The 56,624-nt window shown below is 67.4% G+C and carries 56 protein-coding genes and 1 pseudogene (1 of these 57 running past the window's edge); 27 read left to right on the top strand and 30 right to left on the bottom strand.

Annotated features, from left to right (window positions below):
* Positions 1-607, top strand: partial view of an Acg family FMN-binding oxidoreductase gene (locus EV652_RS31075; protein ID WP_132212843.1) — the 3' portion only. 368 nt of this gene lie to the left of the window's left edge; only the last 607 of its 975 coding nucleotides appear in the window; its start codon lies beyond the left edge, outside the window; the stop codon is at positions 605-607.
* A 42-nt stretch (positions 608-649) separates the two neighbouring features.
* Here the strand turns inward: EV652_RS31075 and EV652_RS31070 are convergent, their stop codons facing one another.
* A complete protein-coding gene (locus tag EV652_RS31070; protein WP_132212842.1) occupies positions 650-1,720 on the bottom strand; it encodes a zinc-dependent alcohol dehydrogenase family protein in 1,071 nt (356 codons plus the stop codon).
* Positions 1,721-1,948: 228 nt separating this feature from the next.
* Between EV652_RS31070 and EV652_RS44195 the strand changes: the two genes are divergently transcribed.
* The 3 genes from EV652_RS44195 to EV652_RS31060 are packed head-to-tail and all read left to right on the top strand — an operon-like array spanning position 1,949 to position 4,206.
* Positions 1,949-2,161: a hypothetical protein gene (locus tag EV652_RS44195; RefSeq protein ID WP_158441296.1), complete on the top strand. Its 213-nt coding sequence runs from the start codon at positions 1,949-1,951 to the stop codon at positions 2,159-2,161.
* 40 nt (positions 2,162-2,201) lie between these two features.
* A complete protein-coding gene (locus EV652_RS31065) occupies positions 2,202-2,726 on the top strand; it encodes a DUF1579 family protein (RefSeq protein ID WP_158441294.1) in 525 nt (174 codons plus the stop codon).
* A 22-nt stretch (positions 2,727-2,748) separates the two neighbouring features.
* A complete protein-coding gene (locus tag EV652_RS31060) occupies positions 2,749-4,206 on the top strand; it encodes a DUF4389 domain-containing protein (RefSeq protein WP_132212840.1) in 1,458 nt (485 codons plus the stop codon).
* Positions 4,207-4,227: 21 nt separating this feature from the next.
* Here the strand turns inward: EV652_RS31060 and EV652_RS31055 are convergent, their stop codons facing one another.
* The gene (locus EV652_RS31055; protein ID WP_132212839.1) at positions 4,228-4,416 is read right to left on the bottom strand and encodes a hypothetical protein; all 189 of its coding nucleotides are present in this window, start codon (positions 4,414-4,416) and stop codon (positions 4,228-4,230) included.
* A 48-nt stretch (positions 4,417-4,464) separates the two neighbouring features.
* Positions 4,465-5,394, bottom strand: a complete 930-nt coding sequence (locus tag EV652_RS31050) for a hypothetical protein (protein WP_158441292.1) — start codon at positions 5,392-5,394, stop codon at positions 4,465-4,467.
* A gap of 171 nt (positions 5,395-5,565) precedes the next feature.
* Between EV652_RS31050 and EV652_RS44190 the strand changes: the two genes are divergently transcribed.
* The 6 genes from EV652_RS44190 to EV652_RS31020 all read left to right on the top strand — a co-directional run bounded on the left by EV652_RS44190 (position 5,566) and on the right by EV652_RS31020 (position 12,455).
* Positions 5,566-6,378 (top strand): universal stress protein, encoded by an 813-nt coding sequence (locus EV652_RS44190; protein ID WP_158441290.1) that lies wholly within the window; start codon positions 5,566-5,568, stop codon positions 6,376-6,378.
* Between the two features lie 107 nt (positions 6,379-6,485).
* A complete protein-coding gene (locus EV652_RS31040) occupies positions 6,486-7,271 on the top strand; it encodes a phosphatase PAP2 family protein (RefSeq protein WP_132212836.1) in 786 nt (261 codons plus the stop codon).
* Between the two features lie 164 nt (positions 7,272-7,435).
* A complete protein-coding gene (locus EV652_RS31035) occupies positions 7,436-8,341 on the top strand; it encodes a lysylphosphatidylglycerol synthase domain-containing protein (protein WP_132212835.1) in 906 nt (301 codons plus the stop codon).
* The gene (locus EV652_RS31030; protein ID WP_132212834.1) at positions 8,338-8,973 is read left to right on the top strand and encodes a PI-PLC domain-containing protein; all 636 of its coding nucleotides are present in this window, start codon (positions 8,338-8,340) and stop codon (positions 8,971-8,973) included. Before EV652_RS31035 ends, EV652_RS31030 begins: the two co-directional genes overlap by 4 nt.
* 234 nt (positions 8,974-9,207) lie before the next feature.
* On the top strand, positions 9,208-11,592 hold the full coding sequence (locus EV652_RS31025; protein WP_132212833.1) for a phosphoketolase family protein: 2,385 nt from the start codon (positions 9,208-9,210) through the stop codon (positions 11,590-11,592).
* Positions 11,589-12,455 (top strand): universal stress protein, encoded by an 867-nt coding sequence (locus tag EV652_RS31020; protein WP_132212832.1) that lies wholly within the window; start codon positions 11,589-11,591, stop codon positions 12,453-12,455. The genes EV652_RS31025 and EV652_RS31020 overlap by 4 nt, the downstream gene beginning before the upstream one ends.
* A gap of 66 nt (positions 12,456-12,521) precedes the next feature.
* Here EV652_RS31020 and EV652_RS31015 read toward each other — a convergent pair whose 3' ends face one another.
* Positions 12,522-13,739 carry a serine hydrolase domain-containing protein gene (locus tag EV652_RS31015; protein ID WP_242002119.1) on the bottom strand — a complete coding sequence of 406 codons (1,218 nt, stop codon included), beginning with the start codon at positions 13,737-13,739 and terminating at the stop codon, positions 12,522-12,524.
* A gap of 227 nt (positions 13,740-13,966) precedes the next feature.
* Between EV652_RS31015 and EV652_RS31010 the strand changes: the two genes are divergently transcribed.
* Positions 13,967-14,506 carry a DUF1707 SHOCT-like domain-containing protein gene (locus tag EV652_RS31010; protein ID WP_242002118.1) on the top strand — a complete coding sequence of 180 codons (540 nt, stop codon included), beginning with the start codon at positions 13,967-13,969 and terminating at the stop codon, positions 14,504-14,506.
* A 104-nt stretch (positions 14,507-14,610) separates the two neighbouring features.
* Here the strand turns inward: EV652_RS31010 and EV652_RS31005 are convergent, their stop codons facing one another.
* Positions 14,611-15,171: a DJ-1/PfpI family protein gene (locus tag EV652_RS31005; RefSeq protein WP_132212829.1), complete on the bottom strand. Its 561-nt coding sequence runs from the start codon at positions 15,169-15,171 to the stop codon at positions 14,611-14,613.
* 287 nt (positions 15,172-15,458) lie between these two features.
* Between EV652_RS31005 and EV652_RS31000 the strand changes: the two genes are divergently transcribed.
* The 3 genes from EV652_RS31000 (at position 15,459) to EV652_RS30990 (ending at position 18,742) form a co-directional block, all read left to right on the top strand.
* Entirely contained in the window at positions 15,459-16,415 is a 957-nt protein-coding gene (locus EV652_RS31000; RefSeq protein ID WP_132212828.1) for an NAD(P)-dependent alcohol dehydrogenase, read from the top strand.
* A gap of 115 nt (positions 16,416-16,530) precedes the next feature.
* The gene (locus EV652_RS30995; RefSeq protein WP_132212827.1) at positions 16,531-17,322 is read left to right on the top strand and encodes an alpha/beta fold hydrolase; all 792 of its coding nucleotides are present in this window, start codon (positions 16,531-16,533) and stop codon (positions 17,320-17,322) included.
* 304 nt (positions 17,323-17,626) lie between these two features.
* Entirely contained in the window at positions 17,627-18,742 is a 1,116-nt protein-coding gene (locus EV652_RS30990; RefSeq protein ID WP_132212826.1) for a MerR family transcriptional regulator, read from the top strand.
* 56 nt (positions 18,743-18,798) lie between these two features.
* On the opposite strand, the gene EV652_RS30985 is transcribed toward EV652_RS30990, so the two are convergent.
* The 8 genes from EV652_RS30985 to EV652_RS30950 all read right to left on the bottom strand — a co-directional run bounded on the left by EV652_RS30985 (position 18,799) and on the right by EV652_RS30950 (position 27,742).
* Positions 18,799-20,415, bottom strand: coding sequence for an FAD-dependent oxidoreductase (locus EV652_RS30985; protein WP_242002117.1), 1,617 nt, complete (start codon positions 20,413-20,415; stop codon positions 18,799-18,801).
* A gap of 22 nt (positions 20,416-20,437) precedes the next feature.
* Positions 20,438-20,872 (bottom strand): thioredoxin, encoded by a 435-nt coding sequence (gene trxA, locus EV652_RS30980; protein ID WP_132212824.1) that lies wholly within the window; start codon positions 20,870-20,872, stop codon positions 20,438-20,440.
* Positions 20,869-23,496, bottom strand: a complete 2,628-nt coding sequence (clpB, locus tag EV652_RS30975; protein ID WP_132212823.1) for an ATP-dependent chaperone ClpB — start codon at positions 23,494-23,496, stop codon at positions 20,869-20,871. The genes trxA and clpB overlap by 4 nt, the downstream gene beginning before the upstream one ends.
* A complete protein-coding gene (locus EV652_RS30970) occupies positions 23,487-23,795 on the bottom strand; it encodes a chaperone modulator CbpM (RefSeq protein WP_132212822.1) in 309 nt (102 codons plus the stop codon). Before EV652_RS30970 ends, clpB begins: the two co-directional genes overlap by 10 nt.
* Entirely contained in the window at positions 23,795-24,745 is a 951-nt protein-coding gene (locus tag EV652_RS30965) for a DnaJ C-terminal domain-containing protein (protein ID WP_132212821.1), read from the bottom strand. Before EV652_RS30965 ends, EV652_RS30970 begins: the two co-directional genes overlap by 1 nt.
* Positions 24,745-25,242, bottom strand: coding sequence for a nucleotide exchange factor GrpE (locus EV652_RS30960; RefSeq protein WP_132212820.1), 498 nt, complete (start codon positions 25,240-25,242; stop codon positions 24,745-24,747). The genes EV652_RS30965 and EV652_RS30960 overlap by 1 nt, the downstream gene beginning before the upstream one ends.
* A 5-nt stretch (positions 25,243-25,247) precedes the next feature.
* The gene (gene dnaK / locus EV652_RS30955) at positions 25,248-27,128 is read right to left on the bottom strand and encodes a molecular chaperone DnaK (protein WP_132212819.1); all 1,881 of its coding nucleotides are present in this window, start codon (positions 27,126-27,128) and stop codon (positions 25,248-25,250) included.
* 107 nt (positions 27,129-27,235) lie between these two features.
* Positions 27,236-27,742 (bottom strand): YflT domain-containing protein, encoded by a 507-nt coding sequence (locus tag EV652_RS30950; protein WP_132212818.1) that lies wholly within the window; start codon positions 27,740-27,742, stop codon positions 27,236-27,238.
* 237 nt (positions 27,743-27,979) lie between these two features.
* Between EV652_RS30950 and EV652_RS30945 the strand changes: the two genes are divergently transcribed.
* Entirely contained in the window at positions 27,980-28,138 is a 159-nt protein-coding gene (locus tag EV652_RS30945; RefSeq protein ID WP_132212817.1) for an Hsp20/alpha crystallin family protein, read from the top strand.
* A gap of 72 nt (positions 28,139-28,210) precedes the next feature.
* The gene (locus EV652_RS30940) at positions 28,211-28,426 is read left to right on the top strand and encodes a DUF1918 domain-containing protein (RefSeq protein ID WP_132212816.1); all 216 of its coding nucleotides are present in this window, start codon (positions 28,211-28,213) and stop codon (positions 28,424-28,426) included.
* On the opposite strand, the gene EV652_RS30935 is transcribed toward EV652_RS30940, so the two are convergent.
* From EV652_RS30935 to EV652_RS30915, 5 genes are all read right to left on the bottom strand, one after another.
* Positions 28,423-28,875, bottom strand: coding sequence for a Dps family protein (locus EV652_RS30935; protein WP_132212815.1), 453 nt, complete (start codon positions 28,873-28,875; stop codon positions 28,423-28,425). The genes EV652_RS30940 and EV652_RS30935 overlap by 4 nt on opposite strands.
* A 90-nt stretch (positions 28,876-28,965) precedes the next feature.
* The gene (locus EV652_RS30930) at positions 28,966-31,752 is read right to left on the bottom strand and encodes an ATP-binding protein (protein ID WP_158441288.1); all 2,787 of its coding nucleotides are present in this window, start codon (positions 31,750-31,752) and stop codon (positions 28,966-28,968) included.
* A 75-nt stretch (positions 31,753-31,827) separates the two neighbouring features.
* Positions 31,828-33,234 carry a helix-turn-helix transcriptional regulator gene (locus EV652_RS30925; protein WP_132212813.1) on the bottom strand — a complete coding sequence of 469 codons (1,407 nt, stop codon included), beginning with the start codon at positions 33,232-33,234 and terminating at the stop codon, positions 31,828-31,830.
* Between the two features lie 136 nt (positions 33,235-33,370).
* The gene (locus EV652_RS30920; protein WP_132212812.1) at positions 33,371-34,753 is read right to left on the bottom strand and encodes a DUF7125 family protein; all 1,383 of its coding nucleotides are present in this window, start codon (positions 34,751-34,753) and stop codon (positions 33,371-33,373) included.
* Complete coding sequence (locus EV652_RS30915) at positions 34,750-35,415, bottom strand: response regulator (protein WP_132212811.1); 666 nt, start codon at positions 35,413-35,415, stop codon at positions 34,750-34,752. Before EV652_RS30915 ends, EV652_RS30920 begins: the two co-directional genes overlap by 4 nt.
* A gap of 348 nt (positions 35,416-35,763) precedes the next feature.
* On the opposite strand from EV652_RS30915, the gene EV652_RS30910 reads away from it, so the two are divergent.
* The 9 genes from EV652_RS30910 to EV652_RS30870 all read left to right on the top strand — a co-directional run bounded on the left by EV652_RS30910 (position 35,764) and on the right by EV652_RS30870 (position 42,822).
* Positions 35,764-36,234 (top strand): Hsp20/alpha crystallin family protein, encoded by a 471-nt coding sequence (locus EV652_RS30910; RefSeq protein ID WP_132212810.1) that lies wholly within the window; start codon positions 35,764-35,766, stop codon positions 36,232-36,234.
* Positions 36,235-36,264: 30 nt separating this feature from the next.
* Positions 36,265-36,702: a hypothetical protein gene (locus EV652_RS30905; RefSeq protein WP_242002116.1), complete on the top strand. Its 438-nt coding sequence runs from the start codon at positions 36,265-36,267 to the stop codon at positions 36,700-36,702.
* 101 nt (positions 36,703-36,803) lie between these two features.
* Positions 36,804-37,718 carry a PrsW family intramembrane metalloprotease gene (locus EV652_RS30900; protein WP_132212809.1) on the top strand — a complete coding sequence of 305 codons (915 nt, stop codon included), beginning with the start codon at positions 36,804-36,806 and terminating at the stop codon, positions 37,716-37,718.
* Entirely contained in the window at positions 37,715-39,238 is a 1,524-nt protein-coding gene (locus tag EV652_RS30895) for an MFS transporter (RefSeq protein WP_132212808.1), read from the top strand. Before EV652_RS30900 ends, EV652_RS30895 begins: the two co-directional genes overlap by 4 nt.
* Positions 39,239-39,285: 47 nt before the next feature.
* Positions 39,286-40,362: a mechanosensitive ion channel family protein gene (locus tag EV652_RS30890; protein ID WP_158441286.1), complete on the top strand. Its 1,077-nt coding sequence runs from the start codon at positions 39,286-39,288 to the stop codon at positions 40,360-40,362.
* 4 nt (positions 40,363-40,366) lie between these two features.
* Entirely contained in the window at positions 40,367-40,717 is a 351-nt protein-coding gene (locus EV652_RS30885) for a hypothetical protein (protein WP_132212806.1), read from the top strand.
* Positions 40,707-40,958, top strand: coding sequence for a cation:proton antiporter regulatory subunit (locus EV652_RS30880; RefSeq protein ID WP_132212805.1), 252 nt, complete (start codon positions 40,707-40,709; stop codon positions 40,956-40,958). The genes EV652_RS30885 and EV652_RS30880 overlap by 11 nt, the downstream gene beginning before the upstream one ends.
* Before the next feature lie 20 nt (positions 40,959-40,978).
* Positions 40,979-42,247 (top strand): cation:proton antiporter, encoded by a 1,269-nt coding sequence (locus EV652_RS30875; protein ID WP_242002115.1) that lies wholly within the window; start codon positions 40,979-40,981, stop codon positions 42,245-42,247.
* Positions 42,248-42,372: 125 nt separating this feature from the next.
* Complete coding sequence (locus tag EV652_RS30870) at positions 42,373-42,822, top strand: DUF1931 family protein (RefSeq protein ID WP_132212804.1); 450 nt, start codon at positions 42,373-42,375, stop codon at positions 42,820-42,822.
* A gap of 20 nt (positions 42,823-42,842) precedes the next feature.
* Here EV652_RS30870 and EV652_RS30865 read toward each other — a convergent pair whose 3' ends face one another.
* The 8 genes from EV652_RS30865 to EV652_RS30830 form a co-directional block, all read right to left on the bottom strand.
* Positions 42,843-43,259, bottom strand: coding sequence for a DUF2267 domain-containing protein (locus EV652_RS30865; RefSeq protein ID WP_132212803.1), 417 nt, complete (start codon positions 43,257-43,259; stop codon positions 42,843-42,845).
* 308 nt (positions 43,260-43,567) lie between these two features.
* Complete coding sequence (locus EV652_RS30860) at positions 43,568-43,831, bottom strand: UBP-type zinc finger domain-containing protein (protein ID WP_132212802.1); 264 nt, start codon at positions 43,829-43,831, stop codon at positions 43,568-43,570.
* Entirely contained in the window at positions 43,828-44,274 is a 447-nt protein-coding gene (locus EV652_RS30855; protein WP_132212801.1) for a thioredoxin family protein, read from the bottom strand. Before EV652_RS30855 ends, EV652_RS30860 begins: the two co-directional genes overlap by 4 nt.
* A gap of 557 nt (positions 44,275-44,831) precedes the next feature.
* Positions 44,832-45,512 (bottom strand): BON domain-containing protein, encoded by a 681-nt coding sequence (locus EV652_RS30850; protein ID WP_132212800.1) that lies wholly within the window; start codon positions 45,510-45,512, stop codon positions 44,832-44,834.
* Between the two features lie 283 nt (positions 45,513-45,795).
* Positions 45,796-48,438, bottom strand: a complete 2,643-nt coding sequence (locus tag EV652_RS30845) for a bifunctional transaldolase/phosoglucose isomerase (RefSeq protein WP_132212799.1) — start codon at positions 48,436-48,438, stop codon at positions 45,796-45,798.
* Positions 48,435-50,483, bottom strand: coding sequence for a transketolase (gene tkt / locus EV652_RS30840; protein WP_132212798.1), 2,049 nt, complete (start codon positions 50,481-50,483; stop codon positions 48,435-48,437). Before tkt ends, EV652_RS30845 begins: the two co-directional genes overlap by 4 nt.
* A gap of 340 nt (positions 50,484-50,823) precedes the next feature.
* The gene (locus EV652_RS30835) at positions 50,824-51,033 is read right to left on the bottom strand and encodes a DUF2905 domain-containing protein (protein ID WP_199238488.1); all 210 of its coding nucleotides are present in this window, start codon (positions 51,031-51,033) and stop codon (positions 50,824-50,826) included.
* Positions 51,034-51,402: 369 nt separating this feature from the next.
* On the bottom strand, positions 51,403-51,957 hold the full coding sequence (locus tag EV652_RS30830) for a hemerythrin domain-containing protein (protein ID WP_158441285.1): 555 nt from the start codon (positions 51,955-51,957) through the stop codon (positions 51,403-51,405).
* A gap of 395 nt (positions 51,958-52,352) precedes the next feature.
* Between EV652_RS30830 and EV652_RS30825 the strand changes: the two genes are divergently transcribed.
* Positions 52,353-52,889: an Hsp20/alpha crystallin family protein gene (locus EV652_RS30825; protein WP_199238487.1), complete on the top strand. Its 537-nt coding sequence runs from the start codon at positions 52,353-52,355 to the stop codon at positions 52,887-52,889.
* Positions 52,890-53,158: 269 nt separating this feature from the next.
* Here the strand turns inward: EV652_RS30825 and EV652_RS30820 are convergent, their stop codons facing one another.
* Complete coding sequence (locus EV652_RS30820; protein WP_132212796.1) at positions 53,159-53,587, bottom strand: barstar family protein; 429 nt, start codon at positions 53,585-53,587, stop codon at positions 53,159-53,161.
* 129 nt (positions 53,588-53,716) lie between these two features.
* Here EV652_RS30820 and EV652_RS30815 point away from each other — a divergent pair, with 129 nt between their 5' ends.
* A complete protein-coding gene (locus EV652_RS30815) occupies positions 53,717-55,132 on the top strand; it encodes an NAD(P)/FAD-dependent oxidoreductase (RefSeq protein WP_242002114.1) in 1,416 nt (471 codons plus the stop codon).
* On the opposite strand, the gene EV652_RS45015 is transcribed toward EV652_RS30815, so the two are convergent.
* The 3 genes and pseudogenes from EV652_RS45015 to EV652_RS30805 form a co-directional block, all read right to left on the bottom strand.
* The gene (locus tag EV652_RS45015) at positions 55,085-55,288 is read right to left on the bottom strand and encodes a hypothetical protein (protein WP_206752103.1); all 204 of its coding nucleotides are present in this window, start codon (positions 55,286-55,288) and stop codon (positions 55,085-55,087) included. The genes EV652_RS30815 and EV652_RS45015 overlap by 48 nt on opposite strands.
* A gap of 2 nt (positions 55,289-55,290) precedes the next feature.
* Positions 55,291-55,605: pseudogene (locus EV652_RS46245) on the bottom strand (zinc-binding dehydrogenase); the annotation flags it as partial.
* 42 nt (positions 55,606-55,647) lie between these two features.
* Complete coding sequence (locus tag EV652_RS30805; protein ID WP_132212795.1) at positions 55,648-56,121, bottom strand: hypothetical protein; 474 nt, start codon at positions 56,119-56,121, stop codon at positions 55,648-55,650.
* Positions 56,122-56,624 lie beyond the last annotated feature (503 nt).

Below are 56,624 nucleotides of genomic sequence, written 5' to 3'. Positions count from 1 at the left end.
CTATCGCGGCCCGATGGTCGACCGACCGATGTCGCCCAGATTGATGCAGCTGCTGATCGAGGCAGCGACATCGGAACACGCGGAGCTGCGCTGGCTGGACGACGAGCAGCGTGCAGGTCTTGGTCCGATCGTCCGGTCCGCCGACGACCGCGACGTTCACGAGGAGGACCGGCTGCACGAGAGGCTGCGGTGGATCGGCGGCGATCGCACGGCCGAGGGCGTTCCGGACTCCGTACTCGGCCCGTTGCCGGCCCGCGCCGGCGCCGTCCGGGACCTGTCCGCGGGTGTCGACATCCCCCACCGCGAGCATGCAGCCTTCGAGCCGACGCCGGTCATCGCGGTACTCGCGACCGCGGATGACGACGAGCGAGCCTGGGTGCGAGCCGGCATGGCGCTGCAGCGAGTGTGGCTCACGGCAACTTCCTACGAGCTGGCGGCCTCGTTCCTCAACCAGGCCCTCGAGTACCCGGCTCTGCGCGACCAGGTCCGGACCCTGATCGGCCGCGACGCGTGGCCCCAGTTGATCATCCGCCTCGGGTACCCGACCGAGGGATCCGGCCTTACGCCGCGGCGCCCGTGGAACGAGACACTGGACGCATGGCGCTGACAAGCAGCTGAGCCTGGCCCCGCCGGGCCAGGCCCGCCGTTGTCAGGTCGCGTGCGTCTCCGGCTCCATGCCCTGCTCGGTGAACAAGGCAATCTTCAGCGCACCGGTCTCGCCCGCCCGACTGAAGACGTCGTACGCGTCCTGCATCTCGTCCAGTCCGAAGCGGTGGGTGATCAGTCCTGGCATCGCCAACCGGCCCGCAGCCAGCATCGACAGGAGCCGCGGCGTCGTCGCGGTGTCGACCAGCCCGGTCGTGATTGTCACGTCCTTGATCCACAGGTCTTCCAGGTGCAGCGTCGCAGGTGCGCCGTGCACGCCGACGTTCGCCACCGTGCCGCCGGGACGGATGACCTCGGTGCAGAGCTCGAAGGTAGCGGGAATGCCGACGGCTTCGATCGCCACATCGGCGCCCAGTCCGTTGCTCATCTCGCGTACGGCGGCGGCCACGTTCTCGTCGGGTCCGATGGCCAGGTCGGCGCCGAGGTCGAGCGCGGCCTTGCGACGCGGTTCCGCCATATCCACCACGATGATGTAGGACGGGCTGAACAGCTTGCTGGTGGTGATCGCGGCCAGGCCGATAGGTCCGGCGCCGACGATGACGACGGTGTCTCCCGGCCGCACCCGGCCGTTGAGCGTACCGACCTCGTAGGCCGTCGGCAGGATGTCGGCCAGCAGCAGCGCCGACTCGTCACCGACGTTGTCGGGCAGCTTGTACACCGACCGGTCGGCGAACGGCACTCTGACCTGCTCAGCCTGCGTCCCGTCGATGAGGTGGCCGAGAATCCAGCCGCCTCCACCGAGGCACTGTCCGTACCGGCCCTGCCGGCAGTACTCGCACCGGCCACACGACGTGATACACGAGATCAGGACACGGTCGCCGACCGCCACTCCCCTGACACCCGCGCCGGCGGCGGTGATCGTGCCGACCGCCTCGTGGCCGAGGATCCTGCCTTCCTGCACGGACGGTACGTCACCCTTCAGGATGTGCAGGTCCGTCCCGCAGATGGTCACTGCGTCGACCCGCACGATCGCGTCCTCGGGATCCTCGATCACCGGATCCGGCATGTCCCGCCAGCTGCGCTGCCCGGGACCGTTGTAAACAAGCGCCTTCATGGTCGATCGTCCTCCAAGGTCGAACGTCTCAGCTCGACGATTGCCGACCCGACGCTCGGTTGGCAGGGCCCAAACACACCTTCGGGCGGGACCTTGGTCGCCTGTTCCCGGGTCTTCCGCCCCGGTCGCGCACTCTGGCAGCCTCCCGGGACCACGAAGGGGCCTACGGACCGGGTGGTGTGGACCTTGGACCCTGACCAGATCCGCCTTCCCTTCCTAGCGTCAGAAGTGGAGTGGAAGGAGGCGACCAGATGGAGCTCGCGATCCGGACCCGCCGACTGGGCGCCGCTCTCACCGTTCCACCAGGCCTTCACCGATGGACCTCTCGGCGCCGGACTGCCGGCTGCCTACCTCTGGCTCCTCGGCGGCGCCGCCGTCCTGGTCGCCATCGCCCTGCCGGCCCTCGACGGCCGCGACATCGCCACCAGCCACGGCAGGTGAGCCGGCTTCTCCGCACCACATCACCAATGAGGAGTATGTGATGACCATCCGGCCCGGCACGATCTCGATGCCACTCCAGGCAGGCGCGGAGATGCGCGCCCTCGCCCGCTTCCACCGCGACGTCACCTGGACCGGCACGATCGAGGCTGGCGCGCTCGGCCCCGACAGTCCCCCGATGACTGCGACCGGCGGGGCCGCACACCGCGTGATCCAGGACGGTCTGTGGATCGTCGGGGACTATTGGCAGGACCAGTTCCTTGCCGACGGCACCTTCGTGCTCCGCTGGCAGCTGCACTGGGTGGCCGGTTGGGACCCGCAGGCCAAGGAGTACCGCGCCACCATCGCCGACAACTACGGGCACACCGAGATCATGCGTGGCTGGATCGACGGTGATCTGCTCACCTTCCAGACGATCGACCGCAAGCCGATTCGGATCCGCCTGCGCTGGCAGCTCGTCGACGACGCCACGATGACGTGGCGCAACGAGGCCTCCGTCAGCGGCGGGCCGTACCAGCTGGTCGAGCGCTACGTGTGCCACACCACGGCACCTGCGTCTGCGGACTGAAGGACCGCACCAAGGAGGAATCATGAAGCACTATCCGATCCGGCTCGAGGGCAACCTCGATCCGTCCGTCAGCCGCGGTCTGTGGCTGGTGAAATGGCTGCTCGCCATTCCCCACTACGTCGTCCTGGCCTTCCTCTGGCTCGCCTGCCTGGTGCTCAGCGTGATCGCGTTCTTCGCGATCCTGTTCACCGGCAGGTATCCACGGTCGATTTTCGACTTCACCACCGGAGTTCTGCGGTGGAGCTGGCGAGTCGGCTTCTACGCCTACAGCGCGCTCGGCACCGATCGCTACCCGCCGTTCACGCTGGCCGACGTACCTGACTATCCGGCCCGGCTCTCGGTCGACTACCCGCCACGGCTGTCCCACGGACTCGTACTGGTGAAGTGGCTGCTGGCCTTCCCGCACCTGGTGGTCATTGCGATTCTGCTCGGCGGCGGTCCGTACCTGTCCTATCGGGTCGCTGATACCGCCATCTCGGCTGAAGGCGGTGGCCTGATCGGGATCCTGGTACTGATCTCGGCAGTGGTCCTGCTCTTCACCGGCCGGTATCCGCGCGATCTGTTCGACCTGATCATCGGCTTCAACCGCTGGGTCTACCGGGTCGCGGGCTACGTCCTGCTGATGACGGACGAATACCCGCCGTTCCGCCTCGACGCAGGCAGCGGAACCGCATCGCATGCCGTCGAGGACAGCCCGCAGACTCATCCAGTCACCCAGTCGGTCCCTGCCCAGTCTGGCGGCGGTCAGCCGACGACTCATGCCCAGTACGCCGACCAACCGGCGCACCGCTGGACTCCCGGGCGCGCGATCAGCGTTGTCGCGGGATCTGTGCTGGTCTTGGCCGGTATGGGCATGGTGCCCACCGGCGCCGTCGGGCTGTGGGCGGACCAGACCGCCCGCGACTCCAATGGTTACATCGGCACCGACCTCAACCGGTTCTCCAGCCCGGGGTATGCCATCACCACAGAGGCGGGCGCCATGCACTTCGAGGGCCCGGACTGGGTGATGGACCGCATGCTCGGCGACGTCCGGATCACTGCGGTCAGCGCCACGTCGGCGCCCGTGTTCATCGGAATCGCACCGGCCGGCCGCGCAACGACGTACCTGGCGCCGATCGAGCACACCGTGATCCATCGGCTGGACCAGAACGTGACGGCGAACGAACAGCGGGCCGGACAGGCACCATCGATCCCACCGGGCGACGAGTCGTTCTGGGTGGCGAAGACTGCCGGAGCTGGTCAGCAGACACTTGACTGGCAGCCGCGGTCCGGCTCCTGGACCGTCGTGGTGATGAACGCGGACGGCACCCGGCCAGTACAGACCGACCTCGCCGTCGCAGCAACCATCCCCTGGCTCGACGACGCCTCCTACGCCCTGATCGGCGTCGGCCTGCTCCTCCTCATGATCGGCGGATCACTGATCGCCATCACAGTAAGTCGTACCCAACACCGGGCCACGCCCGCCCCGATCGTTGCCTGAATCCCGACGGCCGCCTGGACGTTACCTCCGCCGTACGCCCAGGCGGCCTTTGGTGACCGCTACGAGGACCGCCGCCGCGACCACATAGACAGCCAGGATGACCCAGTCGGGGCGGTCCAAGGCGGACGTGTAGGCCCGGTCGTGCGCCATCAGGATGAGATTGTCCTGGGCGGGCGTGAAGCTGGCATGAAGCACGATGCACAGCAGCACACTGCCGGTCCTGGCCCACAGGTATTCGGTCTCGCGTCGCGATCTCGGTCATTGCACACCTCGCGTCGGGTGGTCGGATGGGGACGCGTCGTCCCACAGGCTCGGTCGGAGGAAGGTGTGCTCATCGGCACGTAGAGCGCGAAGCCATCGCACCGTCAGCCAAACGCTTGCCACGAGCAACGCTGCCGACGGACCAGCGTCGGGACCGAGGTGCAACGTCTCGCCGGTGACCAGAACTGCCGCGACTCCTGCCCAGAGCGCCGTGAACAACGTGACAATCTTGATCAGCGCCACCACCGCCAATGGACCGCCGACGGGGCGGCCGCGCAGCAGCATCACGCCCACGGCAGCGATGCACGGAAGTACGACGACCAGATCGAGCACGAACACCGGGTACGGCGTGCCGCCGACTCCCTCCGGGTCGGGGACAGGTCCGCCAGCGGCGTACGGAACAAGCGTCGAGAGCCAGAGCAGCGCGAACAGGACCGCTACGACGAGCAGCATCCAGCCGGTCCCACGCTCGAGGCGCCGCGAGCCGGGCCGTTGCCACGCCGAACCACGCAGACGAAGTAGCCCGTTGAGCAGAGCCGCGCCGGCGAGCGACTCGATCACCACGTACACAAGGAAGACGCGGTTCATCGGGACGCCGGTCAGGTAGATCGCGTAGCTGTACACGACGTACGCCAGGAGGCCGAGCCGGGCGAGATGGCCTCGCGGAGAGACTTGGGGCCGACGGACCAGGAAGACCAGGACGCCGGCGACCAGGATGCTGCAGACGTCCTGGGCCTGCGCGCCCAGGACGGTCGCGGCCGGAAGATCGCGGTACGGCTCGGCGGCCAGCAAACCGTAGGCCGACGCCATCACGATGCCCAGAGCAAGCGCGACGGTGGACCACAGCGTCACGGCAGTGCGGCGCACACCCGACGGGGGGCCGCCCACGTGAGTCGAATTGCTCGCGGTCGTGCGTTCGGTAGTCATGGCGCCTCGTCTCCCCTTGTCATCTCCAAGGTCGCCACTCGTGTGCCACCGGACCAGGGTCCAAGGTCTCCAGACACTGGGACTGTCCTCAGGTCGCGGGACCTTTGCCCCTGCCCGTGTAGGTGGGCACCGGTGCATCGTGAAGGTGTGGGCTACGGGGAGGAGACGGCAATGAGACCCAGACCAGTAGTGGCCGGTGTCGACGGCTCGCCGGCCGCCGAGGCCGCGGTCCGATGGGCGACGGCTGAAGCTGCATCCCGCGGAGCCGAACTGCACCTGATCCAGGCAGTCACACCGCTGCGCCCCGGGCAGACCGAGAAGACGTCCGAGCACCGCGCGGCCGCTGACCAGATCGTCGGCGCCGCCGTCGCGCTCGCCCGCGAACTCGATCCCGACGTGGCTGTCGACGGCCGGCTCGAGGACGGTTCTCCGTCGGCCGCTCTGATCAAGGCGTCGGCGGACGCGGACCTGGTGGTGATCGGCAGCCGCGGCCTCGGTGTGATGCTGGGCGCGCTGATCGGCTCGACCGGACTGGAGCTGGCGGCCAACGCCCGGTGCCCGATCGTCGTGGTGCGCCCCGATCTCGGTGGCGAGTCCGGCAGTCGTGTGGTGATCGGGTACGACGGTTCGTCCGCAAGCCAGGTTGCGCTCGAGTTCGGCCTGGACTACGCCGACCGGCACGATCTCAACGTCCGGGTGGTCGCTGCCCAGCCACCGCACACCGACCTCCACCGGATCACACCTGAGGAGCTACAGGCCGCGGTGCACGACCGCGACCACGGCCAGGGCGCCGAACTCGTCCAGATCACCGGTCATCCCGCCGAGCACCTGCTCCGCTTGTCCGCCGACGCACGCCTGATCGTGCTCGGGGCGCGCGGGCGGGGCGGCTTCAGCGGCATGTTGCTCGGATCGGTCAGCCAGACCGTCCTCCACCACGCCGACTGCCCGGTGGCCGTCATCCCCGCAGCCACGATCGGAGGCTGATCCACGATGACGCGGCCGGCACCGGGCACAACGCCTCCGGGCGAGTGACCCGAAGGTCCCTGTGCCCGCTGGTGGTGATCGGGCACCCTGGTCGGTAGGGGTGAGCTATGTCAGCGAGGTTGGTCGGAGCACACCGTCGGCGGGTCGCGTGGGAGGTCGCGCTCATCCTCACCGCGATCTGCCTCTATTTCGGCGTCCGCGGTCTGATCGGGACAAGGATCGACCTCGCGTACCGCAACGCCGAGCGGGTGGTCGACCTCGAGCGCTCCGCCGGCGTCTTCGCCGAGCCCGAGCTGCAGGATGCCGTCACCGGCCACGGCTGGCTCCTCGAAGCGGTCAGCTACGTGTACATCTACGGTCACTGGCCGGTACTCGCCGCCACCCTGCTGTGGCTCCTGCTGCGGCACCGCGACGAGTACTCGCGGTTCCGCAACGCGATGCTGATCTCCGGCGCGGTCGGACTGGTCATCTTCGCGGTGTTCCCGGTGGCGCCGCCACGGTTCCTGACCGGGTACGGCTTCGTCGACACGGTCACCGAGCAGACCTCGGCGTACCGGGTGCTGCAACCGCCCCAGTTCGTCAACCAGTACGCCGCCGTACCCAGCCTGCACTTCGGCTGGAACCTGCTGATGGGAATCGCCTGGGCGAGCTTGGCCGGCCACTGGCTGGGCCGGCTCTTCGGCTGGCTGATGCCGCCGGTGATGCTCGCCTCGATCGTGCTCACCGCGAACCACTACCTCTTCGACGCCTTGGCCGGCGGCACCATCGCCCTGCTCGCCTTGCTGGCCGCAACCCGCCTGGCCGATCGGTATGCCCGGCGTCAGCTGGCCCGAAGTCCTCAGCCCGTGCCCTCGGCGCGCCCGGCACCAACCAGGCGAATTGGTACAACCTGACGAGGCAGCACCACATCCACCTCGCTCTGGCTGTGGTCTGCCCACGCGTCCACGTCAGGATGCGGGAGTTGGTAACCGTAGCTATTGTCTGACGCGTCAGGTACCCGGCTGGCTGGAGCGACCCCCTCACTCTCCGCAGTCCCGGGCGCCGGAAGGAGCCCTCCGTGCAACTGGGTCATGTGCGCATCGCACAGATCTGGCGGATCGTCCACGCGATTGTCACCCACCGCGTCACCCGCATCACCGCGTTGCTGGCCGCCATCGGCCTCTCACTGTGGAACGTGGACCGCGTTCCACACACGGCTGTCCTGCCTGCCCTCGTGGGTCTGCTGCCGTTCGCGATCGGAAAGTACGTGCTGTGCCCACTGCGCTGGCACGCGCTGTCCGGCAGCGGCCGCACACGGCGCTGGCATCTGCGGGCGTACGCGGAGAGTGAGATCCTCGGCATCATCTCCCCGTGGCACGCCGGCGCGGACCTGTGGCGGATCCATCGGCTGGAGCGCATCGGCGCACGACGGACGGCTGCGGTCTCGGAGGTCGCGCTCGACCGTTTCGTCGGCGCGGTCGGACTGATTGCCGCGGTCGCGGTCTGCGGGGTGACGATGCCTCCGGTCGTGCTCGCGGTCGCCCTCGGCGCGGCGGCCGTCGTGCTCGTGGCAGCCCTGGTGGTGAACCGACGGCGGCCCAGCCTGGCTCGTCGCTGGCCGTGGCCGTCACCGAAGGTGTTCCTGCTCGGTGTGATGCTGTCGGTCGGTTACCAGATCACGATCCTCGGACTGCTGATCGGAGCGATCCACGCTGTCGGCGATTCAGTGTCGGCGATGCAGCTCGTCGCCGTGTTCGGAGCCAGTCAGCTCGCCGGCGTCCTTCCCGGCGTGCACGGCGCGAGCCCGCGTGAAGGCGCTCTCGTCGCGGGTCTGGCGTCGATCGGTGTCTCGTGGACCGCCGCATTCGGCGCGGTTGCGCTGACGGCGTTGCTCTACTGGATCCCGGCACTCCTGCTGGGCGGCGGCTGCATGCTCCTGCGCTGGCGCGGCTGGTTCACCGAGCCACATCCCGGTACGACGTGAGCCCTCGGCTCGTCGTCGCGCATCGTGCCGGAAACGACCTGGCCACGTTGCGCGCAGCGTTGGACACGGGCGCGGACCTGGTCGAGGCCGACATCCACGCCTTCCGAGGGCGCCTGGAGGTGCGGCATCTCAAGTCGCTCGGACCGTGGTGGCTCTGGGATCACGGCGAGTTCGTCCGCCGGCGCGACACGCCACTGCTCGAGCTGGCCGACCTGCTCGCGGCACTGGACGGTGACTCCCGCCTGCTACTCGACCTGAAAGGCGTGCATCCACGATTGGCGAAGAGGCTCGCTGCGGCGCTGCCGGACGCCCCAATCACCTTATGCACACAACATTGGTGGATGCTCGACACCTTCCGCGAGCATCCACAGGTACGCCTCGTGCTGTCAGCCGGCAGCCGGCGCGGCTTGCATCGGTTGCGGAGACGTCTCCGCAACCGGCCGTCGTACGGCGTCTGCGTGCACCGCCGGTTGCTCACCCCAGAGCTGGTCACCGAGCTCCGCAGAGGAGCCGACGCCGTCTTCACCTGGCCCGTGGACACCAAGGAAGCGCTCCACCACGCACGCCACCTCGACGTCGACGGTGTCATCGGAAAGGACCTTGCGCTACTCGCATCGACCCGCCGATCCTGATCGCCTCAAGCCACCGCAGCCTTCCGGCGGGTGGCCTCGCCGGGCTCGTTCGCCCGAGAGCGACGAGAACCAGTCCGATCCACATCCGTACAGGTGTCATGACACACCCCTTCCACTCAACTCCACGCTCTCGCCGGTTACCTACTGGCCCTGGTTCAACGGACCTTCGGCCCTGGTTGCTTCGGCGTCGCGGGCCGCAGTGTTGAAGCACACGTGACGACCCGAGGAGCGCAGATGCGGCAGGTCAGCGACAAGCCACTGACGGACGACGAGGTACAGGCGCTGGATGCCTACTGGCGGGCCGCCAACTATTTGTCGGTCGGCCAGATCTATCTGCTGCGCAACGCCCTACTGACCGAACCGCTGCAGGCCGAGCACGTCAAGCCGAGGCTGCTGGGCCACTGGGGCACCACGCCTGGGCTGAACATGCTGTACGTGCACCTCAACCGCGCGATCAAGCAGCGGGACCTGAACATGATGTACGTGATCGGACCCGGCCATGGCGGCCCAGCGATCGCCGCGAACACGTGGCTGGAAGGCAGCTACAGCGACACCTACCCGGACGTACCGCGAGACGAGCACGGCATGAACCATCTGTTCCGCCAGTTCTCGTTCCCCGGTGGCATCCCGAGCCACGTGGCTCCTGAACTGCCCGGCTCGATCCACGAGGGCGGTGAACTCGGCTACTCGCTCAGCCACGCGTACGGCGCCGTACTGGACAACCCGGATCTGGTGGTCGCCTGTGTCGTCGGCGACGGCGAGGCCGAGACCGGCCCGCTCGCGGCGTCGTGGCACTCCAACAAATTCATCGATCCACGGACCGACGGCGCGGTCCTGCCGATCCTGCACCTGAATGGCTACAAGATCGCCAACCCGACGATCCTGGCGCGGATCGGCGACGACGAGCTCACTAGTCTCCTGGAGGGCTACGGCTACCGGCCCTATCTGGTGGACGGCGACGATCCCCAACTCGTCCACCAGAGCCTCGCCGCCACCATCGACCACGTCCTCGACGAGATCGCCGACATCCAGTCCGAGGCAAAGGCCGATCCGTCCGCGCCGCGTCGTTCATGGCCGATGATCGTCCTTCGTACGCCGAAGGGGTGGACCGGGCCGCGAGAGGTCGACGGCGTCCTGATCGAGGGGACCTGGCGAGCCCATCAGGTCCCGCTGTCCGGCGTACGAACGTCACCGGAGCACCTCGCGCTGTTGGAGGAATGGCTGCGCAGCTACCGACCGGAGGAGCTGTTCGACGAGACCGGGCGGCCGGTTCGGCAACTGCTGGACCAGGTTCCGGACGGCCACCGGCGGATGGGGTCCAATCCGCATGCGAACGGCGGGATTCTGTCCCGCGGGCTGGAGCTCCCCGACCTTTCGGAGTACGCCGTCGATGTACCGCATCCCGGCAGCGTCAAGCACGAGCCGACGAGGGTGCTCGGAACCTTCCTGCGCGACGTGATGCAGGCCAACGAGCATGAGCGGAACTTCCGGGTCTTCGGACCTGACGAAACCGCCTCCAACCGGCTGGACGCGCTGTACGACGTGACGAACAAGGCGTGGAACGCGGAGGTTTTGCCGACCGACGAACACCTCGCGGTGGACGGCCGAGTGATGGAGATCTTGAGCGAGCACACCTGCCAGGGCTGGCTCGAGGGATACCTGCTGACCGGTCGGCACGGATGGTTCTCGTGTTACGAAGCCTTCGTGCACCTGGTCGACTCGATGGTCAACCAGCACGCCAAGTGGCTGAAGGTCACCCGTCAACTGCCCTGGCGTCGGCCGATCTCCTCCCTGAACTACCTGCTCACATCGCACGTTTGGCGGCAGGACCACAACGGCTTCTCGCATCAGGACCCAGGCTTCATCGACCACGTGGTCAACAAGAAGGCGGAGGTGATCCGGGTGTATCTCCCGCCGGACACCAACACCTTGCTCTCCACCGCGGCGCACTGCCTGGCCAGCCACGACTACATCAACGTGATCGTGGCCGGAAAGAGCCCGCAGGAGGACTGGCTGGATCTCGAGGCGGCCGAGTTGCACTGCGCCCGCGGACTCGGGGTCTGGGACTGGGCGAGCAACGACGGGGGCGATCCCGACGTGGTGATGGCCTGCGCTGGCGACGTACCGACGCTGGAGACACTTGCCGCGGTCAGTCTGCTGCGGGAGCACGTGCCCGGGTTGAAGATCCGAGTGGTCAACGTGGTCGACCTGATGCGGCTGCAGCCGGCTTCGGAGCACCCGCACGGCCTGCCCGACGCCGAGTTCGACGCCATCTTCACCACCGACAAGCCGATCATCTTCGCCTACCACGGCTATCCGTGGCTGATCCACCGGCTGACCTACCGGCGACACAACCACGACAACCTGCACGTCCGCGGTTACAAGGAGGAGGGCACGACGACCACACCCTTCGACATGGTCGTCCGCAACGATCTCGACCGGTTCCACCTCGCGATCGATGTGATCGATCGAGTTCCTGGCCTGGGCCAGCGCGCGGTGCAGGCCCGGCAGTGGCTCGTCGACCAGCGAACCCGCCACCACGCCTACATCCTCGAGCACGGCGACGACCTGCCGGAGGTCCGTGACTGGCACTGGCCGCTGCAGGAGACCTCGTCATGACCAACTCAGGAACCCCGATCATCGTCGTCGGGTACGACGGTTCGCCGGCCAGCGAGACGGCCGCCCACTGGGCAGCCACAGAAGCCGGCCGCCGGCACGCGAAGGTCCGCCTCGTCCACGTGCTCGCGATCCCGGTGTCCGGGTCGATGGGCATATCCGAGCAAACCGAATCGCTGCGCCTACAGGCCGAACGGTTGCTCGACCAGACGTGTGCGCAGATCCGTGCAGACCATCCCGGCCTGGACATCGAAGTGGTGCTGGAGTTCGGCGGCGTCGCGCCAGCTTTGTTGCAGGAGGCAACCGATGCACTGCTGACGGTGGTCGGTTCGCGTGGGCTGGGTGAGTTCCGTGATCTGGCTGCCGGCTCGGTTTCCGCCCATGTGGCGACCCAGGCGCCTTGCCCGGTCGTTGTCATCCCGCCCCGCTGGAAGTCCGAGAGAGCGGACGGAATCGTCGTCGGGGTCGACGGCTCCCCCACGTCGTCGGCAGCGATCGACTTCGCCTTCGCGCAGGCGCAGGCCCGGAACACCACACTCACCGCCGTACTGGCCTGGCACGATCCAGTTCGCACCGGTCCAGGCGACATGCTCCCACTCGTCTACGACCTCGATTCACTGGAACAAGAGGCCGCCGCTGTCCTTGCGGAGTCGATCGCGGGTCACTCCGAGACGTACCCGGACGTGCTCGTCAAGCAGGAACTGGTCCGCGGACACGCCGACGAAGTACTCGTCGATGCCGGCCGGACGGCCGAGCTTCTGGCCGTCGGATCGCGCGGGCGAGGCGCGTTCCGCGGACTACTGCTCGGCTCGACGAGCCGGTCGCTGGTGCACAACGCGCCCTGTCCGGTAGCGGTCGTGCGCTGACGGTCCGAAGAGCGCCCCCTGCAGTGAACGTGGGAGGTGCGTTGCGCACCTCCCACGGTCGCTCCCTCAGCCGAGGCAGGCCCTGACCGCGTCGGCCAGGCTCGACGCCCGCGGTTCGCCGACCCGGAACGACCAGAGGTTCATCACGTAGCCGAAGCCGACACCGGCGTCGGGGTCCGCGAAGCCGATCGATCCACCGGAGCCCGGGTGGCCGAACGACTTCGGCCCGAGCATCGGCTGGGGCGGGCAGGACCGCCAGAACCCGAGCGACATGTAGAAGGAGCGGTCAGCCGGGAGGTCCAGACCCGGCGGCAGCCCGTGCATCCGCGTCTTGTCGGTCTGGACCTCGATCGCCCGCTCGACCGTGGCCGGATCCAGCAGCCGGACGCCGTCGACGTCGCTCACCGTGGCGGCGTACATCCGGGCCACCGAACGCGCGTCGGCGACCATGTTCGCGGCCGGCACCTCGGCCGCGCGCCAGGCACGCTTGGTGAAGTAGTCCGAGGTCGGGTCGAAGGCGCCGCCGAGCACGCCGGCGCTCGCCTGGACAGAGCCCTCGCCCCACACCGAGGTCATCCACGCGTTGACCGTGTCCGCGTCCAGCCCGGTGGTCTCGAGGATCCCTTCGGTCATCTCCTCCAGGGTGAACGGAGCGGCGTACTCGATCCGGGCCACCTTCTCCTCCTGCTCCTCGGGCAACCCGATCCAGGCCTGCAGACCGAGCGGACCTGCCACCTCGTCGGCGAAGAACGTGCCGAGCGACTTCCCCGAGATCCGGCGCACGACCTCACCGACCAAGTAGCCGAAGGTCATGGCGTGGTAGACGTGCTCCGTGCCCGGCTGCCACAACGGCTTCTGCGCCTCAAGCGCCCGGATCACCGGGTCCCAGGCGTACGCCTCCTCGAGCGTCAACGGTCCATCGATGACCGGCAGACCGACCTGGTGCGACAGCAGCCAGCGCACCGGGATCTGGTCCTTGCCTCCTGCACCGAACTCCGGCCAGTACTTGGCCACCGGGGCGTCCAGGTCCAGCTCACCGCGCTGCGCCAGCATGTGCGCGCAGATCGCGGTGGCACCCTTCGTCGTGGAGGCGACCTGGGCGATGGTGTCCTTGTTCCACGGCCGCTTGGCCTCGCTGTCCGCGAAGCCGCCCCACAGGTCGACGACCGGGCGACCCCCGACGTAGACGCAACACGACGCGCCCGCCTCGCCGGGGTTTCCCTCGAAGTTCGCGCGGAACGCATCCGCGACCTTGCCCCAGCCGTCCTCAACGTGTCCGTGCACGGCTGCACCGCTCGTTGTATTCGTCCCTGCTGTAACGCCATTTCGAGAGTTGTTCATGGGGACGACGATCGCCAACCGTCCTGACGCCGAGCAGCCACCGCCCTGACACCACCCCTGACACGGCACGCCGGTGCCGCCCCGGGCGCTCGCTGAACGGTTGTCGGGCAACAGCACGCGGTGCGATCTCCCCCGCAGGCAGGCGCCTCGGTCCTGCTAGCGTGGCTGCTGTGTCGAATGACCTGCCCGACCTGCGGGCATCACACGAGGATCGCGACCGCGTCGTGGATGCGCTGCGGGTCGCCGGCGGTGACGGCAGACTCACTGCCGAGGAACTCGACCTGCGCCTGGAGAGCGCGCTTTCAGCCCGGACGCTCGGCGAGTTGGCCGAACTCACCGCCGACCTGCCGAACGCGCTCGCAGCCAAAACCAAAGACGTACTCGTGGTTGAGCAACACGGCGGCAAGTACGTACGGGAAGGGCGCTGGTCGGTACCTGCGCGCATCGAGCTTCGCACGCAGTTGTGCCGAGTCACGTTCGACTTCACCGACGCCGTGATCACCTCGGACGTCCTCCGGATCGAGACGGACATGGTGCACGGCAAGCTGTTCTTCGTCAGCTCGCCGGGCATCGTGATCGACACCGACGGACTCCACCTCACCTACTCCAAGGTCAAGCTCCGCTCCAAGAACTCCCCTGCCGATCCCCGTCTCCGCATCGAACTCGTCGGAACCCTCCTGCACGCAAAGCTCATCGAGCGCCGCTCGTAACCTGCCCCCGCGACCCCATGCAGCTCAATGCTGGTGATCTCGCTGCGCACGACCTCGGCCGCGAGCAGTAGTCCGGCGCGGCAGCGTTGCAGCGAGGCGCGGAGCTAGGCCGGTGCCTGCTCCTTGAGGATTGTCATGAAGGCGCGCATCCAGGCTGGGTGGTCCGGCCAGGCCCGCCCGGACACCACGTTCCCGTCGACGACCGCCTCGCCGTCGACCCACTCCGCTCCCCCGGCCCGGATGTCAGGCGCCAGGGCCGGGTAGGCCGAGGTCTTGCGCCCGTTCAGGACACCGGCCGCCGCAGCGATGAGCGGGCCGTGACAGAGCTGGGCCACGGGTTTCGCTTCGCCGTAGAAGTGCTGAACGATGCGTTGGCAGTCGGCATCGTTGCGGATGTACTCCGGCGCCCGCCCACCAGGAATCACCAGGGCCACGTAATCGGACGGATCCACGTCGGCGAACGCGACGTCGGCCTGCCAGGTGTGCCCTGGCTTCTCGGTGTACGTGTCGAACCCGTCCACGAAGTCGTGCACCACGAATTGCAGCTTCTTCACCGTCGGGGCGGCCACGTGTACGTCGTACCCTTCCTCGAGCAGCCGCTGATAGGGGTAGAACACCTCCAGATCCTCCGCGGCGTCACCAGTGACAATCAGCACCTTCGCCATCACGCCATCTCCTTCGCCGTCTCCACGTCCATCGCCAGCCTCCTCCGCCGCCCAGCAAGGGTCAAGGGTGACCACGTCGCACTACTTCACGCCACCTCACACCCCCACAGCCCGCCATTTCAGCCATGACGACTTCGGGAACCTCCAGCCGCTGCGAAACTTCCTCCTTCGCAACCGCCGCCTCGATAGTGCGCGGTGTAGTTCCGGTTCCGCTGTGCAGCTCTCTGGTGGTCGACCGTTCCGAGTTGCTACGTTGCGGTCGTGACCATGTTGGCCGCGAGGCAGGTGTGAAGGCGGTCGTCTACGACCGGTACGGCGGCCCCGACCTGCTGCGGGTCGAGAACGTCCCGATGCCCTCCCCCGCCGCGGGTCAGGTGCGAGTCAGGATCGTCGCGACCTCGGTCAACCTCAGCGACTGGGAGTGCCTGCGCGGATCGCCCGCATACGCGCGGACCGGTGGCCTGCGTTCCCCGTCGCGCCGCACGCTCGGATCGGATATCGCCGGCCTGGTCGACGAGGTGGGCGAGGGAGTGACCAGATTCCGACCGGGCGACGAGGTGTACGGCGACAACCTCTTGCTGAAGGGTGGATTCGCGGAATACGCGATCGCTCCGGAATCCACGCTCGCTCACAAGCCGGCTCAGCTCAGCTTCGCGGAGGCGTCGACCATCCCGCAGGCGGGAGCGATCGCGGTCCAGGGCACGAAGTGGGCCGCGGCGGAGCGCCGAATCCTGATCAATGGTGCCGGCGGAGGGTCGGGGTGCTTCGCGATCCAGCTCGCCAAACGGCTTGGCGCTCATGTCACCGGTGTCGACAACAGCGCCAAACTCGACTTCATGCAGACGGTCGGCGCAAACGACGTGATCGACTACCGCCGAGACGACTTCACCAAGACCTCCCGTCCGTACGACCTGATCCTGGACCTGGTCGCACACCGGTCGGTGTTCGCCTACCGGCGTGCGTTGGCGCCCGGTGGGAGGTACCGGTGTGTGGGTGGGTCGGTGCCGACACTGCTGCGCGTGCTCACAGCCGGTTGGATGGTCGGCCGCTTCACCGGACGCACCATCGGGATCCTGGCCGTCAAGGAGGGGCCGACTCACTTCGAGCCGCTTGCCGGCCTCTGCGCGACCGGGGATGTCAGAATCCACATCGACCGCACCTTCAACCTCGACGAGGTACCCGCCGCGCTCGCCCACGTCGGCGAGGGCCGGGCCCTCGGCAAGGTAGTCGTCAGCCTCTCCTGACACTCGCAAGCCACAATCCCAAGACCTGCAGAAGACACCTCCTGATGCGCATGCCGGAGATGGCTCAGGCGATCACCAGGCGCTGGGTTTCGTGTCTGCGCTATTGTCCACAACCATGTTCGGCGTGCGAGGCAGGACGGCCCATCTGGCGTGGTACCGGACCGATGAGGCGGCGGCCGAGGTCGCCTTCTTGCACGGTTTCTCCGACTCTGCGCAGTGCTGGGAGCCACTGCTCCGCGCGACGTCTGGGATTCGGGCGCTCGCGATCGATGCGCGCGGGCACGGCGAGTCCGGGCTTCCAGAGGAATCTTTCGGCTATGCCGCACACCGCGACGATGCCGCCCTCGTCCTGTCGAGCCAGTCCCGTGACGGCGGAGTGGTCGTGGTCGGCCACTCGATGGGCGCGATGTCGGCCGCCTACCTGGCCGCGTCGAGGCCGGACCTGGTCCGTGCGGTTGTGCTGGAGGACCCGCCGACTGGACGGCCGCCTGCCGGCCAACAGGATGAATCGTGGTCCGAGCCGAGTTGGCTCGCGGACCTCCGAGCACTCGATCTGCCGTCACGGATCGCGCGGGGCCGATCCGAGGATCCCGACTGGCCCGATGACGAGCTCGAGCCCTGGGCCGAGTCGAAGGCGCAACTCAACCCGCGTCTGTTCGATCTGCCATTTCAGGAAGCGGCCCCGCTGACCGACTCGCTGGCCGCGGTAGCGTGCCCGGTACTGCTGATCCACGGGGACACTGAGCGCGGCTCGCTGATCTCCACCGAGTACGCGGAGCGCTGCGCCCGAGCGGCGGGCGGCGAGTTCCGGGCGGTACACATCGCCAATGCCGGCCATTCGGTCCGCCGCGACAACCGCCCGCAGTACCTCGCGGAACTCACCACATTCCTCGACCGGCACCGCTGACCGTCGGCACACCAGGCTCCTGCCGACGCACCGACGAGCCGCCGGCATCGATGCACAGCCGTTCGGCTCAACCCGATGGAGGTTCAGTCGGCCCCAGGTTGCGCATCCGGCCGCACACATCCGCCAAGGCTCCGGCTACGGCCGACGTCGTACGCCGAAGCCAGCCTGAAGCGCAAACCGCCGGGCCTGTCGCGCCGCTGTGCGAGCAACCACAGCAGCTACGACCCGTTCCGGCATCAGACACCGTTGCATCTAGCACAAAGCGCTTGACCCTCACGTGGCGTCATGCCGCATAGTCCGTGGCATGGAGGAGCACCTGACCGTGGGACGTGTGGCCGAGTTGGCCGGCGTGAGCGTCCGCACGCTGCATCACTATGACGAGATCGGCCTCGTGCAGCCGTCCGCGCGGACCACGGCCGGCTACCGCGCCTACTCGGCAGGCGACGTGGAGCGACTGCGGGAGGTGCTCGTTTACCGCCGGCTGGGGTTCGGATTGCGCGAGGTAGCGGATCTGGTTGACGACCCGGGCACCGACGCCGTCGCGCACCTGCACCGGCAGCACGGGCTGCTGCTGGAACAGCGCGACAGCGCTGCTGCCATGGTGACGGCCATAGAGACAGAACTCAGGGAGCGGGCCTTGGGGATCAGGACGACGCCAGAGGCACAACTGAAAATGGTCGGTGCCCAGTTGTACGAAGTCATCGGGTCCGCTTACCCAGCGACACGGCGCACCGAGCCGCGGATCGCCGCGAGGATCTGGGAGGCGCTCGGGGACGCGCAGACGGTACTGAATGTCGGGGCAGGCGCCGGCTCCTACGAGCCCCCCGACCGCGACGTGACTGCGGTGGAACCGTCGGCAGTCATGCGGGCACAGCGTCCCGCGGGCGCGGCGCGTTGCGTGGACGCCAGTGCGGAGAGCCTGCCGTTCGAGGACCAGTCCTTCGACGCCGCGATGGCCGTCAGCACCGTTCATCACTGGTACGACCCGATCGCCGGGCTGCGCGAGATGCGGCGCGTGGCGCGTCGCGTGGTGGTGTTCACGCACGACGCCAGTGACCCCGGCTGGCGTCACCGCTTCTGGCTCACCCGCGACTACCTGCCTGAGGTCGCCGGCCTCGTCGCCGGCCGACCCTCGGTGGACCAGCTGACCCACGCGATCGGCGCCCGCATGGAGCCGGTGCTCATCCCCTGGGACTGCGCTGACGGCTTCTTCGAGGCCTACTGGCGCCGGCCCGAGGCATACCTGGACGAACATGTACGTCGTGCGGTATCGGTATGGACCAGAGTCGGGCCGGATGCCGAGCAGCGGGCAGTAGACAGCCTCCGCGACGACCTTTCCTCAGGCCGGTGGGCCGAGCTCAACGGTGAACTCGTCGCCCTCGACGCCGCAGAGCTCGGCCTCCGCCTGCTCGTGGCCTGAACCATCGTGCGCGAACGCCGCAAGGAGCTGTTACCACCAGTTACGAATCGCAGTCCTCACCGAGAACGGCCGAGGTGCTCGTGAACCATGCGGATGGCGAGGGCGCCGTCGCCCACAGCGGCGGCCACTCGTTTCACCGACCCGCTGCGGACGTCGCCGGCGGCGAAGACTCCCGTCCTGCTGGTCTCGAGCAGCTGCCGCTCGCCTGGCAGCTGGCTGCCCGTGAGGACGAAGCCCCGATCGTCCAAGTCGATCTGGTCGCTCAGCCAGCGGACGTGCGGGAGGCCGCCGATGAAGACGAACAAGGCCTTCGCGGGTTCGACGTGACGCTCCCCCGTCTTCAAGTCCTCCACCACGACCTCCTGCAGCGCCCGTTCACCGCGGGCCTCGCGCAGTTCACTGTGTACCAGCACATCGACCCCCTCGGTCTGCTCAATCCGGTCGGCCAGATAGCGGGACATGTCCTGCCCGAGTTCGTTGCTCCGGACCACAAGCACCACGTCGGCCGCGTGCTGGGCGAGGAAAACGGCGGCTTGTCCGGCGGAGTTGCCGCCACCGACGATCACCACCGGGTCGTTCCGGCACAGGTTCGCCTCCAGCTCGGTCGCCGCGTAGTACACGCTGGTCGAAGTGACGGCGTCCAGTCCGGGCAGGTCAAGTTTTCGGTAGCGAACACCGGAGGCGATCAGTACGGCCCGGCTGCTCATGCGTGCTTCGTTCTCCAGCAGTACTACGTGGTGCCCATCCCGCTCCTCCAGGGCGATGGCGGTGGCGGGCACGGTGATTTCGGCGCCGAAGCGTCTGGCCTGGATCTCAGCGCGGTCGGCCAGTTCGGCGCCGCTGATGCCCGCCGGGAAGCCAAGGTAGTTCTCGATCCTCGACGCAGTGCCCGCCTGGCCTCCGGTGGCCACAGCATCCAGGACCACGGTCGCGAGACCTTCTGACGCGCCGTACACCGCTGCCGCGAGACCGGCTGGACCCGCGCCGACAACGATCAGGTCGCACACCGACTGCACCGGCGTCGTACGGCGGAGCCCCACCGCGGCGGCCAAGCGTTCGTTGTCCGGGTTCCGCAGCACCTCACCCCGCCAGATCACCACTGGGGTTTCGTCCCGTTTGATGCCGAGTTCGCGAAGCAGGCGCTCGGCCTCCGCGTCGGTCTCCAGGTCGACCCACTGATGTGGCAGCCGGTTGCGCGCCGCGAACTCGCGCAACCGGCGGGTGTCGGCGGAGAACCGTGACCCGATGATCGCGAAGCCCGCGCCGAGTGTGAGCTGGAGTGACCGGCGGATCAGGAACGCTCGCAGAATCAGGTCGGCCAGCCGGGGATCCTGCGGTACCAGGTCTCTCAGCCGGTCGAGTGGCACGGCCAGCACCTCGCCCGGCTCCTGCGCCACCGCGGTGAGGAACATCGGCTGCCCGGTCAGCATGCCGATCTCGCCGAGGAAGCGGCGTGGACCGTGGACGGCGATGACACGTTCCGGCTGGCCCAGATCCTGCACAATGGCAACCGTGCCGTCGAGCACGACAATGAACTCGTCTGGTGGCTCCCCCGCCTGCTGCAGCACCTCACCGGCACTGGTCGTGCGGCGCTCACCCAGAGGCGTCAGCTCGGCCAGCTGGTATTCGTCCAGCCGGGGATAGGCCCCGTACAGGTCTGGCGTCTCCTTCATCCGGAGCATCCGGGTATGCCGGTCACGACGCTGCCTCCTTGGCCAGCGCTCCTTCGAGCCAGGGCCGCAGGACCGTTGCCTGCGCCGCACCGATCTGCGTCGCGACAACCTGCCCGTGGCGCAGCACCAGCAGGGTCGGAATCGACCTCACCTCGAAGCGCTGGGACAGCTCCGGCGCCTCGTCGGCGTTGACCTTGACCAGTTTCATCTGTCCAGCCTTCTCGGTGGCGAGTTGTTCGAGCACGGGACTGACCATCCGGCACGGTCCGCACCATGGGGCCCAGACGTCGACCAGCACCGGCACGCTTGCCTGCTCCACGACCTCGGCGAAATCGCTGTCGCCGGCATCGACGATCCAAGGCAGCGGCTTCTGGCAATTGCCGCACCGGGGGGTGCCTTCCGCCGCAGCGGGCACCCGGTTGCGGCGCTGACAATTCGGACAGGTCACGACCTTCATGCCGCCACCTCCACGGGGTTCTCGTGCGTGACGGCGATGTCGCCGTCCTGGACGGTCACCCGGATCACCGCCCCGTCCAGCACATTGCCGCCCAGCAAGGCGCGACCGATCCTGGTCTCCACCTCGCGCGCGATGAACCGCCGCAGCGGGCGGGCGCCATACACCGGGTCGAAGCCCTGCGCGGCGATGTGCCGGGCCGCGTCCGGTGCGACCTCGAGCGTCATCCGGCGATCCGCCAGCCGGGTCCGCAGGTCGTCGAACATCAGGTCCACGATGCGCTCGATCTCGGCCATGGTGAGCGGCTTGAACAGCACGATCTCGTCCACCCGGTTGAGGAACTCAGGCCGGAACTGCCGTCGCAGCTCGTCCATCACGGCGTCCCGCGCGTCCTCCTTGACCTGCCCGTCCGCGGTCACTCCGTCCAGCAGGTACGCCGACCCGATGTTCGACGTCATGATGATCACGGTGTTGCGCATGTCCACAGTCCGACCCTGGGCGTCGGTCAGCCGACCGTCGTCGAGGATCTGCAGCAACGTGTTGAAGACGTCCGGGTGCGCCTTCTCGATCTCGTCGAACAGGACTACGGAGTACGGCTTGCGCCGGACGGCCTCCGTCAACTGGCCGCCCTCCTCGTAGCCGACGTACCCGGGTGGCGCCCCCACCAGCCGGCTCACCGTGTGCCGCTCCTGGTACTCACTCATGTCGATCCGGACGATGTTCTCCTCTGTGTCGAACAGCGCCGCCGCGAGCGTCTTGGCCAGCTCGGTCTTCCCCACCCCGGTCGGGCCCAGGAAGATGAACGAGCCGATCGGCCGGCGCGGGTCCTTGATCCCCGAACGGGCCCGGATGATCGCATCCGCCACCAGCTGGACCGCCTCGTCCTGCCCGACCAGCCGCTCGTGCAGCACCTCGTCCAGCCGCAGCAGCTTCTCCCGTTCGCCCTCCTGCAGACGGCTGACCGGGATGCCGGTCCACCGCGACACGATCGAGGCGATCTCTTCCTCGGTCACGACCTCGCGTAACAGCCGGTGATCGTGCTGCTTGCTGGCCAGTCGTTCCTCCTCGGCCGCGAGCTGACGTTCGAGCTCCGGTAGCCGGCCGTGCCGCAGTTCGGCTGCCCGGTTCAGGTCGTAGTCGCGCTCGGCCTGCTCTGCCTCCTGCCGGACCTGCTCCATCTCCTGCCGCAGCGTCTGGACCTTGCGCAACGCCTGCCGTTCCGCCTCCCACTGCGCGTGCATCGCGTCAGCCTCGGCCCGTAGATCGGCCAGTTCCTTGCGCAGTTCGTCCAGCCGCTGCCGGCTGGCGGCGTCCTCCTCCTTGGCCAGCGCGGCCTCTTCGATCTCCAGCCGGCGCACCCGCCGGGTCAGCTCGTCCAACTCGGCCGGCATCGAGTCGATCTCGGTCCGCAGCATCGCGCATGCCTCATCCACGAGATCTATCGCTTTGTCCGGCAGGAACCGGTCGGAGATGTACCGGTGGCTGAGCACCACGGCCGCGACCATCGCCGCGTCCTGGATCTTCACGCCGTGGAAGACTTCGAGCCGCTCACGCAATCCGCGCAGGATCGAGATCGCATCCTCGACCGTCGGCTCGTCCACGACCACCGGCTGGAACCGCCGTTCCAGAGCCGCGTCCTTCTCGACGTGCATCCGATACTCGTCCAGCGTGGTGGCGCCGATCATGTGCAGCTCACCGCGGGCCAGCATCGGCTTCAGCATGTTGCCCGCGTCCATCGCGCCTTCGGTCGCACCCGCACCCACCACAGTGTGCAACTCGTCGACGAACAACAGGATCCGGCCCTCGGCCGCCTTCACCTCGTTGAGCACGGCCTTGAACCGTTCCTCGAACTCGCCGCGGTACTTGGCCCCGGCAACCAGCGAAGCCATGTCCAGCGCGAACACGGTCCGGTCCCGCAACCCCTCCGGTACGTCGCCGTTGGCGATCCGTTGCGCGAGACCCTCGACGATCGCGGTCTTGCCGACGCCCGGGTCGCCGATCAGCACCGGGTTGTTCTTGGTCTTGCGGGACAGAATCTGCACAACGCGGCGGATCTCGTTGTCCCGGCCGATGACCGGATCCAGCCGGCCCTCCGACGCATCCTTGACCAGGTCCCGGCCGTATTTCTCCAACGCCTCGTACGACGCTTCCGGCATCGCCGAGGTGACCCGCTGGTTCCCCCGGACGGCGGTCAGCGCCGAGAGGAAGCCGTCGCGGGTCAACCCCTGCTCGGCGAGCAGCCGCCCGGAGGTGCTCTGCCGGCCCTCATCCAGCAACGCGATCACCAGATGCTCGATCGAGACGTACTCGTCCTTGAGGCGCTTGGCCTCCCGGTCCGCGGCGTCAAGAAGCCGGGACAACCGCTGGGTGATCAACACCTGGCCAGGCTCCGCGCCCGGACCGCTGACCTTGGGACGCCGGGACAGCTCCGTTTCCAGGTTGTCCCGCAGCCCGTCCGGATCCGCACCGGCCTGGGCCAGCAGCCTCGGGGCCAGACCGTCTGGTTGCTCCAGCAGCGCCAGCAGCAAATGCTCGCCGTCGATCTGACTGTGCCCGAACCGCAGGGCTTTCGTCTGAGCGTCGTGCAGAGCCTCCTGCGACTTCTGCGTCAGCCGGTTCATATCCATGTCCTGGCTCCTCCTCTGGCGAAACGCCTGCGCTCCGCCTCCAGTACGGCGATCCGGTCCAGCAGGTCCATCACAAGCCCCAGCGCCGCATAGTTCAGGGCAAAACCGGCTCGCAACCGCTGGATCCGGGCCACCAGGGCCAGCTGCTGCGGCCTGAACCACAACTCACCGGTGCTGTCGGTCGTTGCCTCGAGCAAACCGAGGGCGACGAACCGCTTCAGCAGTTCGGGATGTGCGCCGGTCAGCCGGGCGAAGTCCTCCAGCGCGAGGCGGGTGGGCCTGGTCAACGGATACGTCATCACCGCCTCCTCGGGTCGAACTTCGACGTACCGGCCAGCTCCTCGAACAGGCGCTCCTCCTCGCGGGTCAGCCTCTCGGGCACCATCAGCCTGACCTCGGCGTACAGGTCGCCCGGCGTCCCGCGGGGGTTCGGCAGACCGCGGCCCTTGAGCCGCAGCCTGCGTCCGGTCGAGCTGCCCTTCGGCACCTTCACCGTCGCCTCACCACCTGGGGTCTCGACCGGCACCGACGCCCCCAGTGCGCCTTCCCACGCGGCGAGCGGCAGATCGACCGTGAGGTCACGGCCAGACACTCTGTACCGCGGATGATCTGCGATTCGGACCACCAGATACAGGTCACCGGCGGGCGCGCCACCGGTGCCCTGGCCGCCTTGCGCGCCCAGCCGGATCCGCTGACCGTTCACCACGCCTGCCGGGATCTTGACGTCGATGGTCCGGTCCGCACCGGTCGGACCGTGCACGGTCAGCTTCCGGTTGCCACCCCGGTAGGCCTCCTCGACGGTCAGCTCCAGCTCGACCTCCTGGTCCGAGCCCGGGATCCGGCCCCAGCCGCGCCGGGTTCGCCCGCCGAACATCCCGCCGAGCAGGTCCTCCAGATCGATGCCCTCGGTATCGAACTGTGTCCCTCCGGCATCCCAGGTACTCTCCCAGGCCCAGCCGTCGCTCCCAGCCCGGCCGGTACCGGCGCGGGAACGGGCGTACGTGTCGGGGTCGACGTCCGGAGGCACCCGGCGGAAGTCCTCGCCGAACGCGTCGTACCGCTTGCGCTGCTGTGGATCGGACAGTACGTCGTAGGCCTCGGAGACCTGCTTGAACCGTTCCTCGGCGTCAGGGTCCTTGTTCACGTCCGGGTGGTACTGGCGAGCCAGCCGACGGTAAGCGCTCTGGATCTCGTCGGCGCTCGCGCCGCGGGAGACCCCAAGGATGTCGTAGAAATCCTTGGCAGGCATCAGCTCTCCTGCGCGGCGACTACCACGGCAGCCGGACGAAGCACCCGCGTCCCGTCGCCGTACCGGGGCCGGACGACGTGGACGATCGTGCCGGCCGGTACGTCAGGGGTGGGCGTCGTGCCGACCGCTTCGTGCAGCGCCGGGTCGAAGGGTTTCCCGCTGTCGTCGAACCGCGGGTAGCCGAGTCCGGCCAGTACTCCGAGCGCCTGGTCCCGCACAGCCTGGATACCTTCGACGATCGCGTCGTACTCGGCGTCGGCGTGCTCCAGCGCCAGCTCCAGGTTGTCGACGACCGGCAGCCAACTGGCGGCGACCAGGGCACGCTCGGTCTCCCGCTGCTGGTCGGACTCCCGCGCGACCCGCTTCCGGAAGTTGTCCAGCTCCGCTGCCGTGCGCCGCCACCTGTCCTCCATCTCGGCGGCCTGCTCGCGCGCTTCCTCCAGAGCCTCCTCGACCGGCGGCGGCGCCGTACCAGTGTTGGTCTCCTGATCGCCCATCCCGATCAGCTCGTCGAGAACTCGGCGTCGATGACGTCGTCGTCGCCATCGTCCGCCGGCGGCGTCCCGGTGGATCCCTGCGGTGGCGGTGGCGTGCTCGAGCTCAGCGCCTGCGCGACCTGCTGCAGCTCACCGGTCAGCGAACGCAGCCGCTCCAGCGGCGCTTCCTGGTCCTTCAGCGCCTCGCGCGCGTCGCCGACCAGCATCTCGGCCCGGGCCCGGTCGTGCTCGGCAACCGCATCGCCTCGATCGGCGAGCAACTTGTCCACCTGATAGGCGACCGAGTCCAGCAGGTTGCGCGCATCGACCAGCTCACGCAGCCTACTGTCCTCGCCGCGGTGTGCCTCGGCGTCCGCGACCATTCGTTCGACCTCGGACTGGTCCAGGTTGGAGGTGTCGCTGATGGTGACCTTCTGCTCCGCACCAGTGTCTTTGTCCCTGGCGGAAACATGGAGGATGCCGTTCGCATCGATATCGAAGGTGACCTCGATCTGCGGTACGCCGCGCGGCGCCGGGCGGATGTTCTCCAGCCGGAACCGGGCCAGCACCCGGTTGTCCGCAGCCAACTCCCGCTCGCCCTGCAGGACCACCACGTCCACCGCGGTCTGGTTGTCCTCGGCGGTACTGAAGATCTCGGTCCGGCGGGCCGGGATGGTGGTGTTGCGCTCGATCACCTTCGTCATCACGCCGCCCATCGTCTCCAGCCCCAGCGACAGCGGGGTGACGTCGAGCAGCAGCACGTCCTTGACCTCGCCCTTGATGATCGCGGCCTGGACGGCCGCACCGACGGCGACCACCTCGTCCGGGTTCACCGTCATGTTCGGGTCCTTACCACCGGTCATCCGGCGGACCAAGGCCTGCACTGCCGGGATCCGGGTCGAGCCGCCGACCAGGATCACCTCGTCGATGTCGTTCGCGGTCATCTTGGCGTCGGCCATCGCCTGCTCGACCGGCCCGAGGCACCGATCGATCAGGTCGGCGGTCAACTGCTCGAAGGTGGACCGCATCAGCGTGGTGTTGAGGTGCTGCGGACCCTGCGCGTTCGCGGTGATGAACGGCAGGCTGATCGTCGTCTGGGTGACCGACGAGAGCTCAACCTTGGCCTTCTCAGCCGCCTCGAAGAGCCGCTGCAGCGCCTGAGGATCCTGCCGCAGGTCGACCCCGACCTCGCGCTGGAAGTCGTCGGCCAGCTTGTCGACGACCCGGCGGTCGAAGTCGTCGCCGCCCAGATGCGAGTCACCGGCTGTGGCCCGGACCTCGACCACCCCGTCGCCGACCGTGAGCACGCTGACGTCGAAGGTACCGCCACCGAGGTCGAAAACCAGAACCGTCTCGTTCTCCAGCTTGTCCATGCCGTAGGCGAGCGCTGCCGCGGTCGGCTCGTTGATGATCCGCAGCACGTCCAGGCCCGCGATGCGACCCGCATCCTTGGTGGCCTGGCGTTGCGCGTCGTTGAAGTACGCCGGCACGGTGATGACAGCCTCGGTGACCTTCTCCCCGAGGAACTTCCCGGCGTCCTCGACCAGTTTGCGCAGGACCAGGGCGGAGATCTCCTCGGGTGCGTGCAGCTTGTCCCGGATCTTGAACCTCACGGCCCCGTCCGGCCCGGCGACCACGTCGTACGAGACGGCGGAGAGCTCGGAAGAGACCTCGTCGAACCTGCGGCCGATGAACCGTTTCGCCGAGGTGATGGTGCCCTTGGGGTTGAGTACGGACTGACGGCGGGCCAGCTGGCCGACCAGCCGTTCCCCGGAGTCCGTGAACGCCACCACGGAAGGGGTGGTCCTGGCTCCTTCGGAGTTCGGGACGACCGTTGGCTGGCCGCCCTCCATCGCTGCGATCACTGAGTTGGTCGTGCCTAGGTCGATGCCGACGGCCTTGGCCATGGTCTGCCTCCTGTGTACTCCGGGCCTGCGTGCGACTTGTCACGGGTACACCCCAACCTGGTCCCCTCAGACGGGGAGCACATCCCCAGAACGTGTGGTTCCGGGTGTCAGGCGGTCGTCGCAGCCGATCCGCCCGTGCCACGGGTGGGCATCTTGGCCAGCATCTCGCTGGCCCGGGCTGCGTGCTCGGGCACGCAGTACACCTCGTACCGGGTCGCCACGGTGAGCCCGAAGGTGGAGAAGTCGCGCTCACCAAAGGTGAACAGATGCGCGATGAATCCGAAGACCGCTCCGAAGATCGCCCCGTAGAGCAAGCCCCAGAGCAGGATCACCAGGACGTCGGTGCCGGTTTCGGCGAACAATGAAAGCAACAGACCGACCAGTGCGCCGAACCAGGCTCCGGAGCCGGCACCGGCCAGTGCTGCCTTCCACTTTGTCAGCCGGCCGAGGACACGCTCGACCTGTTTCAGGTCGGAGCCGACGATGGTGATGTTCTCTACCGGGAAACCGTTGTCCGACAGGTAGTCCACCGCGCGCTGGGCTTCGGCGTAGCTGGTGAAGGAAGCGATGGTCTGACCGCGGATGAGGGCAGGTGTCTCCTGGGGCGTGGTCATGAGAATCCCTTCTGACGGATCGTCACCACCACGTTCTCGCTGGACCGGCGAAAACACATCCCTGGTTCGGGTGGTTTCCCAGCTCCCCGCGCTCAGCAAGGCGTAGGCGTGAGCAGCTCGGTCGCGCCCCAGCGCCGAGGACTGCGCGGAACCGGGATGCGCTGCATCGTCCCGCGTCAAAGGCTGAGAACAGCGGGACCTGACACGCCGTCAGTCCCGCGCCAGGAAGGGAGGCGGGTGCTTGCGACGCCAGACCCGTTCCTGGGGGCGCTCCGGTACGAGGTCGTTCTCGGCGCCGAACTCGATCAGGACGGTGTAGAGGCCACGCTCCGGGAAGGGGTTCTCCGGATGCGGGTTCCCAAGAGCTCGACCGGTACGGCCGGCACATTGAAGTGAAGTAAGACCTCGCCAGCTCCCTGCCGGGCGAGAAGGGCTGAATCAATGAACTATTGGCTTGAGGAGGCAGACATGTACGCACATGTCGGCGACCACATTCACGTGAACGGGAGAAGAGTCGGAGGCCCGGTCCGCGACGGCACCATCATCGAGGTTCGGGGCAGCAACGGCGCGCCCCCATACATGGTCCACTGGGCCGGCACCCACATTCTGGCTCTTGTCTACCCAGGACCGGACGCCCACGTCGGGCATTTCCCCGCCGGCGGCACCAGGCCCGAGCGGTTCTAGGGCTGCTGACCGGGCTGCTCGGCGGCGAACATCCATTCATGCTTCTGTAGCCCACCGGTGATACCGAGGACCAGGTCCTGGCTGACCAGGTCGACCGCGCCGAGCTTCTCGATCCTGGTCTGGTTGTTCTCGACGACCTTGCTCAGCCTCTCGACGATGAGTGGCGCCACCTTGGTACTGTCGACGGAGCCACTGGGAAAACTGGCGAAAGGTGTCCTCGCCGCAACGGTCTCCACGCGCGCATCGGCGGCGACGCCGACCGTCGTCAGGCGCTCGGCGACGTCGTCGGACCAGAGTCGGACGTCATCGGCGAGCTCGTCGAGCTGCGCGTGGAGTTGCCTGAACCACATGCCACTGACATTCCAATGAGCCTGCTTCGCGGTGAGTGCGAGATCGACCAACTCGATCAGCAGAGGCCCTAGTTCTTGTCCGACAGCCTGCCGCTCCATAGCTTCACTCCTGCCTCGGGGATCACCTCATCTTCGCGAGCACATCGACTCCCGGCATCCCGCGACCGCGTAGGCGCGATCACCCGATGGTCATCCATCGATTGTCGGTTCGCGGGTCAGGACGACGCGGGTGAGCTCGACCCGGGACCGGACGTCGAGTTTGTGAAAGGCGTGCCGCAGGTGAGACTCCACTGTGTGCGGGGACAGATCGAGCTCGTCGGCGATGGCGCGGTTGGTGAGTCCGGTCGCCGCAAGTCGTGCAACCCGGAGCTCGGCCGCCGTCAGGCTCGACCAGCCGAAGGCGGGCCGCCTGACTGTTGATCGTTCCCTTCCCGGCCCGGTGACCTCCGAGAGTCGCTCTCGGACGCGCCGGCCGAGTACGACCGCGCCGGCGCGGTCGTACTCGGCAAGTGCCAGCTCGAGCTGCTTCACGGCCTCTGCGGGCCGACTCTGCTCAAACAGACCGCCTGCGGCATCCTCGGCGGCACGGGCGCGCGCCAGAGGGCGGGGACTCGCTTCGAATGCGCGCACAGCCGCCACCAGGCGGTCGACATCGTCGTCGAGCAGACCGCCGGCCTGTATGCCCGCGGCGTCAAACGAGATCACGCCACGGTTGAGGCGACCGAGGGACTCTGTCGCCTCGGCGGCCATACCAGCGCGCTTGGCATCGTTCGCTCGCCTGGCCAGCCCCACCAGGCACGGCCCAACCATCGGATCGAACGCGAGCACCTGCAGACCGTCCGGCAGTTTCTCATAGAGGGAGGCAAGGTGTGCGAGCACGCGCGAGGGGTCCTCGCCGGCTGCCTCGTCGACCACCGCCGTCGCCCATGCCAGCCGGTGCGCCCCGACGCTCCTCGGCTCGCACACCATGCTGATGCCGCGTCGCAACTGGCGGCGGGCCGGGCCGAACTCCCCCCGGTATGCGTTCGCCTCCGCGAGTACGGCGCACAACTCCGGCACGTACGTCCACGACTCCAGCTCCTCGGCACGGATCAGTCCTGCGTTGCCTTCGGCGACGGCATCGTCCAGCTCGCCTTGATGCAGCAGAAGCATCGCGCGGCAGGTGCACCCGAACACGTCGGTCCACTCCATGCCGGGCTCTCCCACCCATCGGCTCGCGGCATCGAAGGCAGCCTCCGCCTCGTCGAAGCGATCGAGCGCCATCAGCGTGCGCCCTCGAGTCCAGTGGAATTCAACGCGCCGTGTTTCCGCCGCATCGGAGCCCAGCACCTCGATGGCTTCCTCGACCAGTTCGAGCGATCTTGTGAGGCGGCCGCGCACCCGCTCGGCCGTCCCCATCGTCAGGAGAGCCCGCCCAGCGCGAACCGGCCTCCTCCCGGTGGTGATCGCCTGTTCGCCTGCCCACAGCGCCGCACCCGGGTCACCGGCCACCAGATACGCGTTCGACTCTGCGGCGAACAGCAGCGCCCTCGTCGAGTCGTCGATACCCTGGAGGCCGAGGGCGGTCCTAGCGTGGTGCAACGCAGAGGCCGAGTAACCGGCGATCCCGAGCGAGTCGGCCAGTTCGAAGCGAAGTCTCGCCTCGACTTCGGCTGGTAGGTCGGTCCGCAGGGCGACGTCGGCGAGCGCATGGGCCTCCGCGGTCCGCCTCGCCCGAAGGAGCAACCCCACTGCCTCCATGACACGCCGTGGCCGACCGGCGTCGTTGTACGGCATCAGGTCGACGGCTCTCAGTCGCAGGTCGCCCGCCGTGCCAGGAGCAGCGGCCGCGACGTCGTCGGAAGCACGGATCAGCAGCGCGACCGCTTGGGCGTCGCCAGGCTCGGCACCATTGATCGCATGGGCCGCCGCCTCGGAGATCGATCCGCCAGTGGCGAGCAACGCGTCAGCCGCCTCCCGGTGCAGGATCCTCCGCGCGTCAGGCGGGAGTGCGCCATAGACCGCATCGCGGATCAGCCCGTGCTGGAAGCCAAGGTGTGTGCCTTCCTCCACCAGAAGACCTGCCCCGAGCGCCTCCTGGACCGACGGCAGCAACTCGGCAACCTTGCGGTGCAGAATTCTTGCGACAGATGGCACGTCGAAGGTCCGGCCGAAGATCGATGCCACGTCCAGCAGTTGCCGGGTCAGTGGAGCAACCTGGGTAAGCCATCCGCGGAGTCGCTGATCCAGAGAGCCGGGCAGAAGTCGGGCAGATGCCGCGTCGATGATCAGCTCGTCCTGTTCGGCGAGCGTCGTGAGCAAGTCCACCACGACGGACGGGTTGCCGGCGCACTTCTCCAGCAGTCCCAGCAGCGCATCGTCCGGTGCGGCACCCAGCAGATCACCGGCCACACCGGCCACAGCCGCGGACTCCAGCGGCGCCAGCCGGAGCGAGATCGCCCCGCCTGCGACCAGGTCGGTGAACAGCGCGTCCACCGTCGGCGTGGACGGCCAGGGACGCCGACTCAGCAGCCACATGATCGGGCTGGTTGCCAGGCGTTCGCTCAGGGCTCTGACTGCGATCACTGTGAGGGAGTCCGCCCACTGCATGTCGTCCAGCGTGATCAGGACAGGCTGGCGAACGGTCGTCCTCCTGAGCGCCCCTTCGAGCTGGTCGATCAGCCAGATGGCGTCATAGTCCAGTACATGCACGGGATCGAACTTCGCGTCGCCGAGAATTGGCGGACTGCAGCCACGCATTGCCGCCAGCAACGGTGCCAGTGGCGACACCCGATGCAGCTCGTCGGCGACACCGGATGCGACGGCGATCCCGAGAGACCGGGCCGAGGTCACCGTCTCCAGCACCAGCCCGCTCTTACCGAGGCCTGCCGTGCCCTCCACCAGGCTGACGCAGCCATGACCCGCCGCGACCGCCATGACGGATTCGCTGAGACGGCGGACCTCGGTCTCCCTGCCGTGCAAAGATCTGTGGGGCATGCTGCACCTCGCCGTCCTGACGAGCATCGAACAGCGTCGGGCCGGACCCGTCACATCAGCGCATCGGCGGTGGGGTCATCGGCGGGATCGCCGATCCCGTTCGCGGTTGACAGACGCGCGCGTCAGGTCCACGCGGCACCGGATACCGAGCTTTCGATACACCTTTCGCAGATGGAATGAGACGGTGTGCGGCGAGAGGAAGATCCGCGCCGCCACCTCGCGGTTGGTCAGCCCCTGAGCCACCAGTTCGGCTACCGTCCGCTCGGTACCGGTCAGAGCGTCCCACCCCTCGGCGGCACGCTGCGGCCGACCGGCACATTCATCAGCCCATCGCAACGGCCGGCGCATCTTCACGCGGCTCCGTACGGCTGAGCTCTCGCTGTGCCGGTCGATCATCGGGGTTGCAGCCACGGCTTTGGAGAACCGAGGCGCCCCAGCTACCTGACTGCGCAGCGCGAGACGCACAGCCGCGGGAACGCGATCAGCCACCGACTGCCGGACGAGGTCGTGGTGGAACGCCAGCACATCCTTCTCGACGGTGATGAGCAGGTCGGCCGCGACGATCTCGTGAAGAGGCCGCCGTACTTGCTCGTTCGGCCACCCGAGCACGTCGGCCAGGTCGTCCACAGCGAATGACCGATCCAAGGACGCGGCGACATCGAGGAGATGGCGCGCCGTGGGGCTGAGCCGCATGATCCAGTCGTGGACGACTTCCCGCACGTGCGCCGGCGGCTGCCCGGCCAGCAACTGTGCCCGGCCACCGGCGATGGCCACGCCGCCCTCGTCTCGCAGTCCGTCCAGGAGTGCTCTGACAAGTAGCGGATTCCCCGCCGCACCGTGCGCCATGGCCAGCAGGTCGGTGTCCGGTCGCGCTCTGAGCACGTCGGCGATGACATCGGTAACGGCATCGTCCGCCAAGGGTCCTAGTTCGATCCGACACGCTCCCAGGTGCTCCCACTCACCGAACAGCCAGTCGATCGGGGGGTCTCGCACGGCCATCCGACGTACGAGCACCCATCCGATGGGGTACTCCGCCAACCATGATGGTAACGCTCTCAACGCCGTGATGGTCGTCGAGTCGGCCCACTGAGCGTCATCCAACGTGATGCAGACCGGGCCTCGTGCGGCCAGCTTCCCGGTGTGTACCGCCAGTTCTTCAAGGCACGCGAGCATCCGCTCTTGGCTGGCCGATTCACGGACCTGCGTGACGCCCGGTGGCGCCAGGTCCAGCCCGGCGAACAGCGGCGCCAGCGGCAGAGGCCGCGGCATCTCGTCAGCATGAGCCCTCGCGAGGCTGAAACCATGGTGCGTCGCCTGGTCCTCGGCCGCGGCGAGAAGTCGGGTCTTCCCGATGCCCGGCGCACCGTCCACCAGCAGGATCGCGCCATGTCCGGTCGCCGCGGAGTCGAGAAGGTTGGCTACCGACTTCAGTTCTCCCACCCGGCCCCGAAGACGATCCGTCGAAGGCCGTTGCGTGTACATGGGAGCTCTTCCCTCTCACTCATCGTCCGCGGCGCGGTACATCTGAGACTCTCTCGGCTGACCGGTGTTCCGCCAGGGTTGTCGAGGAAGTGCCGAAGGCAACTACATCTGCCTAGCACCCTGGCCAGCCCCAAAGTCACTCAGTGGCGGGCTCGGGAACGAGCATGATCCCATCGGCGGTGATCTCGAAGTCCTTGACTCCGGACTCGTGGTCGGTGGCCCGTGTCTTCAGCACCGTGAGCGTGCGCGACATCACCCCGGCTACACGTCTGTATTGCAGCAGTACGACGTTGTCGGCCAGGTGCGACACCGCCACGTCCGAGAGTCTGGACACCCCGAACAGCTCAGGGAGCTCATAGGTCATCATCAGGCTCGTGCCGTAACGCGACGACCTGTGTAGCAGGGAGTAGAGGTACTCCCTGAAGCGCACCTGATCAGGCGCCGCGACCTGCAGGTCTGCGAGGCTGTCCAGGAGGACCCTGCTGGCCCCGGTGGTCTCGATCATGTCCAGGAGCTCGTACACCCACTGGTCCACGTTGAGATCGACGGGGCTGCGGTACATGAGTATCAGATTGTCGGCCTTCACAGACCAGCCGAACTGCGCCGCCGTTCGCTCCAGCTGCGACGGATGCTCCTGCATCGTCGCGATGATCGCGCGTTCGCCCTGGTTGACGGCATGGAAGACGAAATGCAATCCCATCAGTGTCTTCCCTATTCCGGTGGGTCCCGCCACCAGGGTCGACGCCCCCGACCAGTAGCCGTCCTCGAGCATGTCGTCGAGCGCCTGGATACCGGACGGAACCCGCTCACCGCGCAGTTCGTAGTCCCTCGAATCTGCAGGGTCGGCGAGTCGGGGATAGACCGTGATGCCCTCGTCCGAAAGGCGGTAGGAGTGCGTCCCGGACAGGAAGCCACCGCCGCGGAGCTTGTGTACCTGGAGAACCCGGGACGTGCGTTCGGCGGAACGAACGCTTTTCAGCGCGATGATCGCATCGGCCACAGCGAACTCGGGAGAGCGCTGGATCTCGTCCTCCTGGTACTCGCCGACCCACATCGAGGTCGCGGGGAAGGCGCTCAGCATGCCGGCGAGATCGTGAAGGAACGGGCGAAAGCCACCACTCCGGCCGGCGTAGGGATGCATCGCCTTGAAGCTGTCGATCACGATCATCGCAGGCTGCCTGACTCGGATGAGCTCGCGCACGCGGTCGAGAACTCCCTGCAGGCCTTGGTCACGGAGGATTGTCCCGAGGTCCTCGTACCAGATGCTTCGCCCGACTGCGGTCGGGTCGAAGAACGACAGCGTCTGACCGTACCTCAGGAGCTTCTCCAGCGGCTCGGAGACCGTCGACAGGTACAGGGCCGGCAGTTCAGGGGTGGCGTTGGCGAACACCCACTGCTGCGCGACTATCGTCTTACCGGCACCGGGGGCGCCCATCACCAGGACGATCGCGTTGCGGGGCAGTCCGCCACCAAGGACGACATCGAGCGGATCCGACCCAGAGGTCATTCGGTCGTTCATGGGCTGGATTCCGCAGCGGAGCCCGAGCGCAGGTAGGCGCTCTGTCCCAGCAGGTCCCGGACGACAGACACCAGTCGCAGCGGCTCGAGTGGTTTCTTCAGAAAAGCGGCTGCGCCGGCCTCCAGCGCCTCATCCCGGAGATCGAGCGTGGAGATCGCCAGCACCGGAACATCGAATTGCCGGCGCAACTGGGCGCAGAGCCGGAGTCCCTGTGCGCCGGAGATCAGCAGATCGATCAGTACGAGATCCGGAGTCTTCCGTACGACTTCAGCCACCGCCTGCTCGGCCGTGGAGATGACCGTGACGCCGTACCCTTCCGTCCGCAGGAAGTAGTCGGAGAAGTCGGCGGCGAACGGGTCCTGCTCGGCCACCAGGACAAGCAGGCCGTCGCCGTCCGGGATTCTTGCAGTCTCCAGTGGTACGCCGCTGGCCAAGCGGCGCTGCAGCAGCCGGTATGCGTCGCCGACCGACATCCCGTCCGACAATCGGTCACCGACGAAGCGCAGTTGCTCCACTTGCAGTCGCGAGTACAGGCGGTGACCGCCCGGGCTCCGCTCGGGCACCACGACCCCGTACCGGTCCTCCCACGTCCGCAGCGTCGCCGCCGGGATGCCGAGCATCCGCACGAGGGCCCCGATGCTGTAGACGGGCTGATCAGCCATAGGACGAACGCATTCTCCCCGGTTGTACGACACGCGTTCTACCGGCGAACAACCGCCGGGCAGGCTCCTCGTGGCTGCATCCCTGTCTGGAGCACTAATCACTAGGCACGGACGCCTACTACCTGATCGGCAGATTACCCCAATCTCCCCGGAGCTCAGTCCGCCGTCCACGAGGAAGGGAGGGCGGCGGACTACAAGACTCCGGGATGACGATGCCAGGCCCTTCGACGAGACTCAGAGCCGTGCCACCGACGTCGGGCTGAACCGGCAACGGGTCGGCTACAGCCGGTCGCACCTACCAGACCATCTGATCAGTCGCTCCCCTGCCGGAGCACACAGGAGGCAGTCATGCTGATGCGATTCGATCCCTTCCGTGAACTCGCGTTCCGCGAGCTCGACCGGATGTCCCAGATGTTCGGCGAGCAGGGTGGCGCCCTTCAACAACGAACGATGCCGATCGACGCCTTCCGCGACGGCGACCGATTCATCATCCGCTTCGATCTGCCCGGCGTGGATCGCGACTCCATCGAGCTGACGGCGGAAAAGAACGTTCTCACCGTGCGCGCGGAGCGCACGTGGAAGCCCGGGGAGGGGCAGGATGTGGTCGCCGCCGAGCGCCCGCAGGGAGTTTTCACCCGCCAGCTGTTCCTCGGCGACAGCCTCGACGTCGACCGGATCACCGCGACCTACGACCAGGGAGTGCTGACGCTCGCCGTGCCGGTCGCCGAGCAGGCAAAGCCGCGCAGGCTCCAGATCACCGAGAGTGGTGACGCTCAGGAGAGCGCGGACCGTCAGCCCGCCATCAGCGCAACCCCGTGAGCTGAGCCGCGGCGAGACAGGAGGCGAACCGTGGAGCTGCAGTTGAAGGCCTGGGAGGTGCCGTTGCGGGTCAGCGCGGGTGCCTTCATCCTGAATTCCGGCTTGGCCAAGCTCAGCGCCAACGACGCCGCGGCGGCCAAGCAGACCCACGGATTCGCCGCCGGTGCGTATCCCGCCCTCCGCAGGCTCGATCCCCGATTGTTCGTGGGAGCCCTGTCGGCGGGAGAGATCGCACTCGGCACGGCGCTTCTGGTCCCCGTGGTGCCGCCCGCTCTCGTCGGCGCAGGCCTGACCGCGTTCGCCGGCGCCCTCCTCGGCCTGTATCTGCGTACCCCAGGTCTGCGCCAGGAGGGCAGCCTCCGTCCGACCGATCAGGGCATCCCGATCGCGAAGGATGTCTGGCTCCTTGCCATCGGGCTGGCGTTCGTCGTGGACGATGTCCGCGACCGGGTGCGCGGCAAGACGTGAACCGGGTGTCCGCTCATGATCCGATTGCCGGCCCGGCGCACATGACGTCCGCGTCGCGACGCATCCGCGAGCACGTCAGCGTGCGGTGAGCGGGGAGACTGATGACTGTCACAACCGGTAGATCGGCACATCGACGCGGCCGCGGTCAGTGGGTACAGATCCTTGTAGCTGGCTTCACGCTGTGGCTCACCAGCCTCGTCGTCACGCTGCTGACTGCCAACGCCAACCTGGTACCCACGCTGATCCTGCTCGGCAGTTTTCTGATCCCCGTCACGTTCGTCGCCTGGTCGTTCGAAAGGTGGCGGGACGCGCACCTCACCGCCGAGCTCATCGTCAAAGCCTTCCTGGTGGGCGGACTGCTGGGTGTGCTGGCCGCAGCCGTGCTGGAGACCTACCTGCTGGAGCCCTCCCCGTTGTTGTTCCTCGGCGTCGGCCTGATCGAGGAGGCTGCCAAGCTCGGCGCTCTCATCTTCGTCACCCGCCACCTCGCGCAGCGCCATGGCCGGGACGGATTCGTGCTTGGTGCCGCGGTCGGCTTCGGGTTTGCGGCGTTCGAGTCGGCCGGGTACGCGTTCAACGCCTTGCTGACCGTCAAGGGCCTGTCGTTGACGGCTCTTGTCGAGACCGAACTGGTGCGTGGCGTGCTGGCGCCGTTCGGACACGGGCTGTGGACGGCGATCCTCGGTGGAGTGCTGTTCCGGGAAGCGCGTGCGGGTCGGTTCCGCTTCAATCGTGTGGTTCTGCTCATGTATCTGTGGGTCGCGGTGCTGCACGCATTGTGGGACTACACACACAGCATCGCGCTAGCGCTCACGTTCGTGCTCACCGGCACGTCGTGGCAGTACGAGCTGCTCTCCAGGGGCTATTTGCCCAGGCCCACCTCTGAGCAGGTGCACGTGTTCACGGTGCTCTCCATCGGCTTCCTCGCTCTGGTGTCGCTGCTGGGCATCGCCACTCTCTGGGCTACTTGGCGAAGGACGCGACCCGAGAAGGCGCATGAGGCGGTCCTGCCATGACGACTTCCGGAAACGTGCAGCCTGCGCCAGGTCCGATCCGGAGCAGTGTGCCGGCCCGCCTCGACCGGCTCCCCTGGACGAGATTCCACTGGCGAGTGGTCATCGCGCTCGGGATCACCTGGGTGCTGGACGGCGTGGAGATCACCATCGCGGGCACGATCGCCGATCGTCTCCGCGACCAGGACAGTCTGGCGTTCTCCTCCTCGCAGGTGGGCCTGGCGGCGAGTCTCTATCTGCTCGGCGAGGTGTTCGGTGCGCTGGTGTTCGGCCGGCTGACCGACAAGCTCGGCCGCCGCAAGCTCTTCATCGCGACCCTCGGCGTGTACCTGCTCGGGAACACCCTCACCGCGTTCTCGATGAACTTCTGGTTCTTCGCCGCCACCCGGTTCATCGCTGGAGCCGGCATCGGCGGTGAGTACGCCGCGATCAACTCCGCCATCGACGAACTGATCCCCGCGAAGTACCGCGGCCGAACGGACCTCGCGGTCAACGGCACCTACTGGCTGGGCGCGATGATCGGCGCCGCGGCGAACCTCGCCTTCCTCAACGAGGACCTCTTCGGGGTCAACCTCGGCTGGCGGATCGCTCTTCTCATCGGACCCCTGATCGGCGTGATGATCTGGCCATTGCGGCGCCACCTCCCGGAGAGTCCGCGGTGGCTGCTCACACACGGGCGGGCCGACGAGGCAGAGCGCATCGTCGGCGAGATCGAGCGGGACGCCGAAGCGAAGGGCATCGAACTGCCACCCGTCGGCGAGGACAGCGTCATCGTGATCAGGCCGCGGGGAACGGTCAACTACCGCGAGCTCGCGCGCGTGGTCCTCCGCGACTACCGCCGACGTTCGCTGGTCGGCTTGACACTCATGGTGACGCAGGCCTTCCTCTACAACGCGATCTTCTTCACCTATGCGTTGATCCTCGCCGACTTCTATGGCATCCAGGGCGGCGCGGTGGCGTACTTCATCTTCCCGTTCGCTCTCGGCAACCTGCTCGGACCGATCCTCCTCGGCCGTTACTTCGACACGATCGGCCGACGGGTGATGGTCGGCGGCACCTACGCACTGTCCGGACTGCTGCTGTTCGTCACCGGCTGGCTCTTCAACGACGGCGCGCTCACCGCGATCACGCAGACGATCCTGTGGTGCGTCATCTTCTTCTTCGCCTCGGCGGCCGCGTCGTCGGCGTACCTGACCGTGAGCGAGATCTTCCCGATCGAGTTGCGAGCGCAGGCGATCTCCTTCTTCTTCGCTCTGGCAGTGCTCGTCGGCGGAGTCGTCGCACCATGGCTGTTCGCAACGCTGATCGGTGACGGCGAGGACCGGGGAGGCGTGTTCCTCGGCTATACCTTCGCGTCGATCCTGATGATCATCGGTGGTCTCGTCGAGTTCGTCTGGGGCGTCAATGCCGAGCGGCGGTCGCTGGAGGCCGTCGCTACACCGCTGTCCGCCCGCGCGGCGACCGCCGCTGCTGAGAGCGGCCTCACGGGTGGACTCACGGCACACGTTCGCCGCGGGCCTTGAGCATGGACCGAGGGTTTGTACAGCCGACGCTCACCCTGATCATAGCGGTGGCTGTAGCTTGGCTGGCGGATTTTGCTGCCGAGCGATTGGTACGCCGCAAGAAACTCCGGTCAGCGGCCACCGTGTGGTCGTCGCTCGAGAAGCGTTGTCGGCGTCCGTTCCGGATCACTCTGATCATCGTTGCGATTCTCATAGCGCTGCCGTACGCGGGACAAGGCGGGACTCTCGTACTGGTCGGGCGGCACGTCCTCGTCCTCGCTCTGATCGCCGCCGTCCTGTGGCTGCTCATTCAATTGAGCGGCGTCTTCGAAGACATCACCGTCGCGCGGTTCGACATCGGCATCAGCGACAATCGGCGGGCTCGCAAGATTCGAACGCAGGTCGTCCTGCTCCGCAGGATAACGATCGCGACCCTCGTCGTCGTGGCCGTCGCCACTGCGTTCATAACCATCCCGTCGGCACGTTCTGTCGGCGCGAGCTTCCTCGTCTCGGCCGGTGTGCTCAGTGTTGTCGTAGGTCTCGCTGCGCAGACGACGCTCGGCAACCTGCTGGCCGGATTGCAGATCCTCCTCACCGACCCGATCCGCATCGACGACGTCGTCGTCGTGAACGGCGAATGGGGTCGTATCGACGAGATCACCCTGACCTATGTCGTAGTCCGCACCTGGGACAACCGGCGGCTTATCCTGCCGATCTCGTGGTTCACGACCAACGTGTTCCAGAATTGGACGCGGCACGAGGCAAGAGTGATCGGCAGCATCGTGCTGCACGTCGACTTCAGCGTGCCCGTCGAGGAACTCCGGGCCGAGATGTACCGCTTCGTCCGGGAGTCACCACTGTGGGATGGCCAGGACTGGGTGCTGCAGGTCGTGGACACGACCCCGTCCACGATGGTCGTCCGCGGGCTGGTGAGCTCCGCTGACGCGCCCAGCAACTGGGATCTGTGCTGCGAGGTACGCGAGAACCTCCTGATGTTCGTGCAAGCGCGTTACCCGGACGCGCTGCCGAAGGTGCGCGCCGACGTTGTCGAATCCGCCAGACCGCTCCACTTCCCGAGCACGGACAGGGCGCGCGGCTTCGGCCGGGACGATCGATCGACAGCGGAGCAGGAATTGGGACAGTGATCTGATGGGCGTCAAGCTGAACGACCGCGCCTACGCGCACGCGCGCAGGCTCATCACCGACGGCGGGTTTGTCCTGGACGACCGGGACGACTGGAGTGAGCACCGACCGACAACCGAGATCGAGAACAAGTTCATCCAGGAACACGGAATGGCGGACTACCAGAAGTGGTACCTCGGAGTCGACGACGAACAGGATGAAGACACGAAGGGTCGGTACAAGTTTCCGTACGGCGACTTCACGAATGTTCACCGATGCGCAGTGCTTTCGGCCGAATCACGCGCCGGGCAGTACAAGTACTTCGACATCGAGGTCGCGTTCGCACACCTGCACGGGATGCTCGACAGTGCGCGTTAAGGAGACTCTGCTTCCCGGCGTCGGCATCTGCTACGAATTTCGAACCGCCGCCGGCCGGCAGGTCGGTGTGGTGGCTCGCCGGGACGGGACGACCGAACTGGTCGTCTATGCCGAGGACGATCCGGAGTACGTCGCGGAGTCGGTGATGCTGCAACCGGATGAGCGGGCGACGCTTGTCGAACTGCTGACGGCGCCGCCCGGGCCGTCAGAACCCCTGGGGCGTATCCACCGCCCGATCTAGGTCCTTGACCGAGGCGCCCCGTGAACGCAGACCCAGGCGTGTGGCTGGCAGCCGGGGCGGCCGATGCAGTCGGCCAGGACCTGCTCGAACTCGGGGCTGTGTTCTTCGGGCTTGGGCTGCTGGGCATGGTCGCCCACCGGTTCGGTCTGTCGCCCGTCCCCCTGTATCTCGTCGCGGGGCTGGCGTTCGGCGACCACGGCCCGCTCCCTCTCGCCGCCGGCGAGAGGTTCATCGACGTCGGCGCGGAGGTCGGTGGTGTCTTGCTGCTGCTGAGCCTCGGACTCGAGTACTCCGCTACCGAACTGGTCGCCGGTGTACGTCAGCAACTGCCCTCCGGACTCGTCGACCTCGTTCTCAACGCCACTCCGGGCGCAGCACTCGCCCTCCTGCTCGGTTGGGGACCGGTCGCTGCCGTAGCCCTCGCCGGCGTGACGTACGTGTCCTCGTCGGGCATCATCGCCAAGCTCATCGCAGACGTCGGGCACCTCGGAAACCGGGAGACACCGGTGGTGCTGAGCCTGTTGGTGTTCGAAGACCTCACGATGGCCGTCTACCTGCCGATCCTCACCGCCCTGCTTCTCGGTCTCGGCTGGGTGAGTGCCGCCACCAGCATGTTCGTCGCACTGGGAGCCGTCGTCGCGTCCTTCTTCGTCGCGCTGCGATTCCCGCAGGCGGTCGCGCGGATGATGTTCTCGCCCAACGACGAGGTGCTGCTGCTCCGAGTACTGGGACTGGCACTGCTCGCGGCCGGCTTCGCCCAGCAGTTGAACGCCTCGGCTGCCGTCGCGGCGTTCCTGGTCGGGCTGAGCCTGTCCGGAGAGATCGCCGAAGGTGCGTATACCCTGCTCCGGCCGCTGCGCGACCTGTTCGCGGCCGTCTTCTTTCTCTTCTTCGGACTCCGCATCGACCCCGCCACCATCCCCGAGGTCGCCCCTCTCGCCGGCTTGCTCGCCGTCGTCACGGCGGTCACGAAGATCGCCAGTGGCTGGTGCGCGGGTCGGCGATCCGCGCTCACCCCGCGCGGGCGACTGCGGGTCGGGATCGCGCTGATCCCTCGCGGCGAGTTCTCCATCGTCATCGCAGGGCTCGCTGCGACGACCAGCCTGGATGCCCGGTTCGGAGCACTGGCCGCGGCCTACGTCCTCATCCTGGCCGTCGCAGGACCGCTGGCGGTGCGGATGGCCGAGCTGCAGCTCACCACTCACCGCCGCAGGGCTGTCAGATCTCAGCGAGCGAGGAGGGGCGGCGCGGCCGACCCGCCGGCTGAACGAGAGGACCGCGAAGGCTAGGTTTCAGGCGACGGTTCTACACGTTTGCGTGGTGACGCGGACAGCTCGTCGCGGCAGCATGACGAAGGTGGAGTGGTTGCGTCGAACCGCTCGGTCGGAGAGCGCCCGCACCAAGAGGAGACGGCATGACGGTCATGGCTGTGCACAGGTTCGAGCGCTTCTTCCGCGCCGCAGCGGGTCTGGACGTCGACAAGGATGACCTCAAGCGTTACAACGACTTCGTCAGCGACAAACTCCGCGATCTCCTCGTGATCGGCCAGGGCACGGCGAAGGCGAACGGCCGGGACATTCTCCAACCGCGCGACCTGCCGATCACCATGGGCTTGCAGCAGAGCATTCACGTGTTCCGGGAGTTCGACGAGGAGATCGAGCTACAGCCGATCTTGGCGCAGCTCGCGACATGGCCGCCGCTCGACGTGACTGTCAGCGTGGACACCGAATCCCGGTTGCCCGAAGTGGTGGGAGGGCTGAGCGTCGCACTCGCTCGCACCATCAAGGTCATCGACCCCGATGTAAAGAATCCGCAGACAGCACACTGGGAAGTCGCCTTCCGCATCTTCGGCCTGCTGCTCTAGCTGCACTGGCAGACGATCCGCTACGCCAGAGCGGCCGCCAGATCCCTCGGCATGCTGGACATGATGTCGTCCCATTCTCCATCGGTCACGTGGCGTCTCAGAGCCTGCAGGACGGTGTGAACCAGCGGCTCAACGCCGCCCTCGACCTCGTAGCGGAACTCCTGCCGCACCCGTTCCAGGAACTGCTCCTTGTTCATCTTCACAGGCACGTTGCTAGGGTCCCACCCGTCGAAGTACATTCCGCGGACCAGCAGCGGAAGCTGGGCCGCGAGCTGAGCTGACTCGTCCACCGTCAGCCGGTCGCGCAGCGAGTGCAGGACCGCCCTCAGCGCAGCATACGACTGGTTGCGGCGCTCCTTGGGCCAGTCATAGGCCTTCTCGATGTCCTTCAGGATCCTGTTCGTCTTCTCCACCGTGGTGCTGAACGTGTCGCTCATCCCGTGATCCCCTCTCGTACTGGCCCTTCAAAGAGCCTCGGACTGGGGCGAGAACAACACATCCCCGAATCGCGCAGTCGGGAGCTGGGCGTGCCCTCGAGGATCAGCGCGCATGGTGGTTTGCTGCGAGGGCGCACCACCCCTCCCCCGACGGACGGCCCGGAGGGTGGCCACGGCGAGCCTGCCGACCTCGCCGTCCCGCGTCCTACGACGGGTGCGGTACCTGTGTAGCTCGGTGAGGTGGGCTTCGTCGCGCCGCGGGTGGACGCCGTACGGGTCAGGGGTCTCGGCCGGTTCGGCCGCGTCGGTCACGCGTAGGCCTCATGGACGTAGCACCAGCGCCAGTCCTCGCCCGGCTGAAACGACTGGACGATCGGGTGCCCTTGGAACACCGCGTGCGCGCGGGCGTGCCGCATCGGCGAGGAGTCGCAGCACCCCACGTGACCGCAGGTCAGGCAGAGCCGCAGATGCACCCAGGCGGTGTGCAGCCGCAGGCACTCCTCGCAACCCTCCGGGGTGCGTGGCGCAACCGGACGGATCAGTGCCAGGTGCGGGTCCACGCCCCTGTTCACGACGCCACCTGGCCGGTCACCGCATCCTCCAGCCACTGCCGCAGTACGGCGGCCGGCGCGGCGCCGGCCTGGCGCGCGACCACCTGCCCGCCGCTCAACAGAATCAAAGTGGAGTTCGCCTGGGTCTCGAACCGTTGCGATACTGCGGGCGCGTCGCCGGCGTTGACTTTCACCAGCTTCAGCTCACCGGCCTTCTCGGTCGCGAGCTTCTCGAGCACCGAGCTGACGAACCGCCAGGGTGAGCACCAGGGCACCCAGAGGTCCACCAGCACCGGCACGGTGGCGGTGTCGGCGATGTGACCGAAGTCGCCGTCGCCGGCGTCCACGACCCACGGCAGCGGCAGCCGGCAGTTGCCGCAGCGCGGTGCGCCCTTCGCCGCCGCCGGGACACGGTTGCGGCGCTGGCACCTCGGACATGTGACGAGCTTCGGCGCGGCTGTCATCTCAGCTCCGTCCCGACCTAGCACACGACCGCCTGCTCGGGTCCACCGTCGCGAGTGGCTGCGGGCTGCATCCCCGGGAACGAGTGGTATCCGGGCGCAGGCCGTAGCGGAAGGTGGAACACCAGCCCCGTCACACCGGATTGAGGTGGCATAGCAGGGTCTCCGATGGATGCAGAACCCACGTGTCAACGACGGCTGAGCCCTCCCGAGACGTCGACGCTGTCCGACGGCAACCCGGCGCTGGCCGGGAACTGGAAGGACCTGTTCAGAGCAGCCTCTTGGAGGCTCCGCCCGCCCAACATCCCGTACCCAGGTCGTTCTTCCGCGCCGGTCTCGGGGCGGCGTGCCGTCCAGAGCAATGCTCACGTATTCGGAGGCGTGAGCTGGCCTTCGTGGCGGTGCTTCCAGTCCGCACACCATGTTGTCCACCTTCGCGAGGTCTCCCGCGAGTTCGGCGCCAACACGCGACTGGCGTCGACCCGGCTGATCGTCAAGCGGATGAGCAGTTGTCGTGAGCTGTGGCACACGAAACCGAGCGGTGGTGCAGGGCGGTTCGGCTAGTACGCGCGCACAGTGATCTGGTTGTCGACCGAGGCCACTCCGGGCGCGGACCAGGCCACTCGCTCCGCCTCCCTCCTCTCAGCCCATGAGCGGACGGTTCCCTTCAGGATGACCCTGTCCCCATGCACCTCAGTCGTGATCCGTTCGGCGTCTGTCTCGGCGCTGCGCACGAGGGCGTCCTCGATCCTCCTCTTCAGCTCGTCCGGTGATGGCTTGACCCGTGGTGTGACCTTGATGAGGTTGCTCACCCCACGCACGCCCGACAGGCGGCGAACAGCCCGCTCCGCGTCGTGCTTCTGGAACTGCCACTCGACTTCACCACGAAGAGTGACCCAACCTTTGGATACCGTGACGTCAATCTTCTCGATCGGCACCAACGCGTCCCATTCCAGCGCGCGGGTCGCGGCTGCTGCGATGTCTGCGTCGGTACGCTCGGCAGAACTCGGAAGCCGAACCTCGATTTCGTTGGCGACTGCTGCCACCCCACGCAGACTGTGCGCTGCCCGCTCTGCCGCCCACTTCTTCGTGTAGGAATCCACCCATCCCGTCAGGACCACGACGCCATCCTTCACCGCGACGCCGATCTCGTTGGGCTGAACGCGGGCTTCCCACTTGAGTTCGTCCAGGACCTCCCGCTGGATCTCCTCATCGCTGACCGTTGCCGTTGCTGTCCCCATTGGTTACTTCCTCCTGGCTGATCTCGTTCTGATGCTGTGCAGACGCATGCCAACCGATCCGGTTTCGACCTTCGCTCCTATTCGTTCCCGCTACCGGCGGCTCACGCCTTGGCAACCTCGACGGTGAGGGCTTGCCGGGATCAGCGGCCTCTTCGCGAACGGTTCCACCTGTACGGCGGGCAAGCATCCCCCGAATGCGTAGTCCGCACCGTTGCCCTGGGGACGTGCTCTTGCCTTGGTGAAAGTATTGGGGCGTCGGCGAGCTGCGGTCGTCGGGCAGAGGTCACAGAGTGGCCTCCTCCAGCGCGCGAAGGGTCGTCCGGGCCACCCGGCGACCCAGCCGGCGCAGGGCCAACTGGTCTCCGAGCACCTGGGCAGCGAGCAGCTCTCCGAAGCTGAAGGGGCGGCCGGGAATGGGCAGATCGAGCTCGCACGTTTCGTCGACCACCTGGATGAACAGCCCGCTGTCCGGGCCTCCCTTGTGCAGCTGGCCGGTGGAGTGGAGGTAGCGGGGGCCGAAGCCGAGGGTTGTGGCCACGTGCTTCCGGTCCCGGATCGCCAGTCGGATGCGCTGGAGCCGATCCGTGTTCGCCGGGGTGGGGTCGATGTAGGCCAGCAGGGCGACGTAGTCGCCTCGACCGAGGCTGCCCAGTGGGCCGTTGAGATCGTCGAGCCCGGGGTCGTCGTCGAGGCGGCGTTCCTTCAGGATGTGTAGTGCGGCCTTCTTGGCCTCCGCCACGTTCGGCTGGTCGAAGGGGTTGACGCCGAGCACGTGGCCGGCCACGGCGGTGGCGAACTCCCAGCGGAAGAACTCAGCCCCTAGGCGCTCCGGACCCGAGACCCGCAGCCGGGCGACGGGGTGTCCCGCCGCGGCGAGATCGGACAGCCCGTCCACGTCGCCGAGTGCCACGAACAGGCGATCAGGACCGTAGCTGCCGACCCCCCCGAGCTCCTCGTCGACCACCGGAACGATCCCGGTACCTTCCTTGCCCGTGGACTCCGCTACGAGTTGCTCCGCCCAGGCGCCGAAGGGCGCCAGATCAGCGGCGAGTATCAGCGTGAGCTTGTCTCGTCCGGCCCGGGCAGCCTCCCCCATCAGCGCCCCCAGCCAGAGCCCAGGGTTCTCCGAGCCGGCCACGTATCGGTCGCAGGCACAGGCCATCTCGGCACCGGCCTCGAGGATCGCTGCGACGTCGGCGCCGATCAAGGCTGCGGGCAGAAGCCCGAAGACGGACAGCGCCGAATAGCGGCCGCCGACGTCAGGAGGGTTCAGGAAGACCGCCCGGAACCCCCGCCGCCGCGCCAGCGCCTCAAGAGGGCTGCCGGGGTCGGTGATCGCCACGAACTGCTCTCCGCGACCGGTCTTCGCAAAGAAGTAGTCGCAGTGGCAGAGTGTCTCCACCGTGCCCCCGGACTTGGAGCTGACGACCACGAGCGTGTGCTCGAGATCGCGAGAGCGCTCGACGGCGGCGATCGCGCGCGGATGCGTGCTGTCGAGGATTGTGAGGTCGACTCCGCCCGGCGCAACGCCGAGCACCCGGCGATACACCTCCGGAGCGAGGCTCGATCCTCCCATGCCGAGCAGCAGGGCTTGCGTGAACCCGTCGGCTCTCACCTGCCTCACGAACGCCTGGAGCTCGCCGGTCCGTTCCGGCATCGTCTCGGGAAGGCCCAGCCAGCCGAGCCGATCGGAGATCTCGGTGGCGTCCGGCTTCCAGACAGTGTGGTCGCGGCTCCAGATCCGCGATGCCGTCTCGTTGCGGGCCGCGTCGTCCAGGCGCTTGGCCACAGTCGGCGCAAGAACACCGAGGTTTGTGGGGGTGTTCTGGCCGCGCAGCCTGGCCGGCTTCACCTTCGCTGCGATGGCGGCCAGCAGTTCCTCCATGTCGGCGGCGAAGCCGGCGAGCCCGTCCGCGAGCAGCCCCGCGGCGACATCCTCCAGGTCGATGCCGTGCTCACGGAGCAGCAGGAAGACTGCCTCTGCCTCGTCGAGATCCGCAAGGACCGTGAGCGGACGGACACATCCGTGGTCCCGGAACGCGTCGAGGGTGGACAGGGGCATCGTGTTCACTGTCGACGGGCCGATCAGCTCCTCGACGTAGCGAACGTCCGAGTACGCTGGGTTCTTCGTCCCCGTCGATGCCCACAGGGGCCGCTGGACCCGTGCACCGGCGCGTGCCAGACGGTCCCATCGTGCGCCGGAGAACACGGTCAGGAATCGTTGGTAGGCCTGCTTGGCGTTCGCGATGGCAACCTGGCCCCGCAGCGGCGAGCCTTCGGGAAGCAGTCCGTCGATGGCGCTGTCAACCCGCGAGACGAAGAACGACGCGACGGAGGCCACCCGCTCGAGCTCCTGTCCAGCGGCCAGGCGGTGCTCGAGACCGGCGAGATAGGCCTCGGCCACGTCCTCGTAGGTCGCCACCGAGAACAGCAGGGTGATGTTCACATTCACCCCTGCGGCGGTGAGCTCCTCGACGGCGAGGATGCCCTCCGAGGTCCCCGGAACCTTGATCATGACGTTCGGCTTGTCGATGTGTTCCGCAAGATGCCGAGCCACGGAGACGGATCCGGGCGTGTCATGCGCGAGGCGCGGTTCCAGCTCGAACGACACGAACCCGTCATGCCCTTTGGTTTGGACGTACACGGGGCGCAGCACCTCCGCGGCTGCCCGGATGTCGGCCAGGGCCATCTGGTAGAAGATCTCACGAGGGTCGCGGCTTCCGTGCTCCACGAGTTGTTGAATCGGCTGCTCATAGTCAACGGACTCTGCGACGGCGCGACGAAAGATGGTCGGGTTCGAGGTAATCCCGCTCACGGCGTCTTCTCGCGTCAGGCGGGACAGCTCCCCGCTGGTCAAGAAGGTACGGCGGAGGAAGTCGACCCAGATGCTCTGCCCGGCCTCATGCAGGCGCTGCAGCGGGTTCATCGGGCCAGCGCCGCGTGGACGTGAGCAGCTATCTGGTCCGGTGTGATCCCGAAGGCTTCGAAGAGCTTGCCGGCGGGGGCCGACGCGCCGAAGCGGTCCACAGACGCCATGGCGTCCACCCAGGCGCACCAGCCCAGAGAGCGGCCCGCCTCAACGCCGAGGGTGAGTCGATCGGGCGGTAGTACCTCCTGCTGATAGGCGACCGGTTGTGCCTCGAACAGTTCCCATGACGGCATCGAAACCACCCGCGCCGAGATCCCCGAGGAGGCGAGCTGGGCTCGTGCGGCGAGCGCGACATGGACCTCAGATCCGCTCGCCACGAGCACGATGTCGTCGCCGTCGACGCGAACGTATGCCCCCTGCGCCACTGCACCGGGCGGTGGTGGCGGCAGAATGGGCACCTTCTGTCTCGTCAGGGCCAGGGCCGTGGGGCCGTGCCGGCGATCGATCGCCACCTGCCAGGCCGCTGCCGTCTCGTTGGCATCTGCTGGGCGCAAGACCACGAGGTCCGGGACTGCTCGCAGGGCGACCAGGTGTTCCACGGGCTGGTGAGTCGGTCCGTCCTCGCCGACGCCGATGGAGTCATGAGTGAACACGAAGACCACCGGCAGTCCCATCAGGGCGGCGAGCCTGATGGGTGGCCGCATGTAGTCGGAGAACACGAGGAACGTCGCACCGAACGGCCGGAGCCCGCCATGCGCGGCAAGGCCGTTGAGGACCGCCCCCATGGCGTGCTCCCGCACACCGAAGTGGAAGTTGCGTCCACCGAAGTCACGGCAGGAGACGTCGCCGAAACCCTCGAGGTAGGTGTCCGTAGAAGGCGCCAGGTCTGCCGAGCCGCCGACCATCTCCGGGATGGCGCCGGCCAGCGCGTTGAGCGCACGCCCCGACGCGGCTCGAGTGGCCATGTCCCCATCGGCGGTGAAGGACGGGAGGTTGCGTTCCCAGTCGCCGGGCAGCTCGCCCCGACAGGTCCGCTGAAACTCGGCGGCCAGCTCGGGATACTCCTCCCTGTACGCCGCGAAGCGTTCCTGCCACGCGGCATGCAGGGCCCGTCCGGGCGTTAGGACCGCGTCGTGAAACATCCTCCGCACCATGTCGGGCACCGTGAAAGGCTCCGCGTAGGGCCAGTCCAGATTCGCCTTCACCGCTCGGGCTTCGTCCGCACCGAGCGGGGCTCCGTGCGCCGCCGCCGTCCCGGACTTTGTCGGGGCGCCGTAGCCGATCACCGACCGCGCCATGACCAGCGACGGGCGGCTGGTTTCTGACCGCGCCGCGACGATCGCCCCCGCCAGACCGTCGAGGTCGTTCACCTCGGGTGCGGAGACGACGTGCCAACCGTACGCCTCGAAGCGCTTCTCGACCTGCTCGCAGAAGGCCAAGTCGGTGGATCCCTCGATGGTGATGTGGTTGTCGTCGTAGAACGCGATGAGCTTTCCCAACGGCAGGTTGCCTGCAAGGGACGCCGCCTCTGCCGACACTCCCTCCATGAGGTCGCCGTCCGAGCAGATCACGTAGGTGTAGTGGTCGACGATGTCGTGCCCAGCACGGTTGAAGCGCGCCGCCAGCAGTCGCTCTGCAATAGCCAGGCCGACGGCGTTCGCGAAGCCTTGCCCGAGTGGGCCGGTGGTCACCTCCACGCCCGCGGTGACACCCCGTTCGGGATGACCGGGACAGCGGGATCCCAGCCGGCGGAATCGTTTGAGCTCCGTCAGCGGGAGGTCGTAACCGCAGAGGTGCAGGAGCGCATAGAGGAGCATTGAGGCGTGGCCGGCTGAGAGCACGAAGCGATCCCGGTCTGGCCAGGTTGGATCAGTCGGATCGTGCCTCATGAACCGGGTGAATAGGAGGTGACCGAGAGGAGCCAGAGCCATGGGTGTCCCTGGATGCCCGGACCCGGCAGTCTCGACGGCGTCGATGGCAAGTGTCCGGATCGTGTTGATGCTCAGCTCGGCGAGGTCCTGGGCGCCGTGCTCCTGAGGAACGTTGTCACCGTGACTGTGGACGACCACGTCAGGCCGCAGCTCCTGCTCTTCGACCGCCATCTCGCCTCCTCGGACATCGTCGCTGTCCCCGGCGAGCGCTGGGATGCCTGCGACCGAACGCAAACCGCCAGGTCAGAGTCGCCCAGTCAGATTGCGCGTTGCGCGACGACGACCGCATCAGGGGATCGCGTGGTCCTCGACGCGCTCGCCTGCCAATCAGACAGACCTGCGCCTGCGCCTGCGTCTGCAGCGGGCCGTGAGTCTCTCGCCGCGAGAGAGGTGAAAGCGGATCGATCAGGCGGGTGGCCCCCGCTGTCGGTGAGGGCGCCATGGCGATGAGCTTCGGGCATGAGCATCTCAGGCGCGTCAGTGAGGGCTGGCCGAGAGACCAGCGCTGGAGTCATCGGCGGAATAGCGAGAGCAGAACTGTGATCACCACTGACACGATCAGCATCGAGGTGATCGGGATGTACACCTGCGTGCGCTCCCCGGTGATCCGAATATCTCCAGGCAACCGCCCGAACCATGACAGCGCGCCGGACCAGGCGAGGATGCCGAGCAACACGAGCGCGAGGCCGAGCATGACCAGCACTGGGCCAACGTCGCGCACGAAAACGCCTCCTGAACCTGACTCTCACGGTAACTGGCGGGCGAGTCCCACGGTGGGTTCACGCTCGACGGACTTCTCGTGGTGGTCCGTCCGACGGTCGAATTCCTCGACAGCCTCCTTCTGGTGTACTCGAACAGTCGCGCGCTGACATCCCGCAAGCAAGTGGCGCATCTGGACCGACTAGCCGACCGACCAGACCTGCCCGTTCGGCAACCGCCCCACAGCCGTCTACGCCTTCCCAACTCAGTCGACAACATCCGCGTTGCGCTGGCAGCGCTCGGAACCTTGTGAGCGAGATCTCCTACTGCTGAACCTGCGGCGGACCACAGTTGCTCGTCGCCGGTTCTGGAACATCAGGCGCGGGCTGACTCACTCGTCGGCGAGTTTGCGGAGGAGGTCTGCCAGGTCGTTCTCCGCCAGGTCTGCGAAGTCGGCCAGGCCGATGTTGGCGGCTTGCCGGCGCAGATCGGTCAGCCGGCGCTCACCGGGGCGTTCGCCGAAGTGGTGCTCCCGGCTGCGGATGAACGGCTCCGCGAGCTCAACCAGCTGATCCTCGGCGAGCCGGTCGCGCAGGGCGGGCAGGATCTCGGTCTCCTCGTGCCGGAAGTGGTGGTCGGTCCCGTCGGCGATGTCGGTCAGGATGGTGTCGAAGACCGCGTCGTCGGGATCGACGTGTCCCAGCCTGACCAGCAGGTCTTCGGTGCGGAGGTGTTCGCGCTGTCTCGAGCCGATTCCCTCCGCATCACCGGCGTCGCGTGCCCGCGGGTAGACCACGTCCTCCTCGGCGCGGTCGTGCGCGACCAGCAGGGTGGACAACACTGGGCGCAGCATGGGCCGGCGGTGCCGGTACCGGTCAAGCTGGTCGAACAGCCGCGCGATCTCCCGATGGTCCTGCTTGACGAGATCGATCAGGTCTTTGGTCATGCCCGTTCCTCCCTGCTGCGCTTGTCCGCCCACCTCGCCTGCCACAGGATGGAAAACTCGGCCGTACCTCGGCGGTGAGGTCATCGATCCCGACTGTAGGAGCCGAGCAGCCGCGCGCGGATCACAAGATCAGGTGGTTTCCTACCCGGCGTACCCAGGTTTCTGCCGGCGCGCACGAGGCAACGTGGTCGACCTGGTGCAGCAGCCGACGGCGACCTGTTCTTGAGCTACGACCCGAACATCCGGCCGTTCTCCTCCAGGACCGCGAGGCGGCGTGGCGCGACGTGCAGACAATCGCCGCCGGGGCCTGGCTGGTGAAGCTGTGCGAACCCAGTCACCACGCGGTCCGCCGCCGTTCATGGTCCCCGGATCAGACGACTGCGCGGACCCGGGATGTGGTGATCTGCCTCATCGTCGCAGCCTTAAACGTGCGGCCTGGCAATCCTGCCGGCCCGCACGAAGGAAGGGAGCAGAGGATGGCGCTGCCTGCACTACGCACCAGAACCGATGTCGCCCGCTGGGACACGGCGAGCGAGTTCGACCGGCTCACTCAGCAGTTGTCTCGGCTGTTCCAAGAGCAGTGGCCAGAATTGCCGTCGTTGCTCGGTTCGGCCGGCTTCACCCCTCTGGCCGACTTGGAGGAGACCGACGACGCCTATCTGCTGGAGGTCGAGCTGCCAGGCGTCAAGAAGAAGGACATCAACATCGACGTCGAAGACCGACGGATCGTGATCAGTGGTGAGCGCCCGGAACAGAAGCGGACCGGTTGGTTGCGCCGCCAGAACCGCTCGTGGGGGCGCTTCCGCTACGAGGTCGTCCTGCCGGATGCAGCGGATGAGGATGGCGTAGAAGCCACGCTCCAAGACGGGGTCCTTCAGGTGCGGGTGCCGAAGAGCTCCGCCGGTCAACGCCGCCACGTGGAGGTGAAGTAGGCGCAGCCGCACCGGGCTCGACGCCTGTCTCGCCACCGGACGGAGATGCGGGCCGCGGGCCGAGTGGCCCGCGGCCCGAGCCGATTCGGCTCAGCTGCGATGAATCGGCAGAAGCTATTCATGCGTAGGTCGGAGATCACATCCACGTGAACGGAGGCCTGGTCCGCGACGGCACCACCCTCGAGGTTCGTGGCCACGATGGTTTACCCCCCGCACATGGAGCGCCGGAGTACCGGCACAGTTCGGTCTGCCGACTTCGGCTGCCCGGCCTAGACGACCGGTACTTCGCTGACGAGGTCTGGTACGTCCTTCGCCTCGCGGAGGAACACGCGAAGCTGGCCCGACTCGTTGGCAACCTCTGCGAAGATCTGCAGCGCCAGGTCGACCGCGTCGTGGTCCTGGTCGAGCAGCTCCCGCCAGCCTTCCCACAGGACCAGCTCGGGCTCGCCGGTCGACCTGTCGCTGAGGGAGTCGGCCAGGGCATCCCAGTTCCGTCCGAACCAGCGCGGCAGGTCGAAGGCCGTCGCACAGACGTCGAGGAAGCCGGCCTTGTCGTGTACGCCGGTCGTGTCGAGCAGGACGAAGTTCCAGCCGGCGGCCGTCACGCCGCGGCGTACCTGCTCGGTGCTCAGGTCTGAACGCCAGCGGTACACGCCGGGCCGCAGCCCCTTGCTCAGCAACGCGCGCAGCTCAGTCATCCGTCGGTCCCCCGTCCGCCTGGATCCGGCGGGCGCGTACTCATGGTAGTCGCCCCCGATAACGCCGGGTTCGTCGAGATAACCCGGTGCCCGGCGACCCAACCCTCGGCGTACTGGGCGGCTACAACGGTGGGACTGCACCTCGTCGACGCGAATCGGTGTACAGGACTACGTGAAGTGGGGATGCGTCACGATCATTGTCTTGCCAGTCTCGCCGCCATGACATCAACCTCCCCACGCATCGTCATCGTCGGCGGCGGGTTCACCGGGCTGTTCAGCGCTCGCCAGCTCCAACGCCGGATCCGCCACGAGGCCGAGCTGCTTTTCGTGACCCCACGCAACTTCATGACATACCAGCCGTTCCTTGCCGAAGCAGCGACCGGGGCTATTGAGCCGCGCCACGTTGTCGTTCCCTTGCGCCGAGTGCTGCCCCGGGTAGAGGTGCTCAGCGCTCGGGCCACTCGAGTGGCTCACCGGGACCATCGCGTGACGGTCCAGCCGTCGGAAGGCCCTTCCTACGACATCTCGTACGACCACCTGGTGCTCGCAGTGGGCGCAGTCACACGTCTGCCGCCCGTTCCCGGCCTTGAGGAGTGCGGCATCGGCTTCAAGAGGGTGGAGGAGGCCATCGCCTTGCGCAACCACGTCCTCAGCAGGCTTGACCTCGCGGAAACGACGCGCGACGCGGAGGTACGCCGATGTGCCCTGACGTTCGTCGTCGTAGGAGGAGGCTTCGCCGGGATCGAGGCGCTCGGCGAACTCGAGGACATGACCCGCTCCGCTTGCCGCTACTACCGCCATGTGAGGCCCGCCGACCTCCGCTGGATGCTCGTAGAGCTCACCGGACGAATCCTTCACGAGGTCGGAGAGGATGTTGGCCGCCGCGCCGCCGCAGAACTCAGCCGACGAGGCATCGACCTGCGCCTGAACACCCGGGTGGAGTCCGCCGTCGACCGGCGGATCCGGCTCTCTGACGGCACCGAGCTCAACGCCGGCACGCTCGTGTGGACTGCAGGTGTGCACCCGCACCCGATGCTCCGCAGTACCGACCTGCCCCTCGATGAGAAGGGGCGTGTCCGGGTCGGAACGGACCTCCGCGTAGTCGGTACGGACGATGCGTGGAGCGCGGGCGACTGTGCCGCCGTTCCTGATCTCACGAACCGGGGACTGACGACCCCGCCCACGGCCCAGCACGCAATTCGCCAGGCCCGGCACCTCGCTGACAACCTCGTCGCAGTGCTCCGCGGAGAGTCCGTACGGCCCTATGCCCACCGGTACGCCGGCTCCATCGCGAGCCTTGGCCTCCACAAGGGAGTGGCCGAGCTGTACGGCATACAACTGCACGGCCTACCAGCGTGGGTGTTGCACCGTACCTATCACCTGACGCAGATACCGACCATCAACCGCAAGGTTCGCATCGGGTCGGACTGGGCGCTGGCGGCACTATTCCGTCGCGACCTGGTCTCGCTGGGTGGAGAACGCGAAACGAGCGACTCCTCAGAGGGGACGGACGTCGGACCACGCGAGCACGCCGCCGTGCACTGACCGCCGCAGCAGCGTGGGGGTCGAATAGGTGTCGACCAGCCCAGTCGTCGTGATGGCGATGCTGCGGATCCACAGCTGCTCGAGATGCAGCGTGACCGGCTTCCCGTGGACCCGACGTTGGCGACCCTGCCGCCGGGGCGGATGAGACTCGTACACAGCTCAAACGTGGCAGGCACCCCCACGGCCTCGATCGCAACATCGGCCCCCAGATCCTCGCTGAGGCTCTTGACAGCATCGAGTGGATCTTCCCTGCCGTTGTTCACGACGACAGTGGCGCCGAACTGCTTCGCCGCCTCCAAGCGGCTGTCGACCAGGTCGATGGCCACGATGGCTGCCGGCGCGAACAGTTGCGCACCCACGATGCCGGCGAGCCCGATGGGTCCCGCGCCGACCACCGCGACCACGTCACCCGGCTGGACACGGCCGTTGAGAACGCCTACCTCATAGCCGGTGGGCAGGATGTCGGCCAGCATCAGCACGTTCTGGTCGGAGAACGGTGCGGCTTCGGGCGCGCCTCAGGGTGCTCGGCCGTTTGTCCGGGGTGGAGCGAACGGGGCGAGATACGCTGCGGGCTCTTCGACGATCGCCTCGACCGCAGCCGCCCCTGCAACGCGGAACGAGAGGGTGACGGTGGCGACGCGACCGGCCCGAAGGTGCCTTTGCGGGTCTGGCAGGAGGATTCGGGGATTGCCGGGGCCGCCCAGGCGGATGACGGCGCCAGCCGCGATGCTGAGGTTGGGCTCGGCCCTCAAGGGCGTGACTGTGCCTGCTAGACCGTTCGCGTTTCCGGCCGTGACCGTCACCTCCCTCAGCACGTCAGGCGGCCCATAGTTGACAATGGTGGCAACAACACCGACGGCCCGGTCGTCGCTGGCCTTGACCGGCCTGACCGCCCGCACGTGGAGATCGCCGATGGTGACATCGCCGTAGTTGTGTTCCCGGCTGACGTCCGGCGGGTTGAGGGCAGCGCAGCCAGCCAAGAGCAGCATGCTAAACGCGACCTTGACCGCCGCCACGGCGCATCTGCGCAACGGCGGGCGCACTCGCGGCCCTGGCTGCGCATTAAGGCGGGCACAGGCAGCTGCTGGTCCGTGCGTGCTGGATACCAACGCGTGTTCGACTGCAACGTCAGCCATATCGCCACTCCTGCAAACGGATTGACGATTGATCATCGCCATGCGAAGGAGATGACACATCCCGTGTCCGTCTCGCCTTCGTCATCGTGGGACCGCGCCCGGCTACGCGGTCGCGGGATGTCGGGAGCCCCCTGCGCTCGCCATCATGAGACTGATCGGGTATCCCGATGTGGGAGTGGAGTGGAGCCACCCTGATCCGGCGGGCCGTGTGTGCTGGTCCCCGCACCCGCACCCGCGCACGGGCCGTCGTCTCGTGGGCGCACGCGTGCCTCAGGCAACCAGGAACCTCGGTGCTGCTTCGCAGAGCGCTGTGACGTCGCGGCCGGCCCACAGCACCGTGAAGTCCGGTCGTACCA

It is taken from the genome of Kribbella steppae, assembly GCF_004342025.1.
GTDB classification, from domain to species: Bacteria; Actinomycetota; Actinomycetes; order Propionibacteriales; family Kribbellaceae; genus Kribbella; species Kribbella steppae.
The sequence above is the reverse complement of the archived record's forward strand: the minus strand, read 5'-3'. Positions and strand labels throughout refer to the sequence as shown.

Coding starts and splice junctions, on each gene's coding strand:
- EV652_RS30970 (WP_132212822.1), bottom strand. CDS start 23,795: ATGACGTATCCGTTGACCAGGCCCACCCGCCTCGCGCTGGAGGACTTC.
- tkt (WP_132212798.1), bottom strand. CDS start 50,483: ATGGCGGTCGAAGAGCAGGAGCTGCGGCCTGACGTGGTCGTCCACAGT.
- EV652_RS30940 (WP_132212816.1), top strand. CDS start 28,211: ATGTACGCACATGTCGGCGACCACATTCACGTGAACGGGAGAAGAGTC.
- EV652_RS30950 (WP_132212818.1), bottom strand. CDS start 27,742: ATGACCACGCCCCAGGAGACACCTGCCCTCATCCGCGGTCAGACCATC.
- EV652_RS31050 (WP_158441292.1), bottom strand. CDS start 5,394: ATGACTACCGAACGCACGACCGCGAGCAATTCGACTCACGTGGGCGGC.
- EV652_RS30865 (WP_132212803.1), bottom strand. CDS start 43,259: ATGAGCGACACGTTCAGCACCACGGTGGAGAAGACGAACAGGATCCTG.
- EV652_RS30995 (WP_132212827.1), top strand. CDS start 16,531: ATGTTCGGCGTGCGAGGCAGGACGGCCCATCTGGCGTGGTACCGGACC.
- EV652_RS30965 (WP_132212821.1), bottom strand. CDS start 24,745: ATGCCTGCCAAGGATTTCTACGACATCCTTGGGGTCTCCCGCGGCGCG.
- EV652_RS31070 (WP_132212842.1), bottom strand. CDS start 1,720: ATGAAGGCGCTTGTTTACAACGGTCCCGGGCAGCGCAGCTGGCGGGAC.
- clpB (WP_132212823.1), bottom strand. CDS start 23,496: ATGGATATGAACCGGCTGACGCAGAAGTCGCAGGAGGCTCTGCACGAC.
- EV652_RS31040 (WP_132212836.1), top strand. CDS start 6,486: ATGTCAGCGAGGTTGGTCGGAGCACACCGTCGGCGGGTCGCGTGGGAG.
- EV652_RS30895 (WP_132212808.1), top strand. CDS start 37,715: ATGACGACTTCCGGAAACGTGCAGCCTGCGCCAGGTCCGATCCGGAGC.
- EV652_RS30990 (WP_132212826.1), top strand. CDS start 17,627: ATGGAGGAGCACCTGACCGTGGGACGTGTGGCCGAGTTGGCCGGCGTG.
- EV652_RS30900 (WP_132212809.1), top strand. CDS start 36,804: ATGACTGTCACAACCGGTAGATCGGCACATCGACGCGGCCGCGGTCAG.
- EV652_RS30985 (WP_242002117.1), bottom strand. CDS start 20,415: ATGAAGGAGACGCCAGACCTGTACGGGGCCTATCCCCGGCTGGACGAA.
- EV652_RS30930 (WP_158441288.1), bottom strand. CDS start 31,752: ATGCCCCACAGATCTTTGCACGGCAGGGAGACCGAGGTCCGCCGTCTC.
- EV652_RS30925 (WP_132212813.1), bottom strand. CDS start 33,234: ATGTACACGCAACGGCCTTCGACGGATCGTCTTCGGGGCCGGGTGGGA.
- dnaK (WP_132212819.1), bottom strand. CDS start 27,128: ATGGCCAAGGCCGTCGGCATCGACCTAGGCACGACCAACTCAGTGATC.
- EV652_RS30920 (WP_132212812.1), bottom strand. CDS start 34,753: ATGAACGACCGAATGACCTCTGGGTCGGATCCGCTCGATGTCGTCCTT.
- EV652_RS31060 (WP_132212840.1), top strand. CDS start 2,749: ATGAAGCACTATCCGATCCGGCTCGAGGGCAACCTCGATCCGTCCGTC.
- EV652_RS31065 (WP_158441294.1), top strand. CDS start 2,202: ATGACCATCCGGCCCGGCACGATCTCGATGCCACTCCAGGCAGGCGCG.
- trxA (WP_132212824.1), bottom strand. CDS start 20,872: ATGAAGGTCGTGACCTGTCCGAATTGTCAGCGCCGCAACCGGGTGCCC.
- EV652_RS30845 (WP_132212799.1), bottom strand. CDS start 48,438: ATGAACCCGCTGCAGCGCCTGCATGAGGCCGGGCAGAGCATCTGGGTC.
- EV652_RS30820 (WP_132212796.1), bottom strand. CDS start 53,587: ATGACTGAGCTGCGCGCGTTGCTGAGCAAGGGGCTGCGGCCCGGCGTG.
- EV652_RS31005 (WP_132212829.1), bottom strand. CDS start 15,171: ATGGCGAAGGTGCTGATTGTCACTGGTGACGCCGCGGAGGATCTGGAG.
- EV652_RS30830 (WP_158441285.1), bottom strand. CDS start 51,957: ATGACCAAAGACCTGATCGATCTCGTCAAGCAGGACCATCGGGAGATC.
- EV652_RS30935 (WP_132212815.1), bottom strand. CDS start 28,875: ATGGAGCGGCAGGCTGTCGGACAAGAACTAGGGCCTCTGCTGATCGAG.
- EV652_RS30855 (WP_132212801.1), bottom strand. CDS start 44,274: ATGACAGCCGCGCCGAAGCTCGTCACATGTCCGAGGTGCCAGCGCCGC.
- EV652_RS30850 (WP_132212800.1), bottom strand. CDS start 45,512: ATGGGGACAGCAACGGCAACGGTCAGCGATGAGGAGATCCAGCGGGAG.
- EV652_RS31020 (WP_132212832.1), top strand. CDS start 11,589: ATGACCAACTCAGGAACCCCGATCATCGTCGTCGGGTACGACGGTTCG.
- EV652_RS30870 (WP_132212804.1), top strand. CDS start 42,373: ATGACGGTCATGGCTGTGCACAGGTTCGAGCGCTTCTTCCGCGCCGCA.
- EV652_RS30910 (WP_132212810.1), top strand. CDS start 35,764: ATGCTGATGCGATTCGATCCCTTCCGTGAACTCGCGTTCCGCGAGCTC.
- EV652_RS30805 (WP_132212795.1), bottom strand. CDS start 56,121: ATGCTGCTCTTGGCTGGCTGCGCTGCCCTCAACCCGCCGGACGTCAGC.
- EV652_RS30915 (WP_132212811.1), bottom strand. CDS start 35,415: ATGGCTGATCAGCCCGTCTACAGCATCGGGGCCCTCGTGCGGATGCTC.
- EV652_RS30960 (WP_132212820.1), bottom strand. CDS start 25,242: ATGGGCGATCAGGAGACCAACACTGGTACGGCGCCGCCGCCGGTCGAG.
- EV652_RS44190 (WP_158441290.1), top strand. CDS start 5,566: ATGAGACCCAGACCAGTAGTGGCCGGTGTCGACGGCTCGCCGGCCGCC.
- EV652_RS31025 (WP_132212833.1), top strand. CDS start 9,208: ATGCGGCAGGTCAGCGACAAGCCACTGACGGACGACGAGGTACAGGCG.
- EV652_RS30885 (WP_132212806.1), top strand. CDS start 40,367: ATGGGCGTCAAGCTGAACGACCGCGCCTACGCGCACGCGCGCAGGCTC.